Annotated in this window: 53 protein-coding genes and 2 pseudogenes (2 of these 55 running past the window's edge); 31 read left to right on the plus strand and 24 right to left on the minus strand. The window is 55.4% G+C overall.

Translation table 11 applies throughout. The features are described 5' to 3' along the window. The 5 genes from ugpA to GOV85_RS17515 all read left to right on the plus strand — a co-directional run. On the plus strand, nt 1-875 hold the 3' portion of the coding sequence (ugpA, locus tag GOV85_RS17495; protein WP_155150415.1) for a sn-glycerol-3-phosphate ABC transporter permease UgpA. It extends 7 nt beyond the left edge of the window; the window shows 875 of its 882 coding nt (coding positions 8-882); its start codon lies beyond the left edge, outside the window; the stop codon is at nt 873-875. A 20-nt stretch (nt 876-895) separates the two neighbouring features. After that, nucleotides 896-1,732 (plus strand): sn-glycerol-3-phosphate ABC transporter permease UgpE, encoded by an 837-nt coding sequence (gene ugpE, locus GOV85_RS17500; RefSeq protein ID WP_170353922.1) that lies wholly within the window; start codon nt 896-898, stop codon nt 1,730-1,732. Nucleotides 1,733-1,735: 3 nt separating this feature from the next. After that, nucleotides 1,736-2,791: a sn-glycerol-3-phosphate ABC transporter ATP-binding protein UgpC gene (gene ugpC, locus GOV85_RS17505; protein WP_171180521.1), complete on the plus strand. Its 1,056-nt coding sequence runs from the start codon at nt 1,736-1,738 to the stop codon at nt 2,789-2,791. Then, a complete protein-coding gene (locus tag GOV85_RS17510) occupies nt 2,791-3,738 on the plus strand; it encodes a glycerophosphodiester phosphodiesterase family protein (protein WP_171180523.1) in 948 nt (315 codons plus the stop codon). The genes ugpC and GOV85_RS17510 overlap by 1 nt, the downstream gene beginning before the upstream one ends. A 208-nt stretch (nt 3,739-3,946) precedes the next feature. Next, nucleotides 3,947-4,294: an NUDIX hydrolase gene (locus GOV85_RS17515; protein WP_254442995.1), complete on the plus strand. Its 348-nt coding sequence runs from the start codon at nt 3,947-3,949 to the stop codon at nt 4,292-4,294. A gap of 147 nt (nt 4,295-4,441) precedes the next feature. On the opposite strand, the gene GOV85_RS17520 is transcribed toward GOV85_RS17515, so the two are convergent. Then, nucleotides 4,442-5,104, minus strand: a complete 663-nt coding sequence (locus GOV85_RS17520) for a histidine phosphatase family protein (RefSeq protein WP_171180525.1) — start codon at nt 5,102-5,104, stop codon at nt 4,442-4,444. Between the two features lie 420 nt (nt 5,105-5,524). Between GOV85_RS17520 and GOV85_RS17525 the strand changes: the two genes are divergently transcribed. Beyond that, the gene (locus tag GOV85_RS17525; protein WP_171180527.1) at nt 5,525-5,821 is read left to right on the plus strand and encodes a hypothetical protein; all 297 of its coding nucleotides are present in this window, start codon (nt 5,525-5,527) and stop codon (nt 5,819-5,821) included. A 45-nt stretch (nt 5,822-5,866) separates the two neighbouring features. Beyond that, nucleotides 5,867-6,613 (plus strand): sulfite exporter TauE/SafE family protein, encoded by a 747-nt coding sequence (locus GOV85_RS17530; protein ID WP_371813616.1) that lies wholly within the window; start codon nt 5,867-5,869, stop codon nt 6,611-6,613. 391 nt (nt 6,614-7,004) lie between these two features. On the opposite strand, the gene GOV85_RS17535 is transcribed toward GOV85_RS17530, so the two are convergent. The 8 genes from GOV85_RS17535 to GOV85_RS17570 form a co-directional block, all read right to left on the minus strand. After that, a complete protein-coding gene (locus tag GOV85_RS17535) occupies nt 7,005-7,673 on the minus strand; it encodes a fumarate hydratase C-terminal domain-containing protein (protein ID WP_171180529.1) in 669 nt (222 codons plus the stop codon). Further along, nucleotides 7,670-8,626 (minus strand): fumarate hydratase, encoded by a 957-nt coding sequence (locus GOV85_RS17540; protein ID WP_171180531.1) that lies wholly within the window; start codon nt 8,624-8,626, stop codon nt 7,670-7,672. Before GOV85_RS17540 ends, GOV85_RS17535 begins: the two co-directional genes overlap by 4 nt. Beyond that, entirely contained in the window at nt 8,623-10,380 is a 1,758-nt protein-coding gene (locus tag GOV85_RS17545; RefSeq protein ID WP_171180533.1) for an L-aspartate oxidase, read from the minus strand. The genes GOV85_RS17540 and GOV85_RS17545 overlap by 4 nt, the downstream gene beginning before the upstream one ends. Nucleotide 10,381: 1 nt before the next feature. After that, on the minus strand, nt 10,382-10,735 hold the full coding sequence (locus GOV85_RS17550; RefSeq protein WP_171180535.1) for a succinate dehydrogenase: 354 nt from the start codon (nt 10,733-10,735) through the stop codon (nt 10,382-10,384). After that, nucleotides 10,732-11,079, minus strand: coding sequence for a succinate dehydrogenase (locus tag GOV85_RS17555; RefSeq protein ID WP_171180537.1), 348 nt, complete (start codon nt 11,077-11,079; stop codon nt 10,732-10,734). Before GOV85_RS17555 ends, GOV85_RS17550 begins: the two co-directional genes overlap by 4 nt. After that, nucleotides 11,079-11,792 (minus strand): succinate dehydrogenase/fumarate reductase iron-sulfur subunit, encoded by a 714-nt coding sequence (locus tag GOV85_RS17560; protein ID WP_171180539.1) that lies wholly within the window; start codon nt 11,790-11,792, stop codon nt 11,079-11,081. The genes GOV85_RS17555 and GOV85_RS17560 overlap by 1 nt, the downstream gene beginning before the upstream one ends. Further along, nucleotides 11,789-12,823, minus strand: a complete 1,035-nt coding sequence (locus GOV85_RS17565; RefSeq protein WP_171180541.1) for a zinc-binding dehydrogenase — start codon at nt 12,821-12,823, stop codon at nt 11,789-11,791. Before GOV85_RS17565 ends, GOV85_RS17560 begins: the two co-directional genes overlap by 4 nt. 96 nt (nt 12,824-12,919) lie before the next feature. Beyond that, entirely contained in the window at nt 12,920-14,329 is a 1,410-nt protein-coding gene (locus tag GOV85_RS17570; protein WP_171180703.1) for an NAD-dependent succinate-semialdehyde dehydrogenase, read from the minus strand. A gap of 221 nt (nt 14,330-14,550) precedes the next feature. On the opposite strand from GOV85_RS17570, the gene GOV85_RS17575 reads away from it, so the two are divergent. Then, entirely contained in the window at nt 14,551-15,471 is a 921-nt protein-coding gene (locus GOV85_RS17575; RefSeq protein WP_254442996.1) for a LysR family transcriptional regulator, read from the plus strand. Between the two features lie 96 nt (nt 15,472-15,567). Here GOV85_RS17575 and GOV85_RS17580 read toward each other — a convergent pair whose 3' ends face one another. After that, on the minus strand, nt 15,568-16,011 hold the full coding sequence (locus tag GOV85_RS17580) for a hypothetical protein (protein ID WP_171180543.1): 444 nt from the start codon (nt 16,009-16,011) through the stop codon (nt 15,568-15,570). 43 nt (nt 16,012-16,054) lie between these two features. Beyond that, the gene (locus tag GOV85_RS17585) at nt 16,055-16,987 is read right to left on the minus strand and encodes a nitroreductase family protein (protein WP_348540121.1); all 933 of its coding nucleotides are present in this window, start codon (nt 16,985-16,987) and stop codon (nt 16,055-16,057) included. Nucleotides 16,988-17,160: 173 nt separating this feature from the next. Between GOV85_RS17585 and GOV85_RS17590 the strand changes: the two genes are divergently transcribed. Continuing rightward, nucleotides 17,161-17,907, plus strand: a complete 747-nt coding sequence (locus tag GOV85_RS17590) for a sulfite exporter TauE/SafE family protein (RefSeq protein ID WP_171180545.1) — start codon at nt 17,161-17,163, stop codon at nt 17,905-17,907. Between the two features lie 122 nt (nt 17,908-18,029). Beyond that, nucleotides 18,030-18,710: pseudogene (locus GOV85_RS17595) on the plus strand (IS6 family transposase). Nucleotides 18,711-19,511: 801 nt separating this feature from the next. On the opposite strand, the gene GOV85_RS17600 reads toward GOV85_RS17595, so the two are convergent. Both GOV85_RS17600 and GOV85_RS17605 read right to left on the minus strand, forming a co-directional pair. Further along, complete coding sequence (locus GOV85_RS17600; RefSeq protein WP_171180547.1) at nt 19,512-20,621, minus strand: ParB N-terminal domain-containing protein; 1,110 nt, start codon at nt 20,619-20,621, stop codon at nt 19,512-19,514. After that, a complete protein-coding gene (locus GOV85_RS17605; RefSeq protein ID WP_171180549.1) occupies nt 20,618-21,925 on the minus strand; it encodes an AAA family ATPase in 1,308 nt (435 codons plus the stop codon). The genes GOV85_RS17600 and GOV85_RS17605 overlap by 4 nt, the downstream gene beginning before the upstream one ends. Nucleotides 21,926-22,314: 389 nt before the next feature. Here GOV85_RS17605 and GOV85_RS17610 point away from each other — a divergent pair, with 389 nt between their 5' ends. Both GOV85_RS17610 and GOV85_RS17615 read left to right on the plus strand, forming a co-directional pair. After that, nucleotides 22,315-23,076, plus strand: a complete 762-nt coding sequence (locus tag GOV85_RS17610) for a DnaA N-terminal domain-containing protein (protein ID WP_245224505.1) — start codon at nt 22,315-22,317, stop codon at nt 23,074-23,076. Nucleotides 23,077-23,129: 53 nt separating this feature from the next. Beyond that, nucleotides 23,130-24,176, plus strand: a complete 1,047-nt coding sequence (locus GOV85_RS17615) for an aromatic ring-hydroxylating dioxygenase subunit alpha (protein ID WP_171180550.1) — start codon at nt 23,130-23,132, stop codon at nt 24,174-24,176. A gap of 26 nt (nt 24,177-24,202) precedes the next feature. Here GOV85_RS17615 and GOV85_RS17620 read toward each other — a convergent pair whose 3' ends face one another. Beyond that, nucleotides 24,203-24,445, minus strand: a complete 243-nt coding sequence (locus GOV85_RS17620) for an N-acetyltransferase (protein ID WP_171180552.1) — start codon at nt 24,443-24,445, stop codon at nt 24,203-24,205. 308 nt (nt 24,446-24,753) lie between these two features. Further along, nucleotides 24,754-25,632: a LysR family transcriptional regulator gene (locus tag GOV85_RS17625; RefSeq protein ID WP_171180554.1), complete on the minus strand. Its 879-nt coding sequence runs from the start codon at nt 25,630-25,632 to the stop codon at nt 24,754-24,756. A gap of 96 nt (nt 25,633-25,728) precedes the next feature. Between GOV85_RS17625 and glyA (GOV85_RS17630) the strand changes: the two genes are divergently transcribed. Beyond that, nucleotides 25,729-27,036: a serine hydroxymethyltransferase gene (glyA, locus tag GOV85_RS17630; RefSeq protein ID WP_171180556.1), complete on the plus strand. Its 1,308-nt coding sequence runs from the start codon at nt 25,729-25,731 to the stop codon at nt 27,034-27,036. A 168-nt stretch (nt 27,037-27,204) separates the two neighbouring features. Then, the gene (locus GOV85_RS17635) at nt 27,205-29,220 is read left to right on the plus strand and encodes a DEAD/DEAH box helicase (RefSeq protein ID WP_171180558.1); all 2,016 of its coding nucleotides are present in this window, start codon (nt 27,205-27,207) and stop codon (nt 29,218-29,220) included. A 121-nt stretch (nt 29,221-29,341) separates the two neighbouring features. Here GOV85_RS17635 and GOV85_RS17640 read toward each other — a convergent pair whose 3' ends face one another. Continuing rightward, nucleotides 29,342-30,439, minus strand: coding sequence for a Gfo/Idh/MocA family protein (locus GOV85_RS17640; RefSeq protein ID WP_171180560.1), 1,098 nt, complete (start codon nt 30,437-30,439; stop codon nt 29,342-29,344). Nucleotides 30,440-30,451: 12 nt separating this feature from the next. Further along, on the minus strand, nt 30,452-31,162 hold the full coding sequence (locus tag GOV85_RS17645; protein WP_171180711.1) for a GntR family transcriptional regulator: 711 nt from the start codon (nt 31,160-31,162) through the stop codon (nt 30,452-30,454). A 107-nt stretch (nt 31,163-31,269) separates the two neighbouring features. Between GOV85_RS17645 and GOV85_RS17650 the strand changes: the two genes are divergently transcribed. From GOV85_RS17650 to dctP, 6 genes are read left to right on the plus strand one after another with little or no spacing between them, the layout of a single operon-like run. After that, nucleotides 31,270-32,424 carry an LLM class flavin-dependent oxidoreductase gene (locus GOV85_RS17650; protein WP_171180562.1) on the plus strand — a complete coding sequence of 385 codons (1,155 nt, stop codon included), beginning with the start codon at nt 31,270-31,272 and terminating at the stop codon, nt 32,422-32,424. Then, nucleotides 32,424-33,314, plus strand: coding sequence for an aldo/keto reductase family oxidoreductase (locus tag GOV85_RS17655; RefSeq protein ID WP_171180564.1), 891 nt, complete (start codon nt 32,424-32,426; stop codon nt 33,312-33,314). Before GOV85_RS17650 ends, GOV85_RS17655 begins: the two co-directional genes overlap by 1 nt. Further along, nucleotides 33,314-33,829, plus strand: a complete 516-nt coding sequence (locus GOV85_RS17660; RefSeq protein ID WP_171180566.1) for a flavin reductase family protein — start codon at nt 33,314-33,316, stop codon at nt 33,827-33,829. Before GOV85_RS17655 ends, GOV85_RS17660 begins: the two co-directional genes overlap by 1 nt. A gap of 53 nt (nt 33,830-33,882) precedes the next feature. Next, complete coding sequence (locus GOV85_RS17665) at nt 33,883-34,470, plus strand: TRAP transporter small permease (protein WP_171180567.1); 588 nt, start codon at nt 33,883-33,885, stop codon at nt 34,468-34,470. Next, complete coding sequence (locus GOV85_RS17670; RefSeq protein WP_170337175.1) at nt 34,471-35,760, plus strand: TRAP transporter large permease; 1,290 nt, start codon at nt 34,471-34,473, stop codon at nt 35,758-35,760. Nucleotides 35,761-35,784: 24 nt separating this feature from the next. Continuing rightward, on the plus strand, nt 35,785-36,846 hold the full coding sequence (dctP, locus tag GOV85_RS17675) for a TRAP transporter substrate-binding protein DctP (RefSeq protein WP_171180569.1): 1,062 nt from the start codon (nt 35,785-35,787) through the stop codon (nt 36,844-36,846). Between the two features lie 32 nt (nt 36,847-36,878). On the opposite strand, the gene GOV85_RS17680 is transcribed toward dctP, so the two are convergent. Then, nucleotides 36,879-37,349, minus strand: a complete 471-nt coding sequence (locus tag GOV85_RS17680) for a tetratricopeptide repeat protein (RefSeq protein WP_171095376.1) — start codon at nt 37,347-37,349, stop codon at nt 36,879-36,881. Nucleotides 37,350-37,364: 15 nt separating this feature from the next. On the opposite strand from GOV85_RS17680, the gene GOV85_RS17685 reads away from it, so the two are divergent. Then, complete coding sequence (locus tag GOV85_RS17685) at nt 37,365-38,633, plus strand: cytochrome-c peroxidase (RefSeq protein ID WP_171180571.1); 1,269 nt, start codon at nt 37,365-37,367, stop codon at nt 38,631-38,633. On the opposite strand, the gene GOV85_RS17690 is transcribed toward GOV85_RS17685, so the two are convergent. Together GOV85_RS17690 and GOV85_RS17695 are read right to left on the minus strand one after the other, a co-directional pair. Continuing rightward, nucleotides 38,630-39,475, minus strand: coding sequence for a TauD/TfdA family dioxygenase (locus GOV85_RS17690; RefSeq protein ID WP_171180580.1), 846 nt, complete (start codon nt 39,473-39,475; stop codon nt 38,630-38,632). The two genes, GOV85_RS17685 and GOV85_RS17690, sit on opposite strands and share 4 nt — an antisense overlap. Before the next feature lie 115 nt (nt 39,476-39,590). Next, a complete protein-coding gene (locus tag GOV85_RS17695; RefSeq protein WP_245223249.1) occupies nt 39,591-40,220 on the minus strand; it encodes a response regulator transcription factor in 630 nt (209 codons plus the stop codon). A 219-nt stretch (nt 40,221-40,439) separates the two neighbouring features. Here GOV85_RS17695 and GOV85_RS17700 point away from each other — a divergent pair, with 219 nt between their 5' ends. The 6 genes and pseudogenes from GOV85_RS17700 to GOV85_RS17725 all read left to right on the plus strand — a co-directional run bounded on the left by GOV85_RS17700 (nt 40,440) and on the right by GOV85_RS17725 (nt 46,208). Continuing rightward, on the plus strand, nt 40,440-41,681 hold the full coding sequence (locus tag GOV85_RS17700; RefSeq protein WP_171180582.1) for an aminotransferase class V-fold PLP-dependent enzyme: 1,242 nt from the start codon (nt 40,440-40,442) through the stop codon (nt 41,679-41,681). A 28-nt stretch (nt 41,682-41,709) separates the two neighbouring features. Further along, on the plus strand, nt 41,710-42,906 hold the full coding sequence (locus tag GOV85_RS17705) for a malate--CoA ligase subunit beta (protein ID WP_171180584.1): 1,197 nt from the start codon (nt 41,710-41,712) through the stop codon (nt 42,904-42,906). Then, nucleotides 42,906-43,793: a succinate--CoA ligase subunit alpha gene (gene sucD / locus GOV85_RS17710; RefSeq protein ID WP_171180586.1), complete on the plus strand. Its 888-nt coding sequence runs from the start codon at nt 42,906-42,908 to the stop codon at nt 43,791-43,793. The genes GOV85_RS17705 and sucD overlap by 1 nt, the downstream gene beginning before the upstream one ends. Then, nucleotides 43,793-44,764, plus strand: a complete 972-nt coding sequence (locus GOV85_RS17715; RefSeq protein WP_171180588.1) for a D-glycerate dehydrogenase — start codon at nt 43,793-43,795, stop codon at nt 44,762-44,764. The genes sucD and GOV85_RS17715 overlap by 1 nt, the downstream gene beginning before the upstream one ends. 78 nt (nt 44,765-44,842) lie before the next feature. Continuing rightward, a pseudogene (glyA, locus tag GOV85_RS17720) lies at nt 44,843-45,088 on the plus strand (serine hydroxymethyltransferase); the annotation flags it as partial. A gap of 142 nt (nt 45,089-45,230) precedes the next feature. After that, on the plus strand, nt 45,231-46,208 hold the full coding sequence (locus tag GOV85_RS17725; protein WP_171180590.1) for a CoA ester lyase: 978 nt from the start codon (nt 45,231-45,233) through the stop codon (nt 46,206-46,208). 85 nt (nt 46,209-46,293) lie between these two features. On the opposite strand, the gene GOV85_RS17730 is transcribed toward GOV85_RS17725, so the two are convergent. Further along, entirely contained in the window at nt 46,294-46,770 is a 477-nt protein-coding gene (locus GOV85_RS17730; RefSeq protein ID WP_371809149.1) for an Lrp/AsnC family transcriptional regulator, read from the minus strand. Between the two features lie 86 nt (nt 46,771-46,856). On the opposite strand from GOV85_RS17730, the gene GOV85_RS17735 reads away from it, so the two are divergent. The 3 genes from GOV85_RS17735 to GOV85_RS21800 all read left to right on the plus strand — a co-directional run bounded on the left by GOV85_RS17735 (nt 46,857) and on the right by GOV85_RS21800 (nt 49,445). Next, entirely contained in the window at nt 46,857-47,867 is a 1,011-nt protein-coding gene (locus tag GOV85_RS17735) for a pyridoxal-phosphate dependent enzyme (RefSeq protein WP_171180592.1), read from the plus strand. Continuing rightward, nucleotides 47,860-48,984: an amidohydrolase gene (locus GOV85_RS17740; protein WP_171621402.1), complete on the plus strand. Its 1,125-nt coding sequence runs from the start codon at nt 47,860-47,862 to the stop codon at nt 48,982-48,984. The genes GOV85_RS17735 and GOV85_RS17740 overlap by 8 nt, the downstream gene beginning before the upstream one ends. 65 nt (nt 48,985-49,049) lie before the next feature. Continuing rightward, nucleotides 49,050-49,445 carry a PfkB family carbohydrate kinase gene (locus GOV85_RS21800; RefSeq protein ID WP_371810115.1) on the plus strand — a complete coding sequence of 132 codons (396 nt, stop codon included), beginning with the start codon at nt 49,050-49,052 and terminating at the stop codon, nt 49,443-49,445. Between the two features lie 118 nt (nt 49,446-49,563). On the opposite strand, the gene GOV85_RS17750 is transcribed toward GOV85_RS21800, so the two are convergent. Beyond that, nucleotides 49,564-51,582, minus strand: a complete 2,019-nt coding sequence (locus GOV85_RS17750) for an adenylate/guanylate cyclase domain-containing protein (RefSeq protein WP_171180596.1) — start codon at nt 51,580-51,582, stop codon at nt 49,564-49,566. Nucleotides 51,583-51,875: 293 nt separating this feature from the next. Next, nucleotides 51,876-54,311, minus strand: a complete 2,436-nt coding sequence (locus GOV85_RS17755; RefSeq protein ID WP_171180599.1) for an FAD-dependent oxidoreductase — start codon at nt 54,309-54,311, stop codon at nt 51,876-51,878. 190 nt (nt 54,312-54,501) lie between these two features. Between GOV85_RS17755 and GOV85_RS17760 the strand changes: the two genes are divergently transcribed. Further along, on the plus strand, nt 54,502-56,025 hold the full coding sequence (locus GOV85_RS17760) for a trimethylamine methyltransferase family protein (protein WP_171180601.1): 1,524 nt from the start codon (nt 54,502-54,504) through the stop codon (nt 56,023-56,025). A gap of 33 nt (nt 56,026-56,058) precedes the next feature. Here the strand turns inward: GOV85_RS17760 and GOV85_RS17765 are convergent, their stop codons facing one another. Continuing rightward, a protein-coding gene (locus GOV85_RS17765; protein WP_171180603.1) for a LysR family transcriptional regulator crosses the window boundary here: on the minus strand, nt 56,059-56,877 show its 3' portion. The gene runs 156 nt beyond the window's last position; 819 of the gene's 975 nt are visible here — the last part of the coding sequence; its start codon lies beyond the right edge, outside the window — the gene reads right to left on this strand; its stop codon occupies nt 56,059-56,061.

Consider the following 56,877-nt stretch of genomic DNA (forward strand, 5'->3'; position numbering starts at 1 on the left):
AACGCGTCACCTTCCGCGGCTGGCTTTTGCCATTGGCGCTGATCGCCCCTCAGGTCATCATTTCCGCCGTTTTCTTCTTTTACCCCGCAGGCCAGGCCGTTTGGCAGTCTCTGTTCATACCTGATCCCTTTGGGTTGTCGTCCCAATTCGTCGGGCTCGGCAACTTTGAGTTCCTTCTGAGCGACAAGTTCTACCGCGCCTCTTTTGTGACAACAGCGGTGTTTTCAACGCTCGTAACGCTGTGTTCAATGATCCCGGCCTTGTTTCTGGCGGTCATCGCAGATCGTCTAATCAAGGGATCGGGCGTCTACCGGACATTGCTGATTTGGCCCTACGCCGTCGCCCCCGCCGTGGCTGGTGTACTGTGGCTGTTCATGTTCAACACGCGCGTTGGTGTCGTGTCTTGGTACCTCGGCCAGCTTGGCTATGACTGGAACCACGTTCTGAACGGCACCGAGGCCATGGGGTTGGTGGTTGTAGCATCGGCTTGGGGGCGCATCAGTTATAACTTCCTGTTTTTTTTCGCAGCTCTGCAATCGGTTCCGCGGTCGGTGATCGAGGCTGCCGCGATCGACGGAGCGCGCTTCTGGCGCCGGTTCTTCACAATTGTACTGCCGCTGCTATCTCCGACGGCGTTTTTCCTGCTGGTGGTGAATGTCGTTTACGCTTTCTTTGAAACCTTTGGCGTTATCCACACCATCACAGGCGGAGGCCCACAACAGGCGACGACCATTCTGGTCTACAAGGTCTTCTCAGACGGCTTCGTCGGGCAGGATCTAGGTTCATCCTCGGCGCAGTCAGTCATTCTACTAATCGTGGTCGGCCTATTGACCGTCATCCAGTTCAAATATGTGGAAAAAAGGGTGCACTACTGATGGCCGCCCAACAACACGGTATGGTCGAAAAACGCGGGATGGGGATCTGGTTGACCCATGCGCTAATGATACTTGGCGTTCTGATCATCTTCTTTCCGATCTGGCTGGCATTTGTGGCCTCGACCGTTACCCAGCCGGAAATCGTGTCACCGCCGATGCCGTTGGTTCCGGGTGATCAGTTCTGGGAAAACTACAAGGCTGCATTGTTTTCTGGCGTGAATGTGCCTGTCGCCACGATGTTGTTCAACAGCCTCGTGATGGCCATTGGTATTGCGGTGGGTAAGATCATCATTTCATTGCTGTCAGCCTTTGCGATTGTCTATTTTCGATTTCCCGGTCGAACGACGTTCTTTTGGCTAATTTTCCTGACGCTGATGCTACCGGTCGAGGTTCGCATTGTTCCAACTTTTGAAGTTGTCGCCGGGTTCGGCATGCTCAACAGCTACTATGGGTTGATCTTCCCACTTATCGCCTCGGCCACGGCAACGTTCCTGTTCCGGCAATTCTTTCTGACAATTCCAGATGAACTGGCCGAAGCAGCTCGAGTCGACGGTGCCCGCCCGATGCGGTTTTTCATTGATATCGTTGTGCCCATGAGCAGGACCAATATCGCGGCGCTGTTCGTGATCTTGTTCATCTATGGCTGGAACCAATACCTTTGGCCGCTGCTCATCACCACCGACCCTGAAATGAACACCATTGTGATGGGCATCAAACAGATGTTCCCGTCCGGCGATGATGTGGCCGAGTGGCCGGTCATCATGGCTACATCAATTCTAGCAATGATCCCACCGGTCATAGTGGTGGTATCGATGCAAAAGCTCTTTGTCCGCGGCCTTGTCGATAGCGAGAAGTAAGAAATGGCAACAGTAACCCTAGAGAACGTCAAAAAGAGCTTTGGCCCAACGGACGTCATCCACGGCATCGATATCGATATTGCTGATGGTGAGTTCATCGTGATCGTCGGACCCTCGGGCTGCGGCAAGTCCACGCTGTTGCGGATGGTTGCGGGTCTAGAAACCGTGACCGATGGCGAAATCCGAATTGGAGAAGAACGAGCCAACGACAAAGAGCCGATGGATCGCGACATCGCGATGGTGTTCCAGAACTATGCACTCTATCCACACATGTCTGTGCGCCAGAATATGGGGTACGGCCTAAAGATCGCCGGTCTGCCCAAGAGCCAGATCGACGAGAAGGTGACTGAGGCTGCCAAGCTGTTGCAACTGGAACCCTTACTGGATCGCAAACCAAGACAACTTTCCGGCGGCCAGCGTCAGAGGGTGGCAATGGGTCGGGCTATTGTCCGCGAACCAGCAGTATTCCTGTTTGATGAACCGCTGTCGAACCTAGACGCTAAACTGCGTGTTCAGATGCGTCTGGAAATTCGTGAGCTTCAGGAGAAGCTGGGCATCACCTCGCTTTACGTAACCCACGATCAGGTCGAGGCGATGACGATGGCAGACAGGATGATCGTCATGAACGGCGGTATCGCCGAACAGATTGGAACTCCGCTGGAGGTGTACGAAACACCGAGAACATTGTTCGCGGCACAGTTCATTGGCAGCCCGGCGATGAATGTGTTTGATGCCCGGCGTGAGAACGGGACAGTCAAGATCGGTGAAGTAGAAGTTGGCCCATCTGCGGGTCCCGATAACGCGTTGAAGCTGGGGATCCGCCCAGAGCACCTGTTGTTGGATGATAGTGGTCCGCTAGAAGCGGCGATCCAGATGGCGGAACCGTTAGGGGCCAACACTCTGTTACACGGTCAACTCGCGAGAGGCGGCGGAGCGATCACCATAAGCCTTCCGGGAGTTCATCCGATCGAGGACCGACATCCGAATATGCGGTTTTCGGTCGCCTCTGAGCACATGCATCTGTTTGACCAATCAACCGGGGAAAGGCTGGAAAGCTAATGGGGTTTCCGCAGGTCGAAGCATTTCGTGGTGGAAACAACCTGATCCGTGTTGTGGGACATCGAGGAGCAAGAGGCGTTTTGCCTGAAAACAGCATGATTGGTTTTGATTTCTCGCTGTCCATCGGCGTACCGCTTCTTGAATTTGATGTCGTTCTAACAGCTGATGACGTTCCGGTCATAACCCACAATCATCGTCTGCACGCATCTGGCTTTCGCGACACCAATGGCCTGTTTCTGACCGGTGAAGAGCCGAAAGTCTCATCTCTGACTTTCGAGCAAATCCAACAATTCGATATTGGACGGTTAGACGGGCATTCTGACTATGGCCAACGTTTCCCGGATCAGGCGCAACTGGACGGCGTTCGTGTTCCAAGGCTGATAGACTTGCTCGATTTGGTAGCCGAAGCAAAATACGGCGATGCCTATCTGATGCTCGAACTGAAATCGGATCCTGACCTGGCTCACGATGCGATTTTTCGAGAGAACTTTGTTGGGCGAGTTCTTCAGGAGGTTCGCGCCAAAGGTCTATCTACGCGCGCGGTTTTACACAGTTTTGACTGGAACCTTTTGGAAGAATGCCAGCGGCAGGCTCCGGACATGCCGTCTTCTTACCTTACGCAGCTTCCGGAAAACGAGGACGAAGTGGGCGAAGATTCCTCGAAAGCGGTTTGCCCAGACTTTCGCGGTCGCTGCGACGAAATCCCATTTTTGGTCAAGCAAGCCGGTGGTTCGCTTTGGTGCCCATATTATGCGGATGTGACAGCAGAAAATGTGGCCCTTGCAAAAGAGCTGGGCTTATGTGTCGCCGTTTGGACTGTCAATGAGCACGAAGAAATAAGCAGGATGATCGACCTGCGCGTGGATGCAATTGTATCTGACTACCCTGGGCGGGTTCAAAGGCATCTGTCGGATTTGGGCATGGGGTGGCATATCGACAACCAGTGAATTCTGCGTCGCTAATTGGTGACGTTTTTTTGTGTTTCTACCAGTCACAATCGGAAAGGATCGGTCACATCATCACTTCAACCTGCTGTGGAGGGCGATAAGCATAGTGGCTCAGCGTACTAAACAAGTTGCAGCATTGCCTCTGCAGTTGTTCGTCGACCGCCTCAAGGTACTCCTTATCACGTCGCGTGACACAGGGCGCTGAATCATGCCCAAGGGCTGGCCGATGGTCGGCGAGCAAGACTGGCGCGCGGCAGAAATTGAAGCGTTGGAGGAGGCTGGGGTGGAAGGTACAATTTCCCGCAAGCCGATCGGTGAGTTTGAGTACGCTAAGATTTTTAACGACGGTACCAGTGTCCTAGTGAAGGCCACCGTCTACCCGCTCTACGTCGATAAGGTGAAGCGCCGTTGGAAGGAAAGGCACGAAAGAAAAAGGCACTGGTTTTCACCGAAAGGAGCTGCGAAAGCACTCAAACAGCCAGAGCTGGAAGACTTGCTCTTAGACCTAAAAGACGACCCTAAAAAGAACAAATCAATTCGCGAATTGCTACCTTGAACCGATGCGTTGCAGTTTTTCCAGACTTAGGTCGATAGCTACTTTGCTCTGAAAAAACGGCTTAACCCTTTCATTCAGAAGTTGTTTTCTAGGCTTATAGCCAGCGGAAATCCTATATCATGGGATTAAGTGCCAAACTTCGACACCTCAGTGCTGCACGAAGGTTGATTGTCCGCATCGCAACTCGATGAAACCATCTTGAGGTTCATTCAATTCAAAAACTTCTTCTGGGGACAAGTTCAAGTAGATCCCTCGAAACACGCGCAGGGTTAAGCCGTGGCCAACAACTATGACAGCCCCCTCAAACGACTTGCCGGAATACCAAGCAAAAACCCGGTTATGTACGTCAGCATAGGATTCTCCGCCCGGCACAGGATAGTTCCAACGGTCAGAACTGCGCGCGTCCCATTCCAGGGGAAACCGCCTTATGATCTCGTTTTCCGTCAAGCCCTCCCATTGTCCAAAACTGCATTCCACCAAACGATTCTCATATTCGATGGTTTCTGGTGGTAGGCCAAGCTCTTCAAGGACGATGGAAGCCGTTTGTGCCGCTCGACCAAGTGGGCTTGAAATTACCGTCAGAGGGTGACGGCTGGATAGGCGGTGCCCCAGTCTTTTTGCACTCGCCAATGCCTGAGCGACCCCTCGCTTAGTCAAGAGCGAGTTCTGCCGACCTTGACGTCGTTTCTGCAAATTCCATTCGGTTTCACCATGGCGAAGCAAGAAAATAGTGGGGCTGAGTTTTTGGTTCAAAACGTATCTAAGCCATCCTGCACTGAAGCAAACCGAATTACCTGATTTCTCTTCCACGTAGTGCGCAGTTTAAACGGATGCCCCAGAATTCGATAGAGGCTTCGGATTTGTGCGGTTAAGTCTAGGGCGATAGAAAAAGTGGTCATACAACCTTCGCGCCAAGTGCTTTGTCGCTTCACTTGGACTGCTTTGGGCTCAGAGCAGCCGTTTTCTGGGCTCTGTTCGAGTTACCCCTACGCGGACTTTCTCTACATTCGTTTTTCGTGCCTTGCTGACGCAGCATTTGTTCGCGGCTGCCGCACACGTGCTGATGCAACGCAGCGCTTGTCGTCAATCCGGTCATTCACGAGTGTTGTTCTAGTTGGAACTGAGACTGAGCTTTCTCCGAACCGTGTTTAGAATCGAAAGACGACGACAATACGGACTTTTTTCGCCAATGGGAATTGCGTGGCCATGGGAAGCGTTCAGATCAAAATCATGTTCGTTATTGACCGCTACAGCAACACTAAGATCGCGATTTGGCACCGAGGCAAATTGGCTGAGTGCGCTGTACGGAATCAGCCCGAACAAAATGAACTACAAGGGGAAGCGTTTGAAAATCACCCAAAGTTTGGGGCTACCGGCCAGCTTCGGTGGGAGGATGAAGATTCTGAGAGAAATACGGGGTGTCAAGAATTTTTGTCGGTTGCAACGAAAACCGCAATCGCCGTCGATTGGGCTTGGAATTGGTTGCGAAAGCGCGCAAAATTGTTGGGCTTCTTCGTAGTCAAGTAAGACTACGTATTATCTCGCTGGGCGTTGAATTTAAGGACATTGCAATTGCCAACCGAGCTCTATGTTTACCTGCTTATGGGGGCGGCAGCTGGTGGGCTCATCAACGGATTGGCGGGATTCGGCACAGCTCTTTTTGCACTTGGCTTCTGGCTAAATGTCATGCCGCCGGTTCAGGCGGTTTCAGTGGTTGTTGTGATGTCCGTCGCTAGCGGTTTGCAAGGCGTTTGGTTGGTACGAAGGTCCATTGCAAATCAGCCAAGGCGCCTCGCGCGCTTCCTGCTGCCCGCTCTTCCAGGGATACCGATGGGCGTAGCCGCTCTTTCGTACATTCCGGTGGAGACACTTAAGATGATCATCGCAGGTTTCATGCTGCTCTATGGCGGATTTTTCACTTTCCGCACCACGTTGCCAAAACTCGAACACCCCGCACCAATAATCGAATGCATCGTCGGATTCTTTGGTGGCTTACTTGGAGGTGCCGCATCGTTGTCGGGCGCATTGCCGACGATGTGGTGCGCCATGTGTCCTTGGCCTAAGGCTGAAACCCGTGCTGTGCTTCAGCCTTTTAACGTGGCTGTCTTGGCGCTCGCGTGTATCATGTTTGCGGTCAACGGAGCCTATTCGTGGGATACGCTGATACTCATCGGCTTAGCGCTTCCTGTTACTATTGTCTTTGCCCAGATCGGGATCTCGCTGTTCAAGCGGCTGGACGATGATCAATTTCGTCGCTTGATCATCGCAATGATGTTTCTGTCGGGCATTATACTGATGCTGCGCGCGCTGATTACTTAATTCGAGGTGCCTTAAGGAAAAGTGTTCGCGCGAATGTGAGAAATTGCGGGTACTCTGGACATCGCGGAATACTCTGACTGTACTTCACTTGCCAGTTGCCTGAAGGCCAGCGCCCTAAGTGAGATCACCGGTTCCTAACGCCGCACAAAGCATCACCAATCTACGACCAAAAATAGAGAAGCTCGGCGATCCAGAACTCTGGATGAACTCTTGCTCTTCCAATGCCTCGAAATGCGGTTGCAGCACCGCTGTCTCTATTTCCAAGGATTAACCCGTGTCAGCCACGGACATCGGTCGATCTGACTTCACCAATGTCTCCAGGATAAACAATGGTATGAGGCACTCCGATTCCCGTGCGACTTCATCTTTATGCGCATCGATAGGCATACCTTCAAATGACCTCATCCGTGCGGTCGTCACTTTCGCCATAGCGTTTAAGGGTTGCAGGCCTGGTGCCCTCGTAGACCCGTGCTACGTTCTTAGCGATTTTGGCGTTTTCCCGTTCAAAAAGACAGTCACCGTACATGTCGGAGGCGACGATGAAGGGGCCCATGCGGTTGCATTTGAGAACCCACATCGCCTGCGCGAGGCCGAGTTCCTCGTTCCAGTGCACAGCCTCGACATTCTCAACGCCGCGCCCAAGAAGCGCACCCGTGCCGTATCCGACGGTCGACAGGTAGACTGCGCCATTAGGCACGAAGTATTCCTTGTAGTCCTTCGATGTCATGCCGCCCTTGCCGACGATTAACTTTGCCCCGGTCTTGGCCATCCATTCAGGCAACCATTTGGCAAAGCGGAAAGATGCCGTCGCCGTCACAGCGCCCATGTCAAAAGACCCATCCGGGTTGATTCGAGCGGCGGGTGAGCAGTGGAAGTTGGCGGCGGATTGGGAGGGCAACTCCATCGGGATATTCGCCTTTTCCTCTAGAGCGCGCATATAGACGCCTTCTCGAGCTGTGTACATCAGGCCATCAAGGTAGACGACATCGCCCAGGCGCAGATCTGCGATCTCTTCGTCGGCGGGGGTGGTGGACAGGATGATTTCACGCGGTGCGCTCATTCTGCTGCCTCCCGCATAGGTTCCCAGTCAATGGTTTCACGACGCTGATAGTCGGTGAACCAGTCTGGGTCCGTGCGATGTTCGACTTGCCCGTCCGCGTGGATGCGGGCGACGGCGCGGCGCGAGCTTAGACAGAACGCATGCACCGACATGGGCATTCCGCCCGTGTGGCAATACCCAACTTCGATATTACAATCGATTACCATGTTCTTGCCGACAAACCCCATGGCACCCATGCCGATAGAGTTGCCAAGTTCTTTGAATTCATCCTCCATCTTGGCGATTTCTGGATCGCTGTTACGCGATCCGACGATCCGCAACGTCGAGGCGCGTTTGCCCAGTGTCATGCAGATATCCTTGGATCCCCCCAACCCGATGCCGATGATGGCAGGCTGGCAGGCAAGGCCGCGTTTGCCGAAAGCCATAAGGCTGTCGAGGTAGAAACGCTTGATCCCCTGAATACCATCAGACGGGAACAGCATCCGGTAATCCGAACCAAAAAGCCCGCCCTTGTGGACGGTGATCAGATCTACCCATGCGCCCTCGGGCTCATAGCCATATTCGATCTCCGGCGCGCCGATGCCCACGTTGTTGTTGTGATCCGTCCGCCACAATGGATGCACTCGGTTCGGTCGTAGCGGAACACCGTTGGTGGCATTCGCCGTTGCGCGGCGCAGAGCGGCTTCAAGTGCGACCATACCGCCTTCAACCTGCGCTTCGTTGCCCATCTTGACGAACCAGCGCGGCACGCCAGTATCACCGCACATCGCGCGTCGGTCTTCCTTGGCGGCCTCGTAATTTTCCAGCATCGCCTTGAGAACAAACGACGACAGATCGCCGTCTTCTGTCCTAGCGGCCTCTTGCAAGCCATCGAGGTAGTCTTGCGGGATTTCAATAGCGGCCTTGTCCATCAGGGTTTCGGCGGTGGATTGGATCAGGTTTATGGGTATCATTGTGCTGCAACCAATGTTTCAGGCGCACCTTCGGGCAAGACAGTCTCGCCCGGACGCACGATGGTGAATTGAACGGGTTCATTGTTCACGGCCACCCTGCCGTTTTGCAGTGTTGCGACAGTAAATGCGCTGTCTTCCATCGCACCAGGCTCTGGATAGTCTTCACGGAAATGCGCCCCGCGGGAGTTTTCACGAGCAATCCCGGCTTTGGCAATGACCTCGGATACATCGCACAGTGAACGTAGATTTAGCCAGTCATGCCAAGTCAGGTTAAACGCTAGATTACTGTCCTCAACACCTACATCCATCAAGGCCTCAGAGACGCTTGCTATCCCTTTCAACCCGCGCTTCATGCCAGCCTCGGTGCGCATGACACCCACGTCGTCCCACATGATATTCTGCAACTGCTTTCGCAGCGGTAGGACAAGATCCGGCTTGCGGCTCAGCGGATAGATGGCGCGCTCGAACTCTGCCGCCAGCACATCTTCGTCTGGGTCACGCAGGCTCATGCCTGCCACATCGCGCCCCATCGTGTCGCCTGCGATACCGCCATAGACGGTGGAATTGGCCACACCATTCCCGCCTAAGCGGTTGGACCCATGGGCGCCGCCGGCGTCCTCGCCGGCGACATAAAGACCCTCCATCTCCGTGCGCGTGTCGACATCGACGACGACGCCGCCCATGAAGTAATGCGCCGTTGGCACAACTTCGACCTTACCGGCGGCCAGATCGAAGCCGCTGTCAGCGCAGCGGTTGACCATGCCTTTAAACTTCTTACGCACGTTATCCGGCCCAAGATGTGCCATTGAGATGAAGACGCCCTCTTGTTCGGGATTGTTGTTCTTGCGCATCTCGGCATAGATACCCCTACTGACCACATCACGGGTGGCACGTTCGCCTCTGTCGTCATAATCGAACATGAACCGCTGACCAGTGTGGCTGATGAGCTGTCCACCAGCGCCGCGCAGGCCTTCTTCCAGAACGGTGCCGGTCATGCGGGTATGATCCCCGGCAAGCAGCCCTGTTGGGTGAAACTGCACCATTTCCATGTCCCGCAAAGTTAGCCCCGCACGCAAAGCCATGGCCAGACCATCCATGGTCTTGTCACCGGATGGAGTGTGGTATTTGTACATGGTCGGCCCGCCGCCCGTGCCCATCATCACCGTTTTGGCACGCACCAGACGGAACTTGCCAGTCCGCATGTCGATCATCAGAACGCCCGCCAGCGCACGGCTGTCTTTGGTCGGGATTAGACCCACCGCGCGGTGTTCTTGCAGTTTCTCAACACCGGAGGCGAGGACCTTTTCCATCAACCGATTGATGATCTCGATCCCCGTCAGATCACCCTTGTGAACCGTCCGGTCCGCCGTTTGCCCGGCAAATGCCTTTTGGTGTAGCGACCCGTCCGCGTTGCGGTCAAAGAAACACCCGACCTCGTTTTCCAGCTCGCGAATGCGGATCACGGCCTGCTCACACAAGCGCCACGCCATGTCCTGATTGGGCAGCCATTTGCCGCCATTGATCGTGTCCATGAAGTGCCGTTCAACCGTATCGCCGCCCCCAAGGGCCACGTTGTACCCGCCCTGAACCATTCGAGTGCAGCCGCATTTTCCGATCAAGCCTTTCACCGCGATGGTGATTTTCGCCCCCTCTGGTGCTGTCTGCTGGGCGTGAAGTGCAGCGAACAAGCCAGCGCCTCCGGTGCCGAGGATAAGAATGTCGGTGTCGTGGCGTTCAATGTCAGAAACTTTCATGTCAAATCGCTTTCATGAAAAAGAGAATCGCAATGCAAAAAGATCCCGCCGTTGCACCTGCCGCTAGTGTCTTTTGGGGTGCGCTCCACGGCAGCCATTCCATCGCTATCAGACGCAAACCGCCAAACATGTGAATAGCCAGAAGGAAAACGAGACCAAACTCTGCGATCTTCACCGCGGCCGCTTCGGTGAGATGAAGGAAGCCGTCCAGCCTAACGGGGTCTGTCATCGCCATGGCCAGCACCCAGAAGTGTAGGGGCAGGAACAAGGCCAGCGCGAGCCCGGACAGGCGGTGCAGGATATAGGCAAGCCACAGGGGATGCGCGCGGGATGTGATGCATTTTGCCGCCTTCATACGCCCACTCCTTGCGAAAAGGTCACCGCCCAAACGGCGCGCGCGCCAAGCGCTAACAAACCCAGTCCAACAAGCCACATGAACCCTTCCAACGCAGCGCCTTTCAATCCGCCCCATTCCAACGCGATAGCACGCAAGCCAATGGCGCCATGGATGGAAACCGCGACTACGAAGATGCCATAGAACAGAAACCAGAGCACAGACCCTTGGGTACGCTCCAAGATCTCAGCAGCACTCAACCCACCCTGAATGGCATAGATCATCAACGCCAGATGCCCGACCACAAAGGGGGCCATCAGCAGCGCGCTTAGCCGTTGAAACATGTAAAGCCGCAAACTCAGCATCAGCGCCCCCTCTTGAAGAAGTTTTTTGCGGTTTCTCGTTTCAGCCCCGCGATAGCTGACATCGGGTTCAGCTCATTCGGACAATACATCGTGCATGACCCCATCGAGTGACAGTTGTGACATCCACCACTGCCGGAAACAGCATCCAAAATCGCGACGCGCCCTTCGTCCTTCGCATCGTTCAGGAGGGTCCAGGCCCGCTGTAAAGCAGCCGGACCGAGGTAGTCGGGGTTGCTCGCCACTGTGTCACAAGCGGCGTAACACACAGAACAATTGATGCATTCAATTCCGGCATTCGCTTCGACCCTCGTGGCGCTTGTCTCATGCACCGGGGCAATCTCGTCATCTCGTGTGAGAGCGCCGTGATGCACACCTTCGGCGGCAACCCATTTGTCAAAAAACGGATCCATATCAACGGCCAGATCCTTGATGACGGGCAAGTTGCGCAACGGTCCGATCATCACCGCATTGCCATCAACAACCTTGGAGATGTGTGTGCGACAAGTCCAGCGCGGGACACCGTTGACCATCATCGCACAGCTGCCGCACATGCCGACACGACAGGCAAACCGATAACTCAAGGTCGGGTCCGCGTTTTGCTGCACCCAGGACACTACATCCAATACAGTCTGGTTCTCATAGGCGGGCACATCGAAAGTTTCGACGCGGTCTGCATCGCGCTGAATGGTGACTTTCAGAACCTCTGCCGTCATTTGGAGAAATCCGTAATCACTGCTGTTCCGGGACGCGTCGGGCCCTTCATCGAGCGCAATTCAGCACTTGCCCCAGATAGGGTGACTTCGCGATCCAACATGGGGGTAGGATCCACGTCGCCCCGTTCGATCATCTCCAACAAAGACGGGTATTTCCATGCAGGCATGCCGCGGGTCCCGAAAAAGGCCAATTGTTTGGAATAGATGGCACGCATGTTAACCTCCATTATGCCATCACCGGCGGGCATGCCCACATGCACGTGCCGACCAAGGGTGGCGAGACATTCAACAGATGCGTTCGTCGTCTGCGCGATGCCAAGCGCCTCAAGTGAGACCTGCGCACCGCCCTTGGTGATCTCGCGGATGGCGTCGGGAACATCCTCGGTCGCTGCGTTCACGGTTGCATCTGCGCCCAGCGTCAGCGCATGATCCAGCTTTTCCTGAACGACATCGACGACAACAACCCGCGCCCCCAGCATTTTGGCCAGAAGCAAAGCCGACAGGCCAATGCCGCCCGTGCCATGTACGGCGACCCATTCACCTGCCCGCACATTAGCGCGATCAGTCAATGCGTGCCACGCGGTTGTGACCCGACAGCCAAGACCAGCGGCCAGCGCGTCTGGCATTGTTTCAGGCAAGTGAACTAGGTTGTGGTCAAACGGAACGGCAACAAATTCTGCGTAGGCGCCCGGCGCGCCAAAACCGGGGACAATAGCACTTTCACAGGTGTTCGAGTGACCCGTCTGACACGCCAGGCAATCACCACAGCCCAAAATGAACGGGGCGATCAGTTTGTCGCCGATCTTGTGTTTGGCCTGCGCGCCTGCCTCGACCACTGTTCCGCAGTATTCATGCCCTAGGATTGAACCACTGGTGACTTTGGGATGACTGCCCACCCATCCATGAAAATCAGAACGACACACCCCGCAGGCAGCCACTTCGAGAACAACGCCGTTCTCGGGGCAGCTTGGGTCCTCTACCGTTTCAATGGAAAGATCTTCATTGAAGTCTCTGACAACAGCGGCGCGCATCGTTCATTCCCTTATTTGTTGAGCCAAGCTCTGTGCAGCTCCGTCCCCTCGGGACGCGGTGATTTCTTGTCAGGCGTCCAAACCGGCAACGCACATTTATTTGACAGACAGGTAATCCTCCGAACCCTGACTACCGCCTTCCTTGCCCATACCGCTTTCCTTGAGTCCTCCGAACGGAGCTTCGACGGTCGTGATCAGGCCGGAGTTGATCCCGATCAACCCATACTGAAGCCCATCATTTAGCCGAAAAGTGCGCCCGAGCGATTTGGTGTAGGCGTAAGCTGCAAGGCCGAACTCGGTGGCGTTAGCGGCTTCAAAAGCTTCTTGTTCGGTCTCGAACTTGAAGACAACGGAAAGCGGGCCAAAGATCTCTTCGGTTGCGCATTTCATGTCGGCGTTTGCAGCGGTGATCACTGTTGGTTCAAAAAAGGTGCCGCCTATCTCGTGCCTTTTGCCACCAGAGACGATTTTGCCACCCTTGGAAGTCGCATCCGCGATCATATCTTCCACTTTCTCGACGCCTGCCATGTCGATCATCGGCCCTTGTGCGACACCATCATGCGCGCCATCCCCGACAACCAATTCCTCGGACGCCTGCTTTAGCCGCGCGACAAAGGCGTCGTGAATACAAGCCTGTACGTAGAAGCGGTTCGTGCACACGCAGGTCTGGCCCATGTTGCGATACTTCGCGATCATTGCCCCTTCGATAGCCGCATCAATATCTGCATCGTTAAACACGATGAACGGTGCATTGCCCCCTAGCTCCATCGACACTTTCTTGAACGTGTCTGCAGATTGGCGGATCAACACTTTGCCAACGTCTGTTGACCCGGTAAAGGTGACCTTGCGCACATCAGGGCTGGCCATCATGGCTCCGGCGATTTCTCGGGCGGAGCCGGTCAGGATGCTGACGACACCGTCAGGAAAACCGACATCCTGGCACAGCTTGACCCAGGCAAGACCAGAATAGGGCGTAGCCGTCGCTGGTTTTGCAACTATCGTGCATCCTGCGGCAAGCGCGGGTGAGGGCTTTCGCGCCAACATGGAGGACGGAAAATTCCACGGTGTGATTGCCCCCACAACTCCCACAGGATGGCGTGTCACCATGAGTTTGCGATCGGCGGTCGGAGACGGCACAATCTCGCCTTTGGCGCGCCGCACCTCTTCAGCAAACCAGCGCACATAGGCCGCGCCGATGGCAATTTCGCCACGCGCCTCGGCAAGCGGCTTGCCTTGCTCTGCTGTCAGCAGCTGCGCCAGGATTTCCTGGTTGTCCATCAATGCGTCGTGCAACTTATGCAGCAGACCAACACGGAAAGACAGATTGCTGGTTGACCAGCCGTCGAACGCTTCCGTCGCTGCCGCAATCGCGCGATTGGTCTCGCTTATACCGCAACTAGGCACATGTTCGATGACTGTACCAGTTGCCGGGTTCGTCACCGAAATGGTCTCACCGCTTTCCGATCCGCTCCAAGCGCCGCCGATCAAGTTGGCCTGTTGCAACATGTCACCATAGTCACTCACGGAATTTCCCTCTAAACAAGCGATGAGAAGCGCACCGGACACAGCCGAAAAGCCACGATAGTGACTCTGATTAACAGTAAGACAATCTGTAAATAAGCGAAAAAATATTTATATTAAATTTAGTAAAGCTTTCAAAATACCATTTGGTCGTTATAGAGACAGTCATTAGCTCGTGCGGCCCCAAGGCCCCAAGCGGCCCGACATTGGCTGAAAAATCGACCCAATGGGTGAAAGGATTGGACATGACGATCCGGCAACTCCGAACCCTAGTTGCTATTGCAGACACCAAAACATTTGGTGAAGCCGCGAATGTCATTCACGTGACCCATGCCGCGATCAGTCAGCAAATGCAGGCACTTGAGGCCCAGCTGGACATTGAACTGTTTGATCGGAGCACGCGCACGCCAAAGCTTACCCCAGCGGCGCATCTGATCGTTGCAAAGGCCCGAACGCTAGTCGATGCTTATGACAATCTGGTACCGTCCGCCTTAGAAGACGGCGGCCTCAAAGGCATTATCACTCTTGGAACTCTGCGTACGACACTGACAGGGCTAACGCCAAAGGCGATGGCAGCCTTGAAATCCAAGTGGCCCGAAATTGGGCTTCACATTCGCCCTGGGCTGACAGGCGCCTTGCTAACAGAGATTGAACGTGGAGGCCTGGACGCTGCAATTGTTGTCAAACCAAACTTGATGCCTGCCGGTCTCACCTTTCGAGAACTGGCGCAAGAGCCAATGCAACTGATCGCATCCATCGACGAAACAGAAGTGGACCCGGTGGTTCTTTTGAAATCCAAGCCATTTATTCGATTCGATAGGAACGCTGTTGCAGGGACTCTAATAGACAATTGGCTTCTCTCGAAACGTATTCAGGTGGCTGAGACAATGGAATTGGATAGCCCAGAAGCGATTGTATCGATGGTACACGCCCGCCTTGGTGTATCCATCGTCCCTGATCTTGCGGTCAAGCCGTTTGATGCCGTCCCAGTAATGCGCATTGGCCTCGGCCCGGATGCGCCAATAAGAACGCTCGGCCTAGTTTACAGAGACAACCAAGTCAAAAAACGGGTTCTCGACGAGTTATTCGAGGCGCTCATGCATGCCATTGAGATATCGCAAAAGTGACAATCGCGAAATAAGGAAAGTATCTTGTTTCAAGAGCCGTCTCACTTTGACCTGATGAAAGAATATCACGGTAGTGAATCCGAGAAGGTATTTGCTTCAGTCCATTAGCGACGTGACAAATTTTCTGATTTCTGCCTTCGCATACCTGTTGCGAAGGAAAATAGGAGCTGCAACATAAATGATTGCGGCGACCATTATGGCACCCAAGCACCACTCCGGCAGAATGAAGACCAGAACGCAGCAGAGCAGGATCAGTCCTACGTCAACCCACCAAGATCCTTTATTGGGCAACGGAGAAAAAATGGTTTCGGCCGACAGTACTTCAGTTTCGTGTTCTGACCTTGCAAGTGTTGTGATAGCTCGGTACCCGTAAGCGTCAAAGCAAACCTTGTTGCGACTCCTGGGAATCAATTGCCAACCGTGCTGCACCGCAGTCCGCGAAATGTATTCCTCCAAAGCCCACTGTGAAGAAATTTGTTCGCCCATTCTGAATTGTTGGCAAAGGACGTTCTCTGGCTCGTGTGTTACGACTTCTGACATCAACCCTCCGCGTCCTGAAGTGCTTAGCATCCTAGCGTACAAATCAATTAAGCTCGAAGCCGCATGACCGAACGTAGTTACCAAAGTCAGCACGTTCGGGCTCGCTATACTGCCGAACTTTGTCTTCAGACCAGGAATACCTTTCGCTGTCCGCAAATTTCTTTGGAAATCTCTGTTTTTCATAGGGCTGCGACGTCGCGCGCTCTTCATCGTATTGCACAATTGTCTCCTTCAAATTGACCTCCCTATAATGGTCGACGTGACATGTGACCTGTAGTGGCAGCCGCTTAGAGATCTTCGGCGTTTGCGCGGGAAAACCAAATGCGAGGCCCGCAAATGGAAAAACATGGTCCGGCAGATCAAGCAGGTCAGAGACCGCCGCAGCCTTGTTTCGCACAGCGCTGATCGGGCAGCAGCCGAGTCCAAGCACTTCCGCCGCTGTCACGAAAGCGCCCAGCGTAATCGCTGCATCCCCCGTTGCATTGAAAAACGCGTCAAGATGGTCGTTTGCGAAGGGGACACCATGCCATTCGTGCAACAACCTTTGGCGACGGTTGTTGCCGCAAATGACGGCAATCATCGGCGCATCCGCGACCCAAGACTGACCCGACACAAGTGTTGCAAGACGTCTTTGGATATCTTCGGATTCCAGCAAGATGATATCACACTGCTGCAGATCGCTCTTTGTGGGCGCGGATAGGGCGATCGCGGAGATGGTGCGGACCCAATCGGATGGGATTGGCTTGTCCGTGAATGCACGACAAGAACCACGGGCCGCCATGGAATACAAAAGGTCCGATTGTGCGGTGCTTTCAACTTGTGAAGGTGCATCGCTGAAACGCGCCGCGAGGGCGCGTTGCAAGTCCGATTGGGGTGCCTTCGACATGCTGGTCCTTCTCTTTAGCTGCTTGTTTCTTAAAGTACACATAGAAGCTGAACGGTTTTTTGCTTGCTTAGCAACTGCAAGATGTTCCACCGGCACACGCGCCGCGTAGTTTCTTTTCCGTCATGAACGGCAATTGCCTGTTCGCACATAAACCCGCAAGCATTGCCGAAAATGTATCACCGCGCTAAGATACGCCGAAACCTGCGGCTCTCAAGCTTTGCCGCGAAAGCCGCGACAGGCAGATAAAGTAAATCGAAGCAGCAATGCATGACATTTCCCTGATCGCGTTTGCCAGCGCCGTCCTGCTGCTGGCAGGCGCAGTGAAAGGTTTCATTGGGCTGGGAATGCCGACCGTCGCGCTGGTTCTGTTAACGTTTAAGCTCGACGCAAGATCCGCCGTCACATTGATCCTGATCCCAATGTTGCTGAGCAACGTCTGGCAATTCTGGCGTGGACCTGACATGGTTGGATGCGCGAAACGGCATTGGCGCTACGCGGCCATTTTGATCCTATGCGTCGCTGGAACCGTCTGGTTCAGTCAATCCACTCCAGATCGGTTTTTGCGCGCTGTGCTAGGTGCGTTTGTACTGGCGTTTTGCTTTTTCAGCTGGCGTGACATGGTGCCTCCGATCCCGTCAAGCACAGTGCGCTTGTTCGAAATAATCAGCGCTTTGGTTGCCGGGCTGGTTGGTGGGTTGACTGCCGCATGGGCGCCACCATTGGCTATGTACCTGACCGGTCTCCGACTGGAGCGTGACGCATTTGTTCAGGCACTCGGGTTCTTAATCACGGCTGGTAGTGTGTCCGTTTTGGCGATGTTCATAGCTGTCGGGCACAGTTCGCAAGCGGATCTGGCAGTCTCGGTCTTCTTGCTGGTTCCGACCCTGATTGGGTTTTCCGCAGGTGAGCGGTTGCGGCATAGGGCAAATTCCGAAGCCTTCAAAGGCTTTTTCTTAGGCGCATTTTCGCTGCTGGGGGCGAATTTGTTGTTGGGCACTCTCTGGGGGTAGTGCGCAGCGGAATCATCGCACGCAGCACTGCGTCTGGATCTGTTGCAAACTTTTGACTGTTGACGCTCATAAGTTCTTCGAGTGATTGGATATCGAAATATTGAAGTTGAAAGTTTGTTATTATGATCTCTTTCAAAGGCGGGCAGTATCCGAAAGATGTGATCCTCTTCGCAGTGTTTTTCTATGTCCGATACGGTTTGTCATATCGCGATCTGGAAGAGATCATGCATGAGCGAGGCGCTGCAGTAGATCACACGACGCTGAACCGCTGAGTGACGCGGTATGCAGGCGCAATTGCTGAAGCGGCGCGTCGTCGAAGGGGGCCGTGCGACCGCTCCTGGAGAATGGACGAAACTTACATCAAGGTGAAAGGAAACTGGGTCTATCTCTATCGAGCTGTCGACAAGCACGGCAAGACGCTTGATTTCATGCTTTCGCAACGTCGAAACAAACCCGCGGCCACCAAGTTCTTTGCCCGAATGCTGGAGGTCAACGGCCTTCCGAGAAAGATTGTCATCAACAAAAGTGGAGCTAACACCGCTGGCCTCAAGGCCACCAACAAGATGCTGAAAGGTTTTGGTTGCCAGGTCCCAATTGAAATGGTCAGGCGAAAATACTTGAACAACATCGTGGAACAGGACCATCGTTTCATCAAAAGACGAACCCGCCTGATGTTCGGCTTCAAGTCTTTTGCTTCGGCATCAGCGACTCTGGCTGGCATCGAGGTCGCGCACATGATCCGTAAAGGCCATTTCACACCGGGACTCTGCCCGTTTCGTCAATTCTCCGAGTTGGCAATCTGACCCGGAAGCGATCGCAGATCTATTTGGCCGACCTAAAACTTTGCAACGAAACCGTGTCAACTCTTCGGTCAGTAAGAAACTTTGCAACAGATCCCCCTAGATAACACAATTTCTTGCTTAAGCTTATTTTAATGATCATTTTTTAAACTTATTGCACGTTACACGACACCTCACGTAAGCGCACCTTTTCTCACTCTTGGAGCATTAAGAGCCAAGTCGTAGCTGAGCGCTGGCAGAGAACGAGGCAAGGACGGTGTTGAGTACCCTGCCCTAGACCAAGGTTCAACTTGACCAAAACGTAACTCAAACAAAAAACTCCGCTCTGCGGCTGCCAATATTTGCCAAAACCTTTTGTCTAGCACATGACAAACCTTGCTGCGTGGCTGGACCCCCCAAAAGAGTTGCACAAGTTGGATGGTCTCTAACTGAAATCAATATCGTAAACCGCCAGACTCCACGCCCCGAGCTAAAGGCAAGAAGCATAGGAAAATCAGTGGAGCATCACATGAGTGTTTCAAAAAAATTGCTGCGAGCGGTGGTAACGTTATCCTTAGAAGGGCTGCATTCCAGAGGATTGGTTTAATCGCCAGCTTCAAACTTTGGCTTAGTTCCACGTTTGTGCGCTGCTTTGCGAAAAATAGCTTCTGCCTCAGCATAGGCCCTCAATGCCCGCTCTATCATACTCAAAACGAACTAGCTTGGCCCGATCCTGGATGCCGATACTGGCCCCGGCTTAATACGTCTCCAACAAAAAAGGCGCGAACTGCAGTCCGCGCCTTTGATAGATTACTGCCCTAATTCTTACCCGTGGGTAAGGTCATCTTCTTCAGGCAAAGCTTCAATAAAAGCGGCGATCGCCTCTTCCAGTTTGTTGCGATCCACCCGCGTGAAGTCCAAGTTGTATTTCAACTCAATACGCCCGCTGGAAGCAGAGCATTTCGCAACCCCTGCCCGGCCGGTTACTTGAAACGTAGTTTTCGCACGCCGAGGCTTACTGGAGCTTTCACCCTTAGGCTTCTTGTCTTCGCTGGCCTCTGACGCCCCTAAAAAAGACCTGAGAATCGCGACCTCGCGAACGCCGTCACGATCCGGTTCGCTCATCAACGTCTCGCTCACCTGCCGCACAAGATTTGGCGTTGCATCGAACTTGCGTTTAAGTTCCACGCCGACATTTCGCGGAATGTCATTTGGATGCATCAGCACTTTGTCCAACATCCTCAACAAACTGGCAAACGACCTGATATAGCTGCGCTTGGTGTAGCTTGCCGACTTGAACAACGTGGAAACGGCCTTGTCCACGTCCGGGCAATCATTTGACGGGTTTTCTGCATACGCTCGTGCGAGTGCGCCCATTTCCGCAAATGAGATATCCTTACGGATCAAGTTTTCATCCACCATGCGACGGTAGCTGTTGTCGAGGTCACTAGCCTCTGAAATGCCCGCCGGAATTCGGGCGTACACGTCCTTACCCGTTTCATCGAGCAATGCTCGATAAGCAGATAGGCGACGCATCCCTTGGATGAGTTCGAACCGCCCATCCGAACGACGTTCAAGTCGGATTGGATTGGACAGCCCAATGTCCCGAATAGAATCCTTGAGCTCGTCCAACTCTGGATCCGGTCCAGGCTTGCGATCTCGTGTCAGCTTTTCGGTCAAGACATTGGCCAGAGGTACATGTTCAGTGACCAAACCTTCGTTCCGAAGGCGGACCAACTCATGTGCCAGGCGATCGTTTTCTGCTCGAATGGTTTCTTCTGTCGATTGCTGATCCCGCAATGCATCGGCATTTTCAGAAATCGCCGCTGCCATCGGACCTCGGCGCTTCTCAAGAACTTTGTCCGGCACTTTCCCGACAGGAATGTCGTCCATTGCCGGTATGTCGATATCGAACATTCTGCGCTTGCGGCTCATGCCTCATCCTCCAGCTTGTCCCAGGCCGACAACATGACGCCCCGGAATTCTTCATATACGTTGTCAAATGTCGAACGCGCTCGACGCCAGGTTTCCCGTGTCATCTCGCGATAATCCATTTCATAAACCGAGCTAAGAAAGCGGCCCGACTGCTCAACTGCGCGAGTCATTTCCACCGGGTGCTCGGCGACGTGCTCACCAAAGACCTTTTTGAAAGCCTCGAACATCGCATGGTGAAGAGCGTTACCCGGCTCATATCGTGTGAGTAGGAACCGCAACTCACAAAATGTTTTCGGCAAGCCGATCTTACCCGTGGGTAAGGTTTTGTCGAAGCCGTAAGCCAGATCCTCCAGCGCCTCGGCAAGCTGACCTATGAAAGACGTGGTGGAATCGTACTCCCAGTATCCCGGGCCCGATGGAATATAAAGCATGTCAGCAGCAAAGACGGCATTCATGGATTGATAACCAATGGCCGGAGGACAATCGAAGATGATCAGGTCATAGGCATCATCGGGGATTTGATCCAGATATCGCGACACAGCCGCAAAGAATGACCACTCAGGGTTAAGATGCCGATACTGCGCCGAAGCAAATTCAACGAAGGCAGCATTGGCACAGGACGGGATCGCGTCGATCGTGGACCAGGAAGTCTTTCTGATGAAGTCCGAGATTCTGAGGTCACCAAGACCCATATCTGTAATTGACGGCGGCAGTTCACGGCGGGGTAGGGCAGTCCCTGATTGCGCGGCAACGGGGCGATTGTTCATACGTTCCGTTTCACGGATTAGATCCCGGGCCATGATGCCCCAGACAGTATAATCCTCGGCCACATCCGTAAGACCCATCGAATGGCTCAGCGTCGCCTGTGGGTCAAAGTCCACCACAAGCACACGATACCCATCCAGTGCAGAGGCGTGCGCAAGATGTAACGCCACGGTCGATTTTCCAGCTCCGCCCTTGAAGTTGGCAACAGCAGCGCGAATGGCGCGCTTGCCTTCGGGGCGCGGGGGCATCAGGGACTTCCGGTTCACCTTGAGACGTCGTCGCAACTCGTTCACCTCTTCCAGGCTGAACCACCTCTGGCGCCCATCCGGCTCGACCTCGCCACTGGGCAGGGACGGATCCGCCGCCAATTTGCCGCGAAAGGTCGACTGGTTGACTCGGAAGATCAGCTCGGAAACCTCCCAGCTTGAAAACCGGCGGAGTGTCTTCTCCATTTCGGGGCTAAAAGTCTGCTGGCGAATCCAGCCCTGCAGCTTGAGGGATTGGTTGCGCAATGCGCTCAGGTCTTCGTGCGTGTACATGCCTCTGATCTCTATATTTGGAACGTAAATTTCTGTTCGTTTCCTATTTACGACCGATTTGCACTTTACGCAAAAGAAAATATCATGAAACTGCAACCTTACCCACGGGTAAGAAAACAAGGCGTCTAAGCGCAAAAGCGATTCGGGAGATTCGGCCGCGCCGCTCAGCGAGTCATGTACCAGGAACCTCGTTATTTAGGGGGACAGGGAACTGTCAAATCCTATATATAGGGGGACATTAGAACTCTTTAAGGGGACGTACTGCATGTCCCCCTTCACCAGTGATTCACCAAATTCTTTTCTTTTTTGAAGGATGACCGACCTAAAGGTTGCCTCGACTTCAGACTCTTCTTGACAGAATCGAAGGTTTGGACGCTAATTAGGCCAAGATGGCGAAAAGCGTTGGGAAACAGCGCGGACATGGCGGGATAAACCCGTCTGAGGCAGAAGAAGCGGTGAGAACGGGTATGCAACTGGCTAAACCGGTCGGGCGTAATGCGGCGGCCTTAAAATACGATATACTCTCTGCGCTGACCATTCACGCCTTGTCAGGAGACAAACATCGACAGCGTAGTGTTCTGCGTATCATCGCCTTGATTACGACCAGATATAACTGGCGCAGCAATGAATTGTCGATTGGACGCGAAGAAATTTCGCGCCTTTGGGCAGTGAACGAAAGGACAGTAAAGCGCGAAATGTCCAAATTTCGCGCATTAGGGTGGGTATCCGTCAAAAGGCCTGCGGCGCGTGGCAGAGTCGCCGTATACGAGATTGACCTCAAACAGATCATGATCGACACGCAAGAGGTGTGGCCGATCATAGGTTCGGACTTCCATGCGCGTATGATGCATGAACCGGAGCCGGAAACAAATATTGTGCCGTTCACGATGAAACCCGCGCCCACCGAAGATGGCGAGAGCGATGTCTGGTCACAGGTCCAGTCGAATCTTCATGAACGAGATCCAGAACTGTGGGCAAGCTGGTTTCAACATTTATCCGAAGCTGAGCGGGCAGGGGGGACTGTGACCCTCGTTGCTCCTTCGCGGTTTATGGCTGATTACATTTCTCAAAAGTGGAACCAACGTTTGCTCGCAGCCTATAGCCGGGTCGATCCCAGCATTAGAGTTGTGCGGGTGGAGTCGGCGGAGTGAGGGGCATCCGCCCATACTGGCGCAAGCCATCTGACCAACAGGAGAGCTCGTCCATGTTTCTGAAAAACTGCTGGTATGTCGCCGCTTGGAGCAAGGATATCGGGCGCGAACTGAAGGCCGAGACCTTTCTAGGCGAAAACATTGTGTTCTACCGCCAGCAGGACGGCACCCCCGTCGCGCTTGAGGATGCCTGCCCGCATCGCAAGCTGCCGCTGTCTAATGGCAACCTGATTGGCGATGTTGTGGAATGCGGCTATCACGGTCTGAAATTCGACTGCTCGGGTAAATGCACCGATAGCCCGACCCAGCGCGGTATGACCCCGCGTAGAGCGGTTGTAAAATCCTACCCGGTGGTGGATCGCTATCGCTTTCTGTGGATCTGGATGGGCGACCCGGATCTGGCCGATCCTGACAAGATTTTCCCGATTGATAACTTCGATGACCCAAGCTGGGGCAAAACCGATGGCGGGGTGATGGATATTGACTGTCACTACCTGTGGGTCTGCGACAACCTGTTGGACCCAAGCCATGTAGCCTGGGTTCATGTGTCGTCCTTTGCAGGTGCAGGCACGGATGAAGAGCCGTTGGATGTGAATAGAACAGATCGAGGCGTAATCGTTTCGCGCTGGATCGAGAACAAGCCGCCGTCGCCTTATTACGCGAAACTGGTGGCCTTTGACGGTGATTGTGACCGACTGCAGCACTATGAGATGTGTATGCCTGCGATCGGGCTGAACAAATCCATCTACACGCCCGTCGGGACCGGAGGCTATGATAAGCAACCGGTTGCTGAGACATTCATCAACATCTCTTACAACTTCATGACCCCGATTGATGAGGATCGAACCCGGTATTTTTGGTTCCAGCACCGCAATTCCGATCCCGACAATGCCGAGGTGTCCAAATTCATGAATGATGGCGCGCGGATGGCGTTTCTTGAGGACAAAGAAGTGTTGGAAAAGGTTCATCTGGGCATGAAATACGCCAAGACGCCCCATATTGATCTGGGACTGGACGCGGGGGCCAAACTGTTCCGGAAAGCTTTGAACCGCGCGATTGAGGCTGAGGCTGGACCGATCGACATGGTTGAGCGGTTGTAAGGCTTGCTGGTCGGTTCTGAAACCCACTAGGCATCGAGAGGAAAGTGAAACCGGGGATGCACCGCATCCCGCCGCTCGAATCCGCAAGCCAGGTAGGCGGCTTGGGCTTTTGAATTGTCGGGGTGGGTGCCGACCATCATGTAGGAGCAGGACAGCGCGCGCGCCTTGTATATTGCGCCTTCGATCAGCCGCCGCCCGACGCCCATGCCGCGATGGGGCCGTTCGACAAAGGGGTGGTGCATGTCGATACCACGACGACCCAGCTGCAATTGGCTGAGCGGGCTCAGGACGGTGTAAGCTTCGCGACAGTAGCACAGCCATTACTTTCTCGAAGTAGGAAGAGTTGGAAGCTTGTCTTCTAACAAACTTCGATCATACGAAAGTGGCTGACTGCACACTTAGCAGACAGGTTCTGAAGTCAATATCAGCGTCGGCAGGTAGATCGAGTTCCAAAACTGTCAGCGCCCAAAGCCGCCCATCGCGGCAAGCCCCAACCGCAGTTTATCGCTCAGAAAAGGTGAAATCCAACCCAATTAGCGGAAGCAGAGACAGTTCAATCTTTGGCGTAGATGATTGTTCAGTCTGACAGCAATTGAACAACTTGGCCCGTTTCAGGTCTGCGTCTCGATTGTTCTGGCATTTCGATCACAAGAGAACGACCTGTATGGCAGGATTGACTATGCACGGGCGTCAAAGCACCAGAAGCTAAAGCTTCTTCGATCAGACACATATGTCCGATCAACATGCCTGCGCCGGCCTTGGCCTCTTCGACGGCAAGGCTGTAGAGCGAAAACTGAGGTCCACTTTGATCATCGCGCAGTTTATACCCAGTATTTTGGGCCCAAGTGGACCAATCGTCTTTCCAAGCCTGATCATGCAGTAGTGGAATGTCTTCAAATCCGTTTCCGCCTCGGGCGCGATCCAGAAGCGTAGGCGCGCAAACCGGAGCGATAATGTCCTTGCAAACAGCGATCTGCCTTGGCGATCCATCCGGCACGGCGAAGAAGATCGACAAATCGAACAGCTCACGCCCAAGAGTGGGCGGAGTTTCCATGGCTGTTACAGAAAAAGTGATGTCTGGCAATTGAGCTCTGATCTGACGCAGACGCTTGGGCAGCCAAAGTTGGGCAACACTGGGCAGGGATGCGATGTGAAAATCGGCCTTGGGCGTTAAGTTGCGCAACGCTCGGGCCGCATCGGCCACTTGGTCAAAGGCCGAGGTGAAATCCGCGACAAGTGACTGCCCTTCAGGGGTGAGCTCAACGCCCTGGGCATTGCGGCGAAACAGCGGGGACCCTGCCCAACCTTCCAGTGTTTTTATGTGTTGAGATATCGCGCCCGGTGAGACGCTCAACTCTTCGGCTGCCGCGGCAAAGCTTACGTGGCGCGCAGCAGCCTCAAAGGCGCGCATGGCGTTCAGAGGTGGTCCATTCGGGCGATTAGGAACAACGCTCATTTCAGAAGCCTTAGTTTTTCTACGCCAAGAAATATCAATTCTGCTTTGCGATGTCACGCGGCAGTCGTCACATTGAGAAAAACAGGAGATCGTCAGATGACACTTGCGCAAAGAGATTGGGTGCCCGCCGTAAGCGAAACCTTGGTTCAGGACATCGCAACAAAGGCCGCTGCGACACCGTCGGGTGATCTATTGGCCCGGATTGAGCATTTGGCAGAGGAAAACCGTCGCATCCACGAGAAAGAGTGCTTCAACCTAAACCCGGCAACCAATGTGATGAACCCCAAAGCCGAACTGCTTTTGTCTTCAGGCATTGGGTCGCGACCTTCCTTGGGTTACCCCGGCGACAAATATGAAATGGGGCTGGAAGCAATCGAAGAGATCGAAGTTATCGCCGCAGAACTGTGCGCCGAGGTTTTTGATGCCCAGTTTGCCGAAGTTCGCGTGCCTTCAGGCGCCATTGCCAACCTCTATGGGTTTATGGCGACTTGCAAACCAGGCGACACAATAATCGCTCCTCCCGCCTCAATTGGCGGGCACGTTACCCATCATGTAGCTGGTTGCGCCGGACTTTTTGGTCTGCGAACAATCGAAGCACCTGTGAACGCTAATGGCTACACCGTCGATCTGGATGGGTTGCGCGAACTGGCGAAGTCTGAGAGGCCCAAGCTGATCACGATTGGCGGCAGCCTTAATCTGTTTGAACATCCTGTGGCCGAGGTCCGCGCCATTGCGGACGAAGTAGGAGCATGGGTTATGTTCGACGCCGCCCATCAGTGTGGCATCATTGCCGGACGCGCGTGGTCCAACCCGTTGAAAGAAGGTGCGCATTTCATGACTATGAGCACCTATAAGAGCCTTGGTGGTCCGGCTGGGGGTCTGATCGTTTCAAATGAAGCCGAAATTGCGAAAGCGCTGGACGCGATAGCCTTTCCCGGCATGACTGCCAATTTCGATGCAGCCAAGACTGCTGCTCTCGCCGTCACGATGTTGGATTGGAAGGAATTTGGTTCGGCCTATGCGCGCGAGATGATCGCCATGTCACAAGCGTTGTCCCAAGCGTTGCACGAGCAGGGTGTTCCGATCTTCACTTGCCGGGATGGTTTTACAAATTCCCACCAATTCGCGGTTCTTGCGAAGGCTTTCGGCGGAGGTCAAACAGCATCCAAAAAGCTGCGGGCAAGCGGGTTCCTCGCATGTGGCATCGGCTTGCCGGTCGAACCCGTAGAGGCGGACATGAACGGCCTGAGGATCGGCACCCCAGAGTTGGTGCGGTGGGGTATGAGGTCCGACGACGCTGAGCGTTTGGCCGATCTGATCATGCGCGGCCTGAGTGGTGAAACTGTTCTAGCAGAGGTTTCCGACTGGCGCAGAGAGTTCGACCAGCTGCATTTCGTGAATTGAGATCAAAGCGGCCGTTTGAGTTGACCTCTCGAATTCCGGTCGCTTTGACAACATCCTTGGAGACGGCAAAGGGACGATTTGCCGCCGATCGTACTTGTTGGGTCGAGCGGGCTGTACAATCTCTGTCATCACCGTTAAGGGCGTGATCTTTCTTCTGCAAGGTGATCTATGCACAACCCCTTCGACCTGCCCAAGACGCTTTCGCAGGCGTTGACCCAAAAGGGTTACAGCGAACTAACACCCGTTCAAGTCGCGGTGACACAGCCTGAACTGGGCCAGCTTGATTTGTTGGTGTCAGCGCAAACCGGATCGGGAAAAACGGTGGGTTTTGGCTTGGCGATTGCGCCAGATTTGTTGGACGGCGATGGCCGATTTGATCGCCCCGCGTCCCCTTTGGCTTTGGTCATTGCGCCCACACGTGAATTGGCCATGCAGGTGCAACGGGAATTTGACTGGCTGTTTTCTGAGGCCGGGATCGTTACCGCATCCGCCGTTGGTGGCATGGATGCGCGTGCTGAACGCAGAGCGATCGAGCGCGGCGCGCATGTCATTGTCGCCACGCCCGGTCGACTTAGGGACCATGTCTCTCGGGGTGTGATCGATCTGAGCGATCTCAGGGCTGTCGTCCTGGATGAAGCGGACGAAATGCTGGACATGGGGTTCTCGGAAGATCTGGAGTTCATTCTGGACCACACGCCTGAAAACCGTCGCACATTGCTATTCTCGGCAACGGTGCCGCGCGGTATCGCCAAGCTTGCCCAGACCTATCAAAAAGATAACGCTCGCCGCATTGAGGTCGGCAACAAAGACGCCCAGCACGCGGACATTTCCTATCTTGCGCTGTCTGTGGCCCCGTCTGATATCGAAAAGGCAATCATCAACCTTTTGCGTTTTCATGATGCGCAAACGGCGATCATCTTTGCCAATACCCGGTCTATGGTGGCCCGCCTTACAGCGAAGTTTTCCAACAGAGGGTTTTCCGTGGTTTCACTTTCGGGTGAACTGAGCCAAACGGAACGCACCCATGCCTTGCAGGCGCTTCGTGATGGCCGCGCGCGTGTTTGTATCGCAACAGATGTGGCTGCGCGTGGCATTGACCTTCCCCGGCTTGAGCTTGTGATCCACGCAGATCTACCATCCAATGCGGAATCTTTGTTGCACCGGTCCGGGCGGACGGGCCGTGCCGGACGAAAGGGTACATCCGTACTGATTGTGCCGGGGCGTCAAAGGTCAAAGGCACAGCGCCTATTGAAATCCGCCAAACTGGAGGCCGAATGGGGTACGCCACCCTCCGCCGAGGAGGTGCTTGCGCGCGATGAAGAAAGGCTGATGTCCGATCCGGGATGGGGTCAATCTCCAAGCGCCGAAGAACAGGCCTTTGCCCAACGCCTTTTGCAAGAACACTCTGCCGAGAAAATTGCTGCGGCGTTTCTGCGTCTCTACCGCGAGCGCAATTCCGCGCCCGAGATTTTGGGTGATGTGCCCGAACCGGGTGCCCGCAAAAAACGGGACGCTTCGGATTTCGGGCCCAGCACTTGGTTTTCGCTGTCTTTGGGCCGCAAACAACGCGCCGAGCCGCGATGGCTGCTGCCCATGCTGTGTCGTAATGCGGGGATTTCCAAAGATGCAATTGGGGCCATTCGTGTTCAATATCAGGAGACATTCGTTGAAATCCTGACCGATGCCGTGCCTGCGATGAAGAACGAGCTTGGCCCAGAGCTTGACCTTGAGCAGGGCGCGCGTTTGACCGAATTGCCCGGCGTCCCGGATTTCGACGCCTCACCAAAAGGCCCCCCTGCGGCACCAAAGACGCCGCGTGCAGATCGCAAAAAGGACGTATCGCGTCGCGACTCTAAGCCCGCTGTGGATCCAAACGCCGCTGAATCCGAACAGAGCGCGAAAAAGCCCTCAAAGCGCCAGGATAACGTTGACAAACCACAGTCTGGCAAGCCGAAGCGGAACCATGGCAAGAGCCAGGGCAATCCTGAGAAGAAAACAACCGTCAAAAGCAACGGTATCGAGACCAAGCGGCGCAAGAACGCGGCTGATCCGTCAAAACCCATGGGTTCTCGGAAAGAACGCGCCAAGGGCCGGCAGGATGGCGACAAACCCAAACGCTTTAAGGTGCGCGCAGGAAAAGGCCCGGATGCGCGGCCGATGCGCAAAGGGTCACGGAAAAAGTGAACCCCATTGTTGCTTTCTGGTGGCATTGCAAAAGGTGCATCAGCCGAGCCATATGATGGATGCGATAAGCCGGGTTGGGATCCAACTGATCTTAAAACCCAACCCGGCGCGTCTTTGTGATCTATTCGCCTATTCGTACGGTTTCGCCGCTTTCTATCGCTTTTTGTGCCGCGTGTCCCATCCGTACGGCCCAAAGACCGTCCTTCAGGCTGACGTCCGGTTTGGCCTTTTCACCGCGCAGCACGGCCAGAAACCCTTCGTGCTGATAAAAGGTTGACCCATTGTGGTCTCCGGCCGCCAATATTCTGGCGTCTACGGGTACATCTATTGTCGTGGGCCCCTTGGGGCTGCGGGGGCTTACAATAACTTTGGGCACTGGTGGTTCCCCCAGATGATCCGGCCAGAAGCGCCCTGGGCCGGGAACCAGCGCCTCGACCTTGGCCTTGGCTCCAACAGCCGAAATTTCTTCCTGATACCGGGAGCCTTCTGCAAACATGCACAGCTCTAACATGGCCCGTGCGCCCGAGGCGAAATCGACAATGACGTACCCGTGGTCCAGAATATCGGGTGTTTCGCCTTCGTAGCTTTCGTCCAGATGGTTGACGGCTTGTCCGCCGCTTGCGGTCACACGCACCGGGTCGGATTGCAGGATCAAGCGCATGAGGTCGAAGAAATGGCAGCATTTTTCGACAAATGTGCCCCCGGTATTGCGATTGAACCGGTTCCAGTGGCCGACCTTTTCCAGAAATGGGAAACGATGCTCGCGGATAGACAGCATCTTCACGCCACCTGTTGCTTCCGCCTTGTCGATCAATGCAGCAATAGGGGGCATGTATCGGTATTCCATCGCAACCCAGATGGGGCAGGGATAGCTACGCTCAACCTCTTCTAACCGGGCCGCATCCTGTGGGTCGGTGAACAACGGCTTTTCCACCAACAACGGCAGGGGTCGCGTTTCGGCCACTTCGCAGATATGGTCTACATGCAAGTGATTGGGGCTTGCGATGACAAGGCAATCCAACTCCGCGACTGCCAGAAGCTCTTTGACCGAGCTCACCATCGCGGCATCCGGTGCGATGGCTTTGGCAGCCTTTGCCATCACCGGATCCGGCTCAAAAATCGCCGCCACGCGCGTCCGTTCCAACAGGCCGATATTGTGCAAGTGCTCTTGCCCCATCATGCCGCATCCAATCAGCCCGTAGTTGATGGTTCGGGTCATGCGTGTTTCCTTTTACTTCAAACGTTGGACGTAGTTGGCCCGATCTGGGTCGAACCATGTTTTTGAGAATTCAACGGGTTCAGCGGTCTCTGACCAGCTGAAACGCTCGATATACCCCACTGTTTGGCCTGCTGGTTTGGTGAAGCTTTCGGGCGTCCAATCGGGAAGCGATTGGACCGAGACCCTGTCTTCGGCCCGAATGATCCAAAATCCCAATTGGCGTTGATAGTAGCGGTAAAGAGAGTCGGACAAGAGGGTCCGGTCGATCAAACCTGCTGATTCGTCCAGCCAGATTTCTTCGACGGCTATGATTGTGTCATTCAAGTAGCGCATCCGACGCACGCGTGATCCGCGGGTTGACTGTCCGAACGGGGGCAGATCGGAAGGTTTTTCCAAGTGATCCACCGACAGGATATCCGCGCGCGGCAAGCCGCCACCTTTAGGCAATTCAAGCCGGAACATCGCATAGACGCTGTTCTGTGTTCCTGTTTCCCGAATGTAATTGCCCGAGCCTTGGATGCGCTCGAGCATCCCCTTTTTTTCTAGCTCGGCGAGCGATTTTCGCAGCGTCCCGACCGAGACATTTAGTTCTGCGGCCAGCTCGCGCTCGGGTGGCAGGCGCTCGCCGTCTATCAGCCGACCCGCCGCGATGTCGCGGATCAGAAGCTCCGCAATCTGGATGTAAACCGGAAGGGCATTTGGGTTTCGATTAGCAGAGGGCACAGTCAGTCGCTTCACTTAGTCGCGGAAAAAATTGATACACTATTGATCTACATCAAAGCGATTGCTACGCAAGAGAAAAAGCAAACGCTGCGCGGAGACCGACTCAGATGACTATCGTCCCCATCACTTCCCCTGATCTGGATGCGGCAGAGGTCTCGTGGTTTGCTGCGCTCTGCTCGGACGACTACCAGTTCCTTGGAGTGCCCGATGGCGATCTGCGGTCCAGTTGGGCGCATTGTTCCGGCATCGTAAAAGAGGCCGAAGCGCAAGGGTTCCGCAATATCCTGTGCCCATCCTCTTATCAGGTTGGCCAGGACACGCTGAGCTTTGTCGCGGGCTGCGCCCCGATCACTGAAAAGATTAATATGTTGGCTGCCGTGCGGTGTGGTGAGATGCAGCCCATCATGCTGGCCCGCACCATCGCTACGCTGGATCACATGCTGAAGGGGCGGTTGACGGTCAACATCATCTCATCGGACTTCCCCGGTGAGAAAGCCGATAGTGCGTTCCGTTATCAGCGATCGCGCGAAGTGGTTGAGATTTTGAAACAGGCCTGGACACAGGATGAGATCAATCACGCCGGCGAAGTGTATAACTTCTCGGGTCTGACAACGGATCCTGCGAAACCCTATCAGACTGGCGGGCCACTGTTGTATTTTGGTGGATATTCACCTTCGGCTTTGGATTTGTGTGGTGAACATTGCGACGTCTACCTGATGTGGCCCGAAACCAAGGATCAACTTGCCGAACGGATGAAGGCCGTTCACGCTGTGGCCGAGAACTACAACCGCACGCTGGACTACGGCCTGCGTGTCCACATGATCGTCCGCGATACCGAGGCTGAGGCACAGGAATATGCGGATTACATCGTCTCGAAGCTGGATGACGAATACGGTCGCGCCATTCGTGAACGGGCGTTGGACGCGACGTCGCTGGGTGTGGCGCATCAGGCCAAGAACCGCGATCTGGCAGATGAGTATGGCTATGTCGAACCCGGTCTCTGGACTGGTGTTGGCCGGGCGCGGTCTGGCTGCGGTGCTGCTCTGGTCGGATCGACCGATCAGGTTATGTCGAAGATCGAGGAATATCAGAAGATGGGCATCCGCGCTTTCATATTCTCGGGCTACCCGCACATGGATGAGGCCAAGCACTTTGGTGCTCGGGTGTTGCCCAACTTGAAGACCTGCTCGCTGCCCGAAGCTTACGGGCGCGTGCCAGCAACGACCCCAGCGACCCCACTGGGCAACGGAGAACGCCGCTGATGCAACGTGTGAAATTATCTGACTCGCTTGAGATGAGCCGTCTTGTCTATGGCATGTGGCGGCTGGGCGATGACAGCGACACGTCCACAGGGCATGTGGTAGCCAAGATTCAGGCTTGCTTGGATCAGGGCATCACCACCTTTGATCAGGCCGACATTTATGGTGGTTACGCAGCCGAAGCTGTTCTGGGCAATGCCTTGCGCGCCAACCCGAGCTTGCGCCAGAAGATGGAGATCGTCACCAAATGTGACATCATCGCCCCGGTGGGCCGTTACGCGGATGCGAAGGTGAAATACTACGACACGTCGCGCGCCCATATTCTGAAGTCGGTCGATACCTCGCTGACAGAAATGGCCATTGACCATATCGACCTGCTGTTGATTCACCGCCCTGACCCGCTGATGGACCACAATGAAACTGGTGCCGCTCTGGACGAGGTTGTCGCCAGCGGTAAGGTGGGCGCTGTGGGTGTATCGAACTTCCGCCCGTGGGACTGGTCGCTGCTGCAATCGGCGATGAAGACCAAACTGGTCACCAACCAGATCGAGATCTCGCTGGGCGAGATCAGCCCTTTCACCAATGGCGATCTGGCGTTTCACCAGCAACACGGCCATCCGCTGATGGCGTGGTCGCCGCTTGGTGGCGGCCTGTTGATGGCCGGAAACCCTCCGGTCGGCGTTGTGGCCGATGAAATCGCAGCCGAGTTCGGTGTGGATCGCGCCGCCGTCGCTGTGGCTTTCCTGCTGGCACATCCGGCCAACATCCTGCCGGTTCTGGGAACCAACAATCTGGATCGGATCAAACGCGCCTCGGACGCGTTGAAAGTCAAACTGGATCGCGAAACCTGGTATCGCCTCTATGAGGCGGCACTGGGGCATGAGGTACCATGATGAACGCAATCTCAAAGGACATGAACCACACCTTCGTTCCACATAAGGACGACACCCGTACCCTGCGCGACGCCTTTGGTCGCTTTGCCACTGGGGTGACCATCGTCACCTGCGACAGCGCGGATGGTCCGGTCTGTATTACGGCCAATAGTTTCTCATCCCTGTCATTAGACCCGCCGCTGATCATGTGGGCGGGTGACCGCAATTCGCGGCGCTTCCCCTATTTCCAAGAGGCCCGTCATTTCAGCGTTCACGTACTGTCATCCGAACAGGCCGAGCTGTGCTTTGGCTGCTCCAAGGATGCCTTCGCCCTGCGCGACATCGCGCATGAGCGCTGCGAGAACGGAACGCCGTTGTTGTCGGATTGCCTGGCGCGGTTTGAATGCGAACAACATGCATATCACGATGCGGGCGATCACGTTATTGTTGTGGGAAAAGTTCTTAGGGCCAGCATGGCGGACGGAGACGCGCTGACCTTTTATGCCGGGAAACTCGGCCAATTCGCGCAGCACTAAGCGCGATCTGACGGCCGTGGGACATACCCGCGGCTGAACAAGGGAGGATCCGCATGGGCGGACTGGCATCGGTGCTTGTGCCGATTGCATTCGTGAACGAAACCGTGCTGCGTCTGGGCCGCGCGGTTGGTGTCGTTGCGATTGCACTCATGGTCATTGCAATCCTGATTCAGGTGTTCTTCCGATATGTTCTGGGCAATGCGCTGCCCTGGCCGGATGAGGCCGCGCGGTTCTGCATGTTGTGGATGACCGGTCTGATGGCCCCCACGGCGTTTCGGCGCGGGGGTTTTGTGGCCATTGATATGCTAGAGCGCTTTTTACCGCGTTTTATTGGCCAAACGCTGAACCTCTTCCTGTTGGTAATCTCGCTCGCCGTGCTTTTGGTCGCCGTCAATATCGGCTGGTCCGAAGTGACTGGCTTTGGCGGTAGGTTCGCCACCGCAGCGCTATACCTGCCCACATCTTTCGGGTTCGACGAATGGTACCGCATCCCGCGTAGCTGGATGATGGCCTCGCTGTTGGTGGGGATCATCTTGCTGATCTCGGTGAATATCGAGTTGATCCTGCGATCTTTCATCACTCTGCTGGGCGGAGGTCACCTGTTGCCCGAAATTCCTGATGCGGCAGTGGGGGCCGAATAAATGCTGATCTGGTTCCTGCCCACCTTTCTGATTTTTCTGCTGATCGGTCTGCCGGTCTTTTTCGCCCTTCTGGCCGCGCCCGGTATCCTGCTGTGGCTGAATGGCCAAACCAACGACATCACGCTGCTCTACCGCAACGTCTATAACGGCATGGACAGTTTCCCGCTGATGGCGATCCCCTTCTTCATGCTGGCCGGAGAGCTGATGAACCGAGGCGGCATCACCATCCGTCTTGTCGAGTTTTCACAGGCGCTTATGGGCCATCTGCGTGGCGGTCTGGCACATGTGAACGTGCTGAGTTCGATCCTGTTTGCGGGCTTGTCCGGCTCGGCAGTCGCAGACACCTCCGCCCTAGGGTCCATGCTGATCCCGGCGATGGAGAAACAGGGTTATACCCGTAAATTCGCTGCGGCGATCACAGCGGCAAGTTCGGTGATCGGACCGATTATTCCGCCCTCGGGCATCATGATCATCTATGCCTACGTCATGGGCGAAAGCGTGGCTGCCCTGTTCCTCGCGGGTATCGTCCCCGGTGTGATGGTTGGTGTCGGCCTTATGCTGATGATCAAACTGATGGCTGACAAATATGACTTCCCGGTCGCCAGCCGGAAATACACCTGGCCCGAGCGTCGTCAGGCCAGCCTTAAAGCCTTCTTCCCGCTGATGACCCCGGTCATCATTCTGGGCGGTATTCTCGGCGGTATTTTCACCCCGACCGAGGCTGCAGCCGTCGCCGTAGGCTATGCTTTCATCATCGGCTTCTTCGTTCTGCGCACTTTGACATGGAAAGAGGTGCCCGAGGTTCTCAGCAACGCAGGCATGACCTCGGCCGTCGTGCTGCTGCTGGTTGGTGCGGCGATGGCGTTCAAAACTGTGGTCAGCCTCAGCCATGCGCCCGAGCAATTGGCTTCACTGATACTCAGCCTTTCGGAAAACCCGCTGATCCTACTATTTCTGATCAATCTGCTGCTTTTCATCGTCGGTATGTTCTTGGACGCCGGTCCCGCGATCATCATTCTCGGGCCCATCCTTGGCCCGATCTTCACCAGCCTCGGTGTTGACCCAATTCACTTCGCCATCATCATGAGCGTCAACCTGACCGTTGGTCTGGCCACCCCACCGATGGGCTTGGTCCTGTTCGTGGCCGCCGCCGTGTCACGCGAACGGGTTGAGACCATCGCCAAAGCGATCCTGCCATTCCTGGCGGTCGAAATCATAGTGATCTTCCTGATCACCTACATCCCCGCACTATCCATGACCATCCCGCGCATAACGGGGTTTGCCAACTAACTGAGTTCCACAGGGAGGAAACGCATGCTCAGAAACTTTATCAAAACCGCAGCGGTGGCCACATCGTTGGTGGCCGCGTCTGCCGTGGCCGCCACAGCCGCAGACTACACGCTGCGCGCCACTGCCAATTCGAACGAAAATGACGAGGACTACGACGGCCTGATCGTCTTCAAGAACTATGTCGAGGCCGCCTCGAACGGTGCGATCGAGGTCGAGCTGTTTATCGGCACGCAGCTATGTTCGAACGGGGCCGAGTGCTTGCAAGGTGTGGCAGACGGAACCATAGACATCTACATCTCCACCTCCGGCGGTGCGTCGGGCATTTTCCCATACGTGCAGGTTCTGGATTTGCCATATCTGATGGCCGATGACCGCATTGCAGAACATGTTCTGTCCGGTGACTTCACCCGTACCATGCGCAACATGGCGCTTGAGGACTCGGGCGGCGCGATCCGTTTGATGACCATTGGCAACACCGGTGGCTGGCGCAACTTCGCCAACACGCAGCGCCGCATTGCCGAGCCTGCGGATATGGAAGGGTTGAAAATCCGCACCGTGGTTGCTGACCTGCCGCAGGAATTGGTCAAAGCGCTGGGCGCCTCGCCCACCCCAATCCCGTGGCCCGAACTGTTCACCAGCTTCCAGACCGGCGTTGTTGAAGGGTCCAAGAACGGCATCACCGACATCATGGGCATGAAATTCCCGGATGCGGGTCTGCAGTACGTCACGCTGGACGGGCATGCATACATGGGTGCGCTGTGGTGGATGAACAACGCCAAGTTTCAGGAGATGCCCGAGGACATGCGCCGCGTCGTCGTTGACGGCTTCTATGCGCTTCAACAGGCTACCTTTGCCTCACCCAAGCGCAAGTCGATCCAAGCCTATGAGGATTTTGTCGCCGGTGGCGGCGATCTCTATGTGCTGACACCTGACCAGAAGGCTGCGTTCAAAGAGGCCGCAACGCCGGTCTATGACTGGTTCCAGTCCAATGTTGCCCGTGGGGATGAGATCTTTGTTGCGTTGACAGATGCGGTGGCGGCGGCTGAGGCCGATGTGAACGCGTCGCGCGATGCGGATCTGAACTAAGCTTCCGGGTCGGGCCCCTTAAGGCCCGGCCCTTACCGAAACGGGTACATCCACCCTTTGTAGTCGTTCACCAGAACATGCGCCCTTTCGATCTGCTCCGGCGACATTTTCTTGATTACTTCCTCAAGGCTGATCGCTGCGTCGGGATCGCCGCCAATCGCGCTGAGCGTGTACCACATGTAAGCCCTGACCAGATCAGGCGCGGGCATCCCAAGACCCAGCTCATAATACCAGCCAACCCCCGACTGGGCCCCCGGATGCCCCTTCATCGAGGCGCGCAGATACCATTCGAACGCGCGCTCATAGTCCCGTTCGACGCCCAGGCCCAGCCCGTACATCACGCCGATCAATTCCTCGGCCTCGGCATTGCCCGAGCGGGCGGCGGGCAGCAGTTCTTTGCGCGCGGCCTCAAACTCGCCGGCCTCCATCAAATCGCGCGCCTGTTCCAGTTCGGCGAGCGCCGGGCTGGCAAGCAGACAAAGGGCAAGTACAAACTGGCGCATGGGGTTGCTTTCCTCTTGGCCGGGAGCGCGGCGGCACAGGATGTGCCGCGCCCTCTGACAGATGATGATTTCCTGCCTTTTGATATGGAACAGGCCGCCATCGGTCATCAACTGTTTTACGACCCGATCCTGTCGGGCAATCAGAATATATCCTGCGCGCATTGCCATCATCCGGACTTCGGGACTTCAGATGGGCTGTCGCTTGGCATCGGGGAAGGCGGTGAAGGTCTGGGACCGGACCGTACTCCGGGCACCGGCGCAGACAGAATCCGAAAGCGTATCCCGCGTAACTCACCGGGGCTATGGAATCTCGGGGCGAAAGGTATCCACACGGTGTTTCACGATGGCCGCCTGAGCATCTCGGATGTTTATGAAAACGGGTTCAACTCACCCGCGCAGGAATGGTTGCCTGAAGGGTTGAACTCTTTGCTAGCCGCACAAGCGCTTTTTCCATTGACCGCACAGTTCGAAATGGCGGGAAATGTAGCCGAAAACCAAGTGACCGGGGCCGTCCACGATCGGATCGACAAAGGTTGGCCGATCCTTGCCAAACGCGTAAGAACCGATCCGTTTTACGGACCGGCGATGGTCGCGGCGTTCGGAGAAATCGAAACAACCGAGGACATTACAATCACGCAGGTCGCCAATGCCTTGGCAGCGTTCATGGCCATCGAATGGCGCAGCACGGACAGCCCATTCGACCAGTATCTGGCAGGGGACATGAATGCGTTATCAACCGTTCAAAAAGACGGGATGGATCTGTTCTATGGTAAGGCAAACTGTTCCGTGTGCCACGCGGGCCCGTTGATGTCCGATCAGGAATTCCACGCTTTGGCCATTCCGCCTTTTGGTCCGGGCCGAACCCGTCAATGGGATCCGTATGCGCGCGACGTTGGTCTTATGGGTGAAAGCAACCGGTTGGAAGATGCCTACAGGTTTCGCACCCCCATGTTGCGCAACGTTGCTTTGACGGCCCCTTACGGTCACAACGGGGCTTTCCCCGACCTTGAAAGCGTCATCCGCCATCATCTGAACCCTCAGGCAAGCTTTGATGCCTGGACGCCCGATATGGCCGGGTTGCCTCAGGTTCCGTGGTTGCACGACGCTGACTTTCTGGTTTGGGATGATCGACTGGAAATGGAACGCCAACGCAGCAAAACTGACATTGATCCGATTGAACTCTCGGAAGTGGAAATCCAGAATCTGATCGCTTTTATGGACGCTTTGACAGGTTCCAGTGTGGATGCACCGATTTTTGGCGTGCCCAGTGGATTTGTTCCTTAGCTGTCCTTGTTTTCAGCAGGGGTCGACAAAGCCACGCCTTCAACCGTGACCCGGTGCATCAGGCGTCGAAAACCGTGATAGTCGTTGATTGCCTTGTGCCATGTGGCTCTGTTGTCCCACATCGTTATGTCGCCCGCGCGCCAGCGCACGCGGCATTGGAACTCGGGTTGTTTGCAGTGTTCGTACAGCATCGCAAGAATTGCATCAGACTCGTCTTTGCTGAGCCCTTCGATATGCGTTGTGAAGACAGGGTTCACAAAAAGACCACGACGCCCGCTGAGTGGATGTGTGATGACAATGGGATGGTGCGCATCTTGTGTTGCGGCGTCTGCGTTGCCTAATCGACCGCTCTTGGCGGCTTCGCTGTCTTGTATGGCGGCACCAAAGACGTGACGTGAAGAATGCACAGCAGTCAGCCCGTCTAGAAACTGAAGCATTGGGGCCGAGAGTGCCTCATACGCGGCTGCCATAGACACAAACAGCGTGTCTCCTCCATAGGGCGGCATCTCAATCGCATGCAGGATTGATCCCATGGCTGGCGCTTCGTCATAGGAATGATCGGTGTGCCACCCTTCACCCACCGCTTCTTTCTGGCCCTTTTCTTTTAAGACCGTCGCAATCTCGGGATAGCCATTAACCGGTTTGAAGAAACGGTTGACGTTGATCGCGCCAAAGCTGCGAGCAAAGTTCAGATGGTCTTCAGGGGTGGCTGTTTGACCCCTTAGGACGATAACGGAATACTTGGCAAAGGCTTGGTGAATATCAGGAAATTGCCCGCTGTCTCGAATATCGGCGCCGTAGATTTCAGCGCCTAAGCCGCCGGTGAGTGGTGTGATGTCCATCGGGGTGCTCCTGCTTTTTCAAGATCAGGATAAAGGACGATTGGGCTTTGGAGAAACGGAATTAGCTAGTACTACGCCGTCGCGCATTCTGGACGGCAGCCCCCTGACCATAGCCCTAATCCAATGCGGATCTGGACGAATAGTAAAACGCAATGGCCTGAGTTCTGTTTTTCACGGCCAGCTTGTCATAGATATTGGACAGGTGAAATTTGACCGTGTTTGTCGAAATCTGCAGTTCTTTTGAAAGGTCCCGATTGGACATGCCTTGGGCCAAGGCTTCAAGAATGGCGCGTTCTTTGCGGGACAAGCTTTGGATAGGGTCCTGTTGCATTTTTCGAACGTCGATGAATGGAAAGACCATTTTGCCAGCCGCCACATCGGCGCAGGTTTCAAGCAAGCCTTCAACCTCGCCGGATCGCGCCGCAAAACCAGCGGCCCCGGCTTGCATGGCCAGCCGCGGCGTTTCGCTGGTCACATCCCCATACACCACAAACCGGGGTGCATTGGCCTGTTCTCGAAGAACCTCGATCAGCTTTGCCGCTCCGAGCACCGGGAGGTTCCAGTCGACCACCCCGACCTGAACCGGAACTCGCATGACGGTTCCCAGGAACCCTTCGGCGGTGGCTGACGTCGCCACCAACGAGAATCGCGGGTCGCGTTCAAAGATTTCAGACATGGCAGACAGAACCAGCGGATTGCCGTCTGCCAGCATGACATCAATAGGGGTACCTGGCGCGCCAATCATCTGTTTTTACCCAACTTTCGCAATTTACTACCCAAACGGGTAGGTGAAAACTCAGTATACCTTGGTATTTTTACCAATTCGGGTGGGAAATTCCCCATCCTTTTGGCCATCCTAAAGCAGTAGTAAGTTACGTTGCGTCATTGCGCAAGGCGGCGTTTTCTGTCCGGCAACGAAACACGACGGGTCCAAGAGCCCGACCAACGCCGAGGATGACAGACAATGACGTTTCAGATTTTCCCTCCTCTTGAGATCCCCGAGACTTTGGCCGCTGGCCCGGGACCGGGCAACACCGACGCCCGTGTCCTGCGCGCCTTCAGCAGCGCAGGCGTAGCGGATCACATGCAAGGTGACGTTCTGCGGGGCATGATCGAGTGCAAACACATGCTGCGGAAAATCTGGGGCACGTCCAACACGTATACTTTTGCGGTCGCAGGCACCGGTTGGAGCGCTCTGGACGCTATGTTCTCTGCCGTCATGCCTGGCGACAAGGTCGTGGCGTTTGCCAACGGGACATTCTCGGGTATCGACGCTCTGACCCTTCGGATCAAGGCAGCTACACCTCAAGAACACGCATCCAACCCGCTTGACCCACAAGCCGCCAGTGTCACCGTGATCGAGGTTCCGCACGGTCAGCCGGTGACAGGTGAACTGGTTGACGCTGCTTTGTCTGAGCACCAGCCCAAATGGGCTTTCATGGCGCATTGGGAAACCGGATCCGGGCGTGTCAATGATCTGCGCGGCTTTTCGGACGCCTGTGAACGCAATGGTGTCATGGGTCTGATCGACGCGGTGTCGTCGTTGGGTGCCGATGACTTTTCGATTGATGATTACCCCGGTGTCGCCGGGTGGGCGTCTTGCCCGCAAAAAGGTTTGTGCTGCCTGCCGCTGACTTATGCGCCAGTCAGCTTTACGGATGCTTATGTCGAAAGTTTGAAGGCGTCTGGCGCTTATTCTTATGTTCACAATCCGATCTTTGAAGCGCGCCATTGGGGCATTGTCGATGGGCAAGACGTAGAAAAAGGCACATACCACCGGACGCATTCGGGATACGCCGTTGCGGCGTTCCACGAAGCCCTGCGACTGACCCTGCAAGAAAGCCTGGCAAAGCGGGCCATGGCCTACCGCACCCATGAGAAGGTTCTGCGCGATGCGGTGACCGAAATGGGCTGCGAAGTGACATCGGACATGCCCAGCCTTGTTGTTCTGAACCTGCCACCGGAACTGGCGGGGCGAGAGATGGAGCTGGTCCAGAACTGCCGTGCACGGGGATTTGGCATCTGGCCGACTCTCAGCGCTCCGGTACAGGTGCGGATCGGAATCCTCAATCAGCTGAACCGGGACGCGGTCAGCCGGATCATACGCCTGTTTGCCGAAGCCCTTCGCGAGCTGGGCGGGGAGGTCGATCAGGATGCGATCGAGGCTTTACTTGAAAGCCGTTACGGCACTTCAATCGCGGCTTAACCACACTGCATGAACGGGAGGATTGCAGATGGATATTCATGAATACCAAGCGAAAGAACTTCTTTCCAATTTCGGGGTGGACGTCCCTGCTGGCGCGCTTGCCTACAGCCCGGAACAGGCGGCCTATCGGGCGCGCGAGCTGGGCGGTGACAAATGGATCGTCAAAGCGCAGGTCCACGCCGGTGGGCGCGGCAAGGCCGGAGGGGTCAAGCTGTGCAATACAGAGAACGAGATTTATCAGGCCTGCGATGACCTGTTTGGTCGTAAGCTGGTCACACATCAGACTGGTCCCGAAGGCAAAGGCATCTATCGTGTCTATGTCGAAGCGGCCGTGCCTATTGACCGCGAGATTTATCTGGGATTTGTTCTGGACCGATCCAGCCAGCGGGTGATGATTGTCGCCTCGTCAGAGGGTGGGATGGAAATCGAGGATATCTCGGCCGACCGTCCGGACAGCATCGTGCGATCCATTGTGGAGCCAGCGGTCGGGCTTCAGGAATTCCAAGCGCGTGAAATTGCGTTCAAGCTTGGTCTTGAACCCAAGCTGATCCAGCAGATGGTGCGCACACTGCAGGGGTGCTACGCCGCGTTCAGCGACTTGGACGCCACCATGGTTGAGATCAATCCGTTGGTCATCACCGGTGACGACCGGGTGCTGGCGCTGGATGCAAAGATGAGCTTTGACGACAACGCTCTGTTCCGCCACCCGCAGATTGCCGAGCTGCGCGACAAAAGCCAGGAAGACCCGCGCGAAAGTCGCGCGGCGGACCGGGGGCTGTCTTACGTGGGTTTGGAGGGAAACATCGGTTGCATCGTCAACGGTGCCGGTCTGGCAATGGCAACTATGGACACGATCAAGCTGGCCGGTGGTGAGCCCGCAAACTTCCTTGATATCGGTGGCGGTGCTTCGCCAGAACGGGTCGCCAAGGCGTTTCGGCTGGTTCTGTCGGACACCAATGTCCAGGCCATCCTCGTCAACATTTTCGCAGGCATCAACCGCTGCGATTGGGTGGCCGAGGGCGTCGTTCAGGCGCTGAAAGAATTGGATATCGACCTTCCGGTCGTTGTCCGGCTCGCTGGTACCAATGTCGAAGAGGGCCAGAAGATCCTTGCCAAGTCCGGGCTGCCGATCATCCGCGCCACAACACTGATGGAAGCAGCAGAACGCGCTGTAGGCGCATGGAAAAACGACCTTACCCAAGGCACCAAGATGAGGGCTGTGTAATGAGCATTCTTCTCGATCGCGACTCGCGTGTCATAGTACAGGGCATCACCGGCCGGATGGCGCGGTTTCACACCAAAGACATGCTGAAATATGGCACGAATGTCGTAGGCGGCGTCGTTCCCGGCAAGGGCGGCGAAACCGTCGAAGGCGTTCCGGTTTTTGACACCGTCAAACAAGCCGTTGAGGCGACCGGCGCGGATGCCAGCCTTGTATTTGTTCCTCCTCCGTTTGCCGCAGATTCGATCATGGAAGCAGCGGATGCCGGTATCCGGTACTGCGTTTGCATCACCGACGGTATCCCAGCGCAAGACATGATCCGGGTGAAACGCTACATGTACCGCTACCCCAAAGACAAACGTATGGTTCTGACCGGTCCGAACTGCGCGGGCACGATTTCGCCCGGTAAAGCTTTGCTGGGGATCATGCCGGGTCACATCTACCTTCCGGGGCATGTGGGGATTATCGGACGCTCGGGCACGCTGGGCTATGAGGCCGCAGCGCAGCTGAAAGAACGCGGAATTGGTGTATCGACCAGCGTCGGGATCGGGGGCGATCCCATCAACGGGTCTTCGTTCAAGGACATCCTTCAACGGTTCGAAGAAGACGAAGACACCCATGTCATCGCCATGATTGGTGAGATTGGCGGCCCGCAGGAAGCCGAGGCGGCAGAGTACATCCGTGACCACATCACCAAACCTGTGATCGCCTACGTTGCAGGTCTGACCGCTCCGAAAGGGCGGACCATGGGCCACGCGGGTGCGATCATCTCGGCCTTTGGCGAAAGCGCTAGCGAGAAGGTTGAAATCCTGTCTGCCGCTGGTGTGACCGTGGCGGAAAACCCTGCCGTAATTGGTGAAACAATTGCGCGTGTGATGGAGGCTGCGTGATGGTCAAACCTTCGGTTCTTGTGACCCGTCGCTGGCCTGCTGCCGTTGAGGCGCAGTTGGCCGAGAACTATAACACCGTGCTGAACACCGGGGACAAACCTTTGTCCCCGTCCGAAATCCGGCAGGCGTTGAAATCCTATGACGCGGTCTTGCCAACGGTAACCGACACGCTCAGCGCCGAGGCGCTGGACGTATCTGGTGCGCAGACAAAAATCCTTGCCAATTATGGAGTGGGCTACAGCCACATCTGTGAGCCGTCCGCCCGCGAGCTGGGTATGACCGTGACGAACACGCCTGATATTCTGTCAGAATGCACCGCAGATATCGCCATGACCCTGCTGCTGATGGTGGCGCGTCGGGCGGGCGAGGGTGAACGCGAGCTGCGTTCCGGCAACTGGACCGGTTGGCGGCCCACGCATCTGGTGGGGACCAAGGTCAGCGGTAAGACGCTTGGCATCATCGGCTACGGGCGCATCGGTCAGGAAATGGCCCGCCGTGCGCATCACGGCTTTGGCATGGACGTGCTGGTCTATAATCGTAGCCCGGTGGACCCGGCTGTATTGGCGCGGTGCAAAGCTACTCAGGTTGGGTCGATTGATGAGTTGTTGCCGCAATGCGATTTCGTCTCACTTCATTGCCCCGGCGGGGCTGCGAACCGCCACCTGATAAATGCGCGCAGGCTGGACCTTATGAAACCCGACGCGTTCCTGATCAATACGGCGCGTGGTGAAGTCATCGACGAACGGGCGCTGGTTCAATCGCTGGCTTTCGACATGATCGGCGGTGCAGCACTGGATGTGTTCGATGGTGAACCCCGTATCTGTGCGGATCTTCTGCAATGCGACAACCTTGTGATGCTGCCGCATCTGGGCAGCGCCACGCGCGAGGCACGCGAGGCGATGGGGTTCCGTGTACTCGATAACCTGCGCGATTTCTTCGAAGGCCGAGAGCCACGCGATCGGGTGATCTGACCTGCCAGCGCGCCTGAGGCTAATTGCCGATGCGGCCCACGGTGGCCGCGTCGCCGCCATCCACCGGAGGATTTACTTTTGAATGCACCGCAACGTGCCGATGGATTTTTCACCCAATCCCTGTCTGACCGCAACCCTGAGCTTTTTGGCTCGATCACATCTGAACTGGGCCGTCAGCGCGACGAGATCGAGCTGATTGCCTCTGAGAACATCGTCTCTGCCGCCGTGATGGAGGCGCAGGGCTCGGTCATGACCAACAAATACGCCGAAGGCTATTCCGGTCGGCGCTATTATGGCGGTAGCCAGTTCGTCTTCATCGCCGATTGGTTCATCGAAGTGGTCGACGGTCTGGCCGCGAATGGTGAAGACGGCAACGGCGCTGTCGAAGCCAAGGTCAAAGCCGAAGTCGCAGAGCTTTGCGCACGATTCCCGATCCATGCGAACTAGTAAGAAGAAGGACCAAAACATGAGCTTTCACCCCATTGAACAAGCCCCAGCGCGTCTGAACCGCAGCGAGCTTGCCGTTCCCGGTAGCCAGCCCGAAATGTTTGAAAAGGCGGCAAAATCGGATGTGGATGTCATCTTCCTTGATCTGGAAGATGCTGTCGCGCCTGACGAAAAGGAACAGGCGCGCAAGAATATCATTCAGGCGCTGAATGACATCGATTGGGGCAACAAGACCATGTCGGTGCGCATCAACGGGCTGGACACCCATTACATGTATCGCGACGTGGTGGATGTTGTTGAACAGGCTGGCACGCGGCTGGATCTGATCATGATCCCCAAGGTCGGAACAGCTGCTGACGTCTATGCCGTGGATATGCTGGTCACGCAAATCGAGGACGCCAAGGGCTATGGCAAGCGCATCGGGTTCGAGCACATCATCGAAACTGCGCTGGGCATGCAAAATGTCAGCGAGATCGCCGCTGCCTCGAAGCGCAACGAAAGTCTTCACTTTGGTGTCGCCGATTATGCGGCGTCGACACGTGCGCGGACAACCATCATCGGTGGTGTGAACCCCGATTATTCAGTTCTGACGGATGCGGATCCCGATGGAGGCCGTATGACACATTGGGGCGACATGTGGCACTACGCGCTTGCGCGCATGGTCGTGGCCGCACGCGCCAACGGGCTGCGGCCCATCGACGGTCCATTCGGGGATTTCCAGGACCCTGACGGCTATAAAGCTGCCGCCAAGCGCGCCGCTGTTTTGGGCTGCGAAGGGAAATGGGCAATCCACCCCAGCCAGATTGCTTTGGCAAACGAAGTTATGTCGCCGTCCGACGCCGAAGTGACCAAGGCGCAGCGCATTCTTGTCGCCATGGCCGAGGCGGAAGCGGATGGGAAAGGTGCTGTTTCTCTGGATGGTCGGTTGATCGACTATGCCTCGATCCGCCAAGCGGAAGTGCTGGTTGAGAAAGCAAGCCAGATTGCCGCAGCTTAAGAGCGATTAGGCAAAGGCCAGAACAGTTGCCCAAACGAAAAATCTGGTCTTTGCCACTTCGATGAAGCGAGAATGGGGCGCTTCATCAGTCCATGCCATTGTCTTTGACAGGAATGCCCAAGCCAACTTTCTTGCGTCCCATCACAACTGACGTTCGAAACCGGCGAACGTTTGAATTGTCGAAAAACAACTTTTTGGTCAACTCTTCAAAATCATCCATATCACGCGCCGCACAGATCAGGCAGAAGTCCGCATCACCTGTGATGTAATAGCACTGTTGCACCCTTGGCTCTGCCTGCGCCTGCCGCGAAAAAGCGTCGATCTGATCCTGGCGTTCGCGTTCTAATTCGACCATGACAACGAAGCTCATTGCAACGCCCAGTTTTTTCGGGTCGACAATTGCCACTTCCGAGTGAATAGCACCAGAAGCTCTGAGCGCCTTCAGACGCCTTTGAACGGATGCGACCGATAAGCCTGTTTCGGATGCAAGCGCCTCCAGCCCCATTTTGGCATCACGTTGCATCAGGTGCAGCAGGCTGCGGTCAAATTGGTCGAGTTTCACAAAGATTTCCTTGATGTGAAAAAGTTTCCCGGAAAATCGGCAAATGTGACCATAATAGATCGCAGCTTGTGCGTAAAACTCTGATCATGGAACACAGTAAGAAACTTGATGTGGCAAAGCCGCTGGCGTTGCTGGCGGAATGTCCAGCTTATAAACCAAGCCCGTTAGAAACCCGCAGTTTCCAATGGCGAACGATCCTGATCAAAGATGAAACCAACAGGATGGGCCTGGGCGCGTTCAAAGCTCTGGGCGGTGTTTACGCTGTTGCCAAGCTGATCGAAGCGCGTGTTGGTCGTTCTTTGACACCCAGCGCCTTTCTGAGCGATCCCGTAAAGGATGTGGCGCGATCGATGACTTTTGTGTGCGCCAGCGCAGGCAATCACGGCATGGCCGTGGCCGCTGGCGCGCAGCTCTTTGGTGCAACGGCGCGCATTTATCTTGCCGAAACAGTCCCCGAAGAGTTTGCTGTTCGTCTTCGGGCGAAAGGCGCAGATGTTGTTCGATCCGGCAGTGACTATGAGGCAAGCGTGGCCGCAGCCGTCGCTGACGCCGAAGCAACCGGTGCCATTCACCTCGCCGATGGGTCGTGGCCGGGATATACCGAGCCTCCGCGATTGGTGATGGAGGGTTATACTGTCATTGCTGAAGAAATGCGCAACGATTTAGAAGTGTCCGCAAATTGGCCGAGCCACGTGTACCTGCAGGCGGGCGTTGGTGGGCTGGCCGCGGGCATTGCCTATATGATCCGGTCGAACTGGCCGGTGCAGCCAAAGATCACAGTGGTTGAACCAGATGCTGCACCCTGTCTGAAGGAAAGCGCCCGAGCCGGAGAAATCCTTACGGTTGAAGGGCCCGTTTCAAATATGGGGCGTTTGGATTGCAAAACGCCATCCATGTTGGCTTTGGATATCTTAAAGCGCTGTGCAGACGATTGGGTTACAATCAGTGACCAACAGGCTCAGAACGCAGTAAACAGCGCCTTTGATTTGGGTTTCTCGACCACGCCATCCGGAGCGGCTGGGCTTGCCGCCTGCCTTGAGGGCGACGATGATTTGCCATTGGTCATCTTGTCCGAAGGGGGCGTTTCTGATGCTTGATCTTGTTGCGTTTCGTCGTGATCTTCATGCCCATCCAGAAACCGGGTTCGACCTTGACCGGACCCCCAATTTGATCGCGGCCGAGTTGGAGCGCGCTGGGCTTGAGGTCACCCGAGGCGTGGGTCGGACCGGGGTTGTTGCCACTTTGCGCCGTGGTCCTGATGAGACCGCAATCGGGTTTCGCGCCGATATGGACGCGCTGCCGATTCACGAGATGACCAATTTGCCCTACCGGTCAAAAACAGAGGGCAAGTTTCACGGCTGCGGTCATGACGGGCATAGCACGATGCTGCTTGGTGCTGCCTTGGCCCTTGCTGCGGACACATCGTTGGACAGGACCGTTCACTTTGTTTTCCAGCCGGATGAAGAGAACGGAAATGGGGCCGCTGCGATGATTGCTGACGGTTTGTTCGAACGCTTTCCTATGACCGCAGTTTTTGGGCTTCACAATATGCCGGGAATGGAGCTGGGCCACTTCGCCACTCAGGCAGGACCTTTCTGTGCATTCGAGGATAATTTTGAAATCCGCCTTAAGGGGCAGGGGGGTCACGCGTCCATGCCAGAGAAGGGCGTTGATCCGATCGTGACGGGATCTGCGATTGTATTGCACTTGCAGTCGATTGTATCGCGCTCGCTTCCTCCCGGCGAACATGGTGTGGTTTCAGTTACTGAGTTCCTGACAGACGGCGCGCGCAATATCCTGCCGAGTAATGTGACCTTGCGTGGGGATTGCCGGGGGTTTTCCAAAGACGTCTCAGACAACATTCAGCGCAGAATGCGCGCCATCGTTGATGGTGTGTGTGCTGCGCAAGAGGTGGCGGCGGAGGTCGATTATTCAACGTCGTTCCAGCCTTTGGTAAATGATACCCGGGCCACCGAGGTAATCTTGGGCGCAGCTCGCGATGTTGGTTCTGTTGACGCTGAATACGGTCGGGTGGGTTTCTCGGAGGATTTTGCCGAGTTTCTGGCGCACCGACCGGGCGCGTTCATTCTGATGGGAAACGGGTTGGACGGGAACAACGCCATGCCGCTTCACAACCCGTCATATGATTTCAACGATGACGCGATCCGACATGGAATTGCGTTCTGGACCAACCTTGCGCAACGCGGTTTTTGAGCCTGACGCAGTGGCCCTTCTGGTGATCCTTTGTCGGTTTTGTTTTGAAGTTCAGAGAATGACATATCAGGTCAGACACGTTTGGAAACTCGCTCATTGACCTTTGGACAGCAGAAGGCATCAATACGTCGACTGTTCGCCAGGTCTCGGATGCGCACATTGGTGCTTACTTTGTAACGCATGGCACGAATGATCGTGAGTTCACCTATTTCCGTGCAGTTTCCTCCAGCAGCCGTATGGGTCCAGACGATCTGCCGGTGACGGCGCTGCGGTCGGTGAAGGTTTTACATGTGTCTGGAATCAGCCAAGCTATTTCAAACACCGCTGCTGATGCCGTTTCCGGTAGTGTGTCGGTCAGAGGATGTTCAGACAAAGCACCTGGCGCACCAATAGCCAAAACCCGTGTTTCAGGTTGGCGATCTCCCCACGTACCGTGCCGTGCGATAGAATTGGTGGCATGAGCACTTGCGTCTTATCGCGAACTGTCGCTTTCACAAAGTTCCTTTACTTCCGGTTTTGAAGTCCGAAAAGCCCGATCCACGGTTGTGATGCCGGCGAAAACTAATGCGTATGCCCGGGTTAAGAGAGGCCAGATTGCTGCATAGTTGCGCGTTGGATCATTGATCGCGATGCCATGTCGCCGCCACGCAAGGTGTCGGCGGTTTGAAACGCATGGATTGCCTCGGTGAAACGTTTGGCCCTGAAATGGGACAAGCCGTCTTCGTACGCTTCGATCCAGTCGTGTGATCCTTCGAAATTGTCGGCCATCGCGATCAACTCAAACACAACAAGAGCTTCAGACCGGCCTTGTATCTCAACCGTCTCCAGCTCACGCACGACGATGGCATCGCCCGCCTCGCGCCGTGTTTCCGGGCCGATAATGATTGCAGTGCCGTAAGTTTTGTTGACCCCTTCCAGACGGCTGGCGACATTCACAACATCACCGATTGCGGTATAGTTCAACCGTTGCTCGGACCCGATATTTCCGACCAGAGCCTCGCCGCTGTTTAGCCCGATGCGAACATGAAGCGCGCTGTCGGTCTGGCTCTGCAGGCTGGAATTCTCGACCACGTCCACCAGCTCCAGCGCGGCACGGCAGGCGTGTTCGGCGTGTTTTGGGTTCTGCTTTGGTGCGCCCCAGAAGGCCATCACCGCGTCGCCAATAAATTTGTCGATCGTCCCGTCGTGGCGTTCTATTGTCGATGAGGCGGCGCTGAAAAAGGGCGCCATCAGTTCAACGATTTTGGGGCCGTGTTTTTCGGTCAGTCCCGTGAACCCGGACACATCGCAAAATAAAACGGAGATCTGTTTTGGCTCACCGCCCGGCTGGGTCTTGATGCCTTCCGCCACAAGCATCCTGACCAGATCGGTCGGTACGTATTTGCGGAAGGCCGACAAACCCACAGCCATGCTGGCGGTCGCGGCGGACAGGTTTTCAAGCTCTTTCAGGCGCGAGGGCCTGCGCGAGACCTGTTCAACGTCAAATTGTTCGATTCGGCTGAGGTCTTCGGCTACACGTGAAAGTGGGTTCGCGACGACGTGGCGCACAAACCAGATCGCCAGACCAATCGCGACAACAACGACGCCAAGCAAGATGTAAACCAGATTGATCAGAGTTTTGTCGATCCCCGACAGGAACGCGGATTCCGGAATCACTGTGGCTACCCGCCAGCCGTAGAATCCAAGAGGTGTCAGCGCCACCGCATAGGGCACATCCTCATAGATGATCCGTTTCGTCACAGGGCCTGGTGTTTTGTTGTCCGCGTCGGCCATCAGCCTTTCACCCGAGATTTTGGCAACCTCGTATAGTTCCCCCTCTCCCATTCGGGCTGGCGTGATTTCGTCGGCTTCGGGATCCGGTACCGCAATGACTTTGCCGTCGGCGTTGATGATAAAGGCCGCACCAAACTCACCAGGACGTAGTGAGCCCAGAAAGCGTGACAGGCGATCCGTATCAATCGCAACAGTCAACACGCCCTGTCGTTGTCGGCGTACGTCGATGGGCCCGGAAAAGGCATATAATGTTTTGTCGCTGCCGGGCAGATCCCGAACCTCGATCCAATCCGGTTTGCTGCGGCTTATGAAGTTGCTGTACCAAGCGTGTTCACGTGGGTCGTATTCGGTTTCTGTAAAGCTCCGTTCTTCGAACTGAATGTCACCGGGAATGAAAATATACCGATCCTTCCGCAGCATTCGGTTACGGATATTCTTGTCGATTTCCATCATCTCCAGCCCGCTGTCACCCAGCCGGTGGGCAGCAAAAAAGTTGCCATCGGGCCAGCCAAAGGTAAGCCACGAGATATTGGGCTGCGCTTGCAGCTGCGAAAGGAACACGAACTCGCGTTTGTCGGCCTGACGTGTCTGGATGACATCCTGGATGAAAATCGTGCGGACAGCGGCCCATGCGGCCTCGGCAGATCTGAGAGTTAGCCCAAGCTCGATGCGCACGGTGTTGGCAATCTGGCTGTTGATTTCAGCCGACAGCATGCGGCTGTTTTCGCGGGCTGTTGTCCACCACAGGGAATGCACCACAAAAGTTGACACGCCAATCGACAGGGCAACAAGTATAGATACGGCGATCCCTACGCTGACACGCATTCTAGCTCCACAACAGCCCATGGCGGCAGACGGTTCAATTGCTATGCCAAAGGGTCAAATTCAGCTTAGTGTCTGCCCCCTTCGGTTTCCAGACGGTTGAGCAGGATATGCCAACTTGTTTACTTGCCGTTGAATAGTTTGAGTGGTTTTCGACCTCTTTGGTTTTTAAGGGGGGGCAGGCAGGCACTTGCCGCAGGCTTTCCACGGTTTCAGGGGTTTGCTGGGCTTGCACCTCAGCCGGAACAGGACCTGCTATGGCAAGAAAGAAGACGCGAAGAAGGCTTTAAACATCCTCAACTGCGCATGAGCGAGAAATCCGGATCATAGGGTGAAAAAGGTATAACTTCTGCCGCGACCATATCTCCGCACATGTCCAAGTTCATTGTGGTGCCTGGACTGGTCAACTCGGGGGTTACGAAGGCGTAAGCCAGGTTCATCCCGACGCGATGACCCCAATCTCCGGATGTGATGGTGCCAACAACTGTGTCGCCCTCCATCAGCGATGCGCCGCCGTGGGCCGGGGCGTGTATGGCGTCGATCTTCAGCGTCACCAACGATCTTTTTGGGCCGCTGGCCTTGCGTTTCAGCAGCGCGTCTTTGCCAACAAACTGGCCTTTGTCCAAATTGACAAAGCGATCCAGCGCTGTCTCAAACGGGTCGAACTCGGTCAGCAGATCGGCTTTCCAGTGCAAAAAACCTTTCTCCATACGCATAGATTCAACCGCACGCGCGCCGAACAGTTTCAAACCATGCCTCTCACCGGCTGAACGTAGTGTAAGATAAGCGGCATAAAGCGAGGCATTTGGGACGTGGATTTCATAAGCGTGCTCGCCCGAAAAGCTGATGCCCATGACGGTGGCCGGGGCAAAGCCAATGAAGGTTTCGCGAACCGAGAGCCACGGGAAGGCCTCTTTCGACCAATCTCCACGCGCGCAGGCGGACAGGACGTTACGCGCGTTGGGGCCTGCCAGAACAAGGATCGTCTGGTCATTGGTCATCGACCGGATTTGCACATCCTCGTCCGCGCGCAGATGCTGGGACAGCCAATCCATATCGTGGTATTCACTTGCAGCTGCCGATCCATACCAGACGCGGTCTGGCCCACGATCGCTGGCTGGAATGTTGGCGATTGTGGCCTCGCCCTTGATCATGCCCTGATGGTTCAAAAGATAGCCCAGACCGACACGGCCTGAACGCCTGGTGACGTTGCCACAGAACAACCGGTCAAGAAATGAATGGCGATCAGGCCCGGTGATTTCCAGCCGGTTAAATCCATTCACTTCGCACAGGCCGACATTCTCCTGCACGTTCTTAACTTCGCTTGCAACGACGTTGAAGGCTTCGTCAAAATTGAAGGTGAGGCTGGGATGAAAATCGGGCGACGGTTTGATGTAATCCACCCGTTCCCATCCGTTCACCACAGTAAACTCGGCGCCTTCCGCTGCCAGAATTGGCGTCAGCGGCGTCGTTTTGGCGGGGCGACCTGCGGGTCGGTGTTCGTGTGGGAAATGGAAACGGAATTCATTCTGATAGTCCTCGATGGCCTTAAGCGAGGTCAGTTCTACATTGGCATGTCCGGTGAAGCGGCGCGGATCGAGACACCAGGTGTCGTAACACGCCTCGCCATGCACGATTTGTTGCGCCAGCAGCCAACCGTGCCCGCCGCCTTCGCCAAGACCGGCACGCAAGCCGATAATGCAGAAAGCATTGCGCTTGCTCGGTATCGGCCCAACCAACGGTGCACCGTCGATTGTATAGGTGATCGGGCCGTTCACGACCGATCGAATGCCTGTTTCACGCAAGGCGGGCATCCGCTCGAACGCGCCTTCCAGCACATCCATGACCCGATCCAGATCATCCGGGCAGAGCGCATTAACAAAGTTTGGATCGATACCGTCCATGCCCCAGGGCTTGCAGTCCTGTTCATAAAATCCCACCAGCAGTCCGCCTTTTTCCTGACGGCTGTAGTAGTCGCTGATTGGGCATCGTAGCAGCGGCATCCGGTGTCCGGCCTCTGCAATGCCGGGGATGTCTTCGGTCAGGAAGTACTGATGCTCCATCGAGGCGACGGGGTGATGGACACCCATCATCGCACCCACTTCGTTGACACGGTAACCACAAGCATTGACGACGATGTCGCAGTCGATGTCGCCTTGTTCAGTGTGAACGGTCCAAGTGTCGTCTTTGTGCTGAGACAGGGCGGTTACAGGTGTATTGCGATAGACTTCAGCCCCCGCTTTGCGCGCGTGATAGGCCAGAGCCTGACATAGTTGCGCAGGGTCAATATCGCCGTCCAGCGGATCCCATAGTCCACCAAGCAGGTTGGTGGTTGAGATCAGAGGATGACGGCGGGCGCATTCTTCGGCGTCGATAACCTCGAATTCCACCCCCATGCCCCGCGCCATTGACGCAAAATGGCGATAGCCCTGCATTTGCGCTTCGGTATTAGCCAACCGGATACCGCCATCGGCGTGGTGATAGTTGATTGGGTATTCCGGGTTTTCAGACAGATTCTTGTACAGATTAATCGAATGCGTTTTCAGGCCGACCATGGTTTGGTTCATACCAAAGTTGGTCACCTGCGCCGCTGAATGCCAGGTTGTGCCACTAGTCAGCTCGTTGCGCTCGACCAGAACGACGTCGCTCCAGCCTTCCTGGGTCAGATGGTAAAGCGTGGAACAGCCCGCAATGCCACCCCCAATGACAACAACCTTGGTACGGGATTTCATGTGACGCGTGCCTCCGACAAATCGTTTGCGGAGATAGGCCCGTATATTGGTGCAAGTCGCAATATGGCGCAGTTTTTTTCATAACATATCGAACTTTAACTTCGATTGTTTCGCATTAAGTGCAAGGTTGTTGAATTGTCGAAGTTTAAGCCTCTTCTTTCCCGCTTAAAACACGGTCGAAGGAGCAAGCATGGCAGGGCATCGCGTAAAGCGAGGGGGTCGACGCGAGCGGATGGCTCAACGTGCGTCAAAGCCCGCGATTGATCCTTGTCCGCCGGGACAAATCGGCGGCGTCTACAAGCCGCTGAGTGACACAGACCTTCACCGGATTTTCGACACAGCTTTGGATCTTCTGGAAAAGCTCGGTTTGGGCGAGGTGCCTGAGCGCCTGCACGCTGATCTTCTGGCGGTGGGTGCGATCGACAATGGCGAAGGGCGCGTGTTGTTTCCACCGGCTTTGGTGAATGAAGCCATCGACCAAGCGGCCAAGACTTTTACGCTTCATGGCAGGGATCCTGCGCGGTCAATTGAGGTCGGCGGTAACAAGGTCTATTTCGGTACAGGTGGAGCCGCTGTGCAGACACTGGACTTGGACAGCGGTACTTATCGGCCTTCAACTCTGAACGACTTGCACAACTTTACCCGGCTTCAGGACACGCTTGCCAATGTCAGTTGGTACACGCGATGTTGTGTTGCCACTGATGTGCCCGAAAATTTCGATCTGGACGTCAACACCGCATTTGCGTTGATCAAGAACACAACCAAACCAACGGCAACATCGTTCACGCTGGCCGAGTATGTGGCCCCAATTGTCGAGATGCTGGACATTGCAGCTGGCGGCCCGGGCGAGTTTTCCAAGCGACCATTTATGAAGGCACATATCAGCCCGATGATCTCACCCATGCGCTACGGTGAGGATGCGGTGGATGTGGTTTATGAATGCATTCGACACAATATCCCGATTTCTTGTATTACCGCGGCACAGGCGGGGGCGACTGCACCGGCCACGCTGGCCGGGTTCCTGGCGCAATCGCTTGCAGAGACGCTGGCCAGCCTGCTTATGGTGCATGCAATCCGGCCAGGATTTCCAATGGTATTCTCCAACTGGCCGCTGGTCATCGACCTGCGCACTGGCGCATTCTCAGGCGGCAGTGGCGAAACGGCGGTGCTGAATGCCGCATCAGCTCAGTTGTCGAATTGGCTGGGCCTGCCCTCGGGCATTGCGTGTTCGATGACCGATGCTAAGGCCATTGATGCCCAGTATGGTATGGAGAAAGGCCTGACCTCGATGGCGGCTGCCTTGGCCGGAGGCAATCTGATTTATGAAAGCTCAGGCATGACCGCCTCATTATTGGGGGCCAGTTTCGAAGCGTTTGTTCTGGATGACGAAATGCACTCGAACACGTACCGCGCATTGCGGGGGATCGAGGTGAGTGATGAAAACCTTGGGTTCGATGCGATCTGCGATGCGGTTCTGGGCGATGGCCATTTTCTAGGCGGTCAACACACCTATGCTGCGATGGAGCGGGACTATTTCTATCCGTCACTTGCCGACCGTGATGAGCCGCGCACATGGGCAGAAAACGGGGCTCAGGATGCATGGGCACGTGCCCGGATCCGAGCGCGGGAAATCCTGACGGTACACAACCCACACTATCTGACACCCGAGCAAGAGCGTGAAATTCGCGATCGGTTCAATATTTTGCACCCGTAGCACTTGGGCATTATCTGACAATGAGCAATTCAGTCAGCTGAGAAGTCGGAAGCTTTCGGCCAGCCAGGGCTTGCTCTGGGTTTGATGAGAGATAGCGTGCTCGGTGATCAGATTGCGCATCTTCTGGTCGACCAGTTCAAGCAGCGATCTGGAACAATCCGGTGTTGCGACGATGGCCAATGTGCGCGCGAAACTCTTACCGGGAAAACGATGCATGCTTAGGCTATTTTGAAACCGTTTGGCGCGGGAAAACAACAAAGGCGTCGTAATGGTCCATCCGGCACCCGCCGCGACCATTGCCATCAGTGTTTGATTGTTGCTGCATTCGAAGTTCGAAACAGAAGACAGACCGAGGCGGCGCATCTGCGACTCAATTTGCCGGGCAATGATCAGGTTGCTTGAGAATTTCAGAAAAGGCAGGGTACTGCGGCCGTCCACGATGTCTTCCACTGGGTCCTCGCACGTTCGTGGTAAGACCACAACAAACGGATCGCGCAGCAGAGGCCGCTCCTGCAGGTCACGCGCACGTTCAGTCGGAGATGTCGTGATCCCCAGATCAAGGTGCCTGTTGCGCAGCATTTCTATGATCGTGTGACTCGAGTCCGTTTGATACATGAAATTGCAACTTGGCATGTACTGCGACAGGAAAACGGCCAGTTCGGGCATGATGTCGCTGTCGAAATCTTCAATTGACCCAACCCGCAGCAAACTTGCCTCGGCTATGCTTCCGGCAGACGCCTCGGCCTTGGCCTTGCGAATGGCGAACAGGGCTTCGTCAATATTGCGCAGAAACACCTCTCCTTTAGGTGTCAGAACCATGGGCCTGCGAGAGTGGTTGAAGAGCTCGACCCC

It is taken from the genome of Ruegeria sp. HKCCA4633 (assembly GCF_013034605.1).
In the GTDB taxonomy this organism is placed as follows: Bacteria; Pseudomonadota; Alphaproteobacteria; order Rhodobacterales; family Rhodobacteraceae; genus Ruegeria.

Excerpts from the sequence above, each read along its gene's own strand:
- glyA (WP_171180556.1), top strand. The coding sequence starts at position 25,729 with ATGACACTTGCGCAAAGAGATTGGGTGCCCGCCGTAAGCGAAACCTTG.
- GOV85_RS17695 (WP_245223249.1), bottom strand. The coding sequence starts at position 40,220 with ATGATTGGCGCGCCAGGTACCCCTATTGATGTCATGCTGGCAGACGGC.
- GOV85_RS17565 (WP_171180541.1), bottom strand. The coding sequence starts at position 12,823 with ATGCGCGCCGCTGTTGTCAGAGACTTCAATGAAGATCTTTCCATTGAA.
- ugpC (WP_171180521.1), top strand. The coding sequence starts at position 1,736 with ATGGCAACAGTAACCCTAGAGAACGTCAAAAAGAGCTTTGGCCCAACG.
- GOV85_RS17760 (WP_171180601.1), top strand. The coding sequence starts at position 54,502 with ATGGCAGGGCATCGCGTAAAGCGAGGGGGTCGACGCGAGCGGATGGCT.
- ugpE (WP_170353922.1), top strand. The coding sequence starts at position 896 with ATGGTCGAAAAACGCGGGATGGGGATCTGGTTGACCCATGCGCTAATG.
- GOV85_RS17560 (WP_171180539.1), bottom strand. The coding sequence starts at position 11,792 with ATGACGGCAGAGGTTCTGAAAGTCACCATTCAGCGCGATGCAGACCGC.
- GOV85_RS17705 (WP_171180584.1), top strand. The coding sequence starts at position 41,710 with ATGGATATTCATGAATACCAAGCGAAAGAACTTCTTTCCAATTTCGGG.
- sucD (WP_171180586.1), top strand. The coding sequence starts at position 42,906 with ATGAGCATTCTTCTCGATCGCGACTCGCGTGTCATAGTACAGGGCATC.
- GOV85_RS17580 (WP_171180543.1), bottom strand. The coding sequence starts at position 16,011 with ATGTCAGAAGTCGTAACACACGAGCCAGAGAACGTCCTTTGCCAACAA.
- GOV85_RS17540 (WP_171180531.1), bottom strand. The coding sequence starts at position 8,626 with ATGATACCCATAAACCTGATCCAATCCACCGCCGAAACCCTGATGGAC.
- GOV85_RS17715 (WP_171180588.1), top strand. The coding sequence starts at position 43,793 with ATGGTCAAACCTTCGGTTCTTGTGACCCGTCGCTGGCCTGCTGCCGTT.
- GOV85_RS17550 (WP_171180535.1), bottom strand. The coding sequence starts at position 10,735 with ATGAAGGCGGCAAAATGCATCACATCCCGCGCGCATCCCCTGTGGCTT.
- GOV85_RS17655 (WP_171180564.1), top strand. The coding sequence starts at position 32,424 with ATGCAACGTGTGAAATTATCTGACTCGCTTGAGATGAGCCGTCTTGTC.
- GOV85_RS17615 (WP_171180550.1), top strand. The coding sequence starts at position 23,130 with ATGTTTCTGAAAAACTGCTGGTATGTCGCCGCTTGGAGCAAGGATATC.
- GOV85_RS17525 (WP_171180527.1), top strand. The coding sequence starts at position 5,525 with ATGTTCGTTATTGACCGCTACAGCAACACTAAGATCGCGATTTGGCAC.
- GOV85_RS17750 (WP_171180596.1), bottom strand. The coding sequence starts at position 51,582 with ATGCGTGTCAGCGTAGGGATCGCCGTATCTATACTTGTTGCCCTGTCG.
- GOV85_RS17510 (WP_171180523.1), top strand. The coding sequence starts at position 2,791 with ATGGGGTTTCCGCAGGTCGAAGCATTTCGTGGTGGAAACAACCTGATC.
- GOV85_RS17515 (WP_254442995.1), top strand. The coding sequence starts at position 3,947 with ATGCCCAAGGGCTGGCCGATGGTCGGCGAGCAAGACTGGCGCGCGGCA.
- GOV85_RS17555 (WP_171180537.1), bottom strand. The coding sequence starts at position 11,079 with ATGCTGAGTTTGCGGCTTTACATGTTTCAACGGCTAAGCGCGCTGCTG.
- GOV85_RS17590 (WP_171180545.1), top strand. The coding sequence starts at position 17,161 with ATGCATGACATTTCCCTGATCGCGTTTGCCAGCGCCGTCCTGCTGCTG.
- GOV85_RS17625 (WP_171180554.1), bottom strand. The coding sequence starts at position 25,632 with ATGAGCGTTGTTCCTAATCGCCCGAATGGACCACCTCTGAACGCCATG.
- GOV85_RS17600 (WP_171180547.1), bottom strand. The coding sequence starts at position 20,621 with ATGAGCCGCAAGCGCAGAATGTTCGATATCGACATACCGGCAATGGAC.
- GOV85_RS17755 (WP_171180599.1), bottom strand. The coding sequence starts at position 54,311 with ATGAAATCCCGTACCAAGGTTGTTGTCATTGGGGGTGGCATTGCGGGC.
- GOV85_RS17610 (WP_245224505.1), top strand. The coding sequence starts at position 22,315 with ATGGCGAAAAGCGTTGGGAAACAGCGCGGACATGGCGGGATAAACCCG.
- GOV85_RS17665 (WP_171180567.1), top strand. The coding sequence starts at position 33,883 with ATGGGCGGACTGGCATCGGTGCTTGTGCCGATTGCATTCGTGAACGAA.
- dctP (WP_171180569.1), top strand. The coding sequence starts at position 35,785 with ATGCTCAGAAACTTTATCAAAACCGCAGCGGTGGCCACATCGTTGGTG.
- GOV85_RS17680 (WP_171095376.1), bottom strand. The coding sequence starts at position 37,349 with ATGCGCCAGTTTGTACTTGCCCTTTGTCTGCTTGCCAGCCCGGCGCTC.
- GOV85_RS17535 (WP_171180529.1), bottom strand. The coding sequence starts at position 7,673 with ATGAGCGCACCGCGTGAAATCATCCTGTCCACCACCCCCGCCGACGAA.
- GOV85_RS17570 (WP_171180703.1), bottom strand. The coding sequence starts at position 14,329 with ATGTTGCAACAGGCCAACTTGATCGGCGGCGCTTGGAGCGGATCGGAA.
- GOV85_RS17660 (WP_171180566.1), top strand. The coding sequence starts at position 33,314 with ATGAACGCAATCTCAAAGGACATGAACCACACCTTCGTTCCACATAAG.
- GOV85_RS17650 (WP_171180562.1), top strand. The coding sequence starts at position 31,270 with ATGACTATCGTCCCCATCACTTCCCCTGATCTGGATGCGGCAGAGGTC.
- GOV85_RS17635 (WP_171180558.1), top strand. The coding sequence starts at position 27,205 with ATGCACAACCCCTTCGACCTGCCCAAGACGCTTTCGCAGGCGTTGACC.
- GOV85_RS17725 (WP_171180590.1), top strand. The coding sequence starts at position 45,231 with ATGAGCTTTCACCCCATTGAACAAGCCCCAGCGCGTCTGAACCGCAGC.
- GOV85_RS17670 (WP_170337175.1), top strand. The coding sequence starts at position 34,471 with ATGCTGATCTGGTTCCTGCCCACCTTTCTGATTTTTCTGCTGATCGGT.
- GOV85_RS17735 (WP_171180592.1), top strand. The coding sequence starts at position 46,857 with ATGGAACACAGTAAGAAACTTGATGTGGCAAAGCCGCTGGCGTTGCTG.
- GOV85_RS17545 (WP_171180533.1), bottom strand. The coding sequence starts at position 10,380 with ATGAAAGTTTCTGACATTGAACGCCACGACACCGACATTCTTATCCTC.
- GOV85_RS17640 (WP_171180560.1), bottom strand. The coding sequence starts at position 30,439 with ATGACCCGAACCATCAACTACGGGCTGATTGGATGCGGCATGATGGGG.
- GOV85_RS17700 (WP_171180582.1), top strand. The coding sequence starts at position 40,440 with ATGACGTTTCAGATTTTCCCTCCTCTTGAGATCCCCGAGACTTTGGCC.
- GOV85_RS17740 (WP_171621402.1), top strand. The coding sequence starts at position 47,860 with ATGCTTGATCTTGTTGCGTTTCGTCGTGATCTTCATGCCCATCCAGAA.
- GOV85_RS17690 (WP_171180580.1), bottom strand. The coding sequence starts at position 39,475 with ATGGACATCACACCACTCACCGGCGGCTTAGGCGCTGAAATCTACGGC.
- GOV85_RS17605 (WP_171180549.1), bottom strand. The coding sequence starts at position 21,925 with ATGTACACGCACGAAGACCTGAGCGCATTGCGCAACCAATCCCTCAAG.